The organism is Paenibacillus sp. RU5M (assembly GCF_900221055.1).
GTDB classification, from domain to species: domain Bacteria; phylum Bacillota; class Bacilli; order Paenibacillales; family Paenibacillaceae; genus Paenibacillus; species Paenibacillus marchantiae.
Genome location: NZ_OBQM01000003.1, coordinates 115344 through 173014 on the forward strand (window position 1 = coordinate 115344; position 57671 = coordinate 173014).

Sequence of the window (57671 nt, forward strand, 5' to 3'; positions counted from 1 at the left end):
GCAAACTGCCTAACACGGAAATCCAGATTTCGTATGATACCAAAGTGACTCGGCTGCACGCCAAAACGTACATTTTCCACCGCGATACTGGATTCACCACAGCCTATGTCGGCTCCTCTAACCTTTCCAACCCGGCGCTAACCAGTGGTATGGAGTGGAACCTCAAGGTGACGGAGAAGGACTCACTTGATGTGCTGCGCAAGATTGAAGCGACCTTTGAAAGTTACTGGAATGACCGTGAATTTACGCAGTACGTAGCCGAGGATGAGGAACACCAGGAACAACTCAAGGCGGCTCTGAATCGCAAAAAAGATCACCCAAACCACTTCCATCTCGACATCCAGCCCTACGACTATCAAAAGGAAGTGTTGGAAGAGCTGAACGCCGAGCGTACGCTGTATGGACGAACCCGCAATCTGATCGTTGCCGCCACAGGCGTTGGCAAAACAGTCATCTCTGCCTTCGACTACAAACGGTTCCTTGCAAGCCATGCGGGAGCCAAGCTGCTTTTTGTCGCCCATCGGGAAGAAATCTTGAAGCAAAGCCGGGATACGTTCCGGTATATCCTGAAGGATATGAACTTTGGTGAGCTGCATGTCGGGAATTACCGAGCAGAGGCGCTGGATCACTTGTTTGTTAGTATTCAGAGTCTTAACTCCATGAAGCTGACGGAAATCACCAGCTCAGACTATTACGATTACATCATCGTGGATGAATTCCACCATGCCGCAGCGCCTTCATACCAGAAGCTGTTATCCCATTATGAACCTAAGATTTTGCTAGGACTTACTGCAACGCCGGAACGGATGGATGGCAAAGACATTACCGCCTACTTCGATCATACGATTGCCGCCGAGATCCGTCTAACCGATGCCATTGACCGGAAGCTACTGAGTCCTTTTCAATATTTTGGCGTCACCGATACTGTCGATCTATCTCAGGTGAAGTGGTCGCGTAAAGGCTATGATCTGAACGAACTGGAGAAGCTCTATACCCATAACAAAATCCGTGCCAACCAGATCATCCAAAGTCTGAACAAATACGTAACCGATCTGGACGATGTGAAGGGGCTTGGGTTCTGTGTTGGGGTGGATCATGCGATGTATATGGCAAAAATATTTAACGAAGCCGGCATTCCATCCATGGCCCTTCATGGCGGGTCGAACGAACAGGAGCGTCATTCTGCGAAGGAACAACTGGTGAACGGGGAACTGCGCATGATCTTTGTCGTTGATCTGTACAATGAGGGCGTGGATATCCCTGAGGTGAACACCATCCTGTTCCTGCGTCCTACCGAGAGTCTGACCGTATTCTTGCAACAGTTGGGACGTGGACTGCGGATGGCGGAGGGCAAAGAGTGCCTGACCGTGCTCGACTTCATCGGGCAAGCGCACCAGGAGTACAGGTTCCAAGATAAATTCCGCGCCCTGATCGGAGCTACCAAACACTCCATCTCGCACTACGTTGAGAACGGCTTTTCGAACCTGCCACGCGGTACGTTCATTCAATTGGAAAAACAAGCGAAGGACTACATCATGCGTAACCTCAAGCAGATGAGTCGTAATCGTAGAGCGCTGATCCAGAAGCTGCAAACGTTCCAGCAAGACACCGGACTGCCGCTGACCTTGGCTCATTTTGTAGAGCATCACGGGATGACACTATATGAATTGTATGGTGGACGTACGGGCAAAAGGTATTTCCGTGGCATGTTGGCCGAAGCTGGATTAACAGTACCCATTGAAGGTGAGCAAGAGGAATATATCCGCCGACTGCCGTCTGTGCTGACGATTAATTCTCGAGTCTGGCTGACGTTCCTGATCGACTTTATTGAAAAAGGCAAAGAACCGACGACCGCGGATGAACGGCGGATGTTGATCATGTTCTATTATACCTTCCACCGGGCTGCGCCTGAGAAATTAGGATTGAGCAGCATCGAGGAGGGAGTACAGCGTGTGCTTTCTTGTGAGGTATTCGGAGCAGAGCTTGTGGATATTTTCAAATATAATCTGGCTCATCTGCGATTTGTGGATAAAAGTAATTCGTTCCCGTACACTTGTCCACTGGATATCCACTGTATGTACTCGATCGACCAAGTGCTCGCCGCCTTCGGCTACTGGAACGCCCAGCAATCACCCGCCTTCCGTGAAGGCGTGAAGTATTTTGCCGATGAACAGACCGATATCTTCTTCATTACACTGAACAAATCGGACAAAGATTTTTCTCCATCTACTCTGTACGAGGATTATGCGATTAACGAGCGTTTATTCCACTGGCAGACTCAGAGCCGGGTGTCGGAGCATACGGCTACCGCGCAGCGGTATATTCAGCATCGTGAGACAGGTAATCGGATCGTGCTGTTCGTGCGGGAGTATAAGGAGGAGCATAACTATACGTCTCCGTTTGTGTTTCTGGGCGAAGCGGATTATGTGAGTCATGAGGGAAACAAACCAATGAGCTTTGTGTGGCGGTTAAGGGAAGAGATGCCTGCGAAGATGGTGGCAGTGGCGAATAAGTGTATTGTTTGAATTATTTTAAAGGGAGATTTTAATTTAAATGAGAATTATAGATCATATTGTTGAAGTTTATAAAAATAATGAAAATAGTTGGTTGGATTACAACGGAATCTATGAACTTATGAATAAAGATATTTTTGGGCCTAATAAAAATGGGGAGCGTGGGAAACGCAATATAGTATATAGGTTGTTGTTAAACTATGCTGATTTATTTGAAGTAGATGATAACTACAGACCAAAAAAATTTAGATTAGCATTAAATGATAATGAGCAAGAAAATGTTGAATTTAAGAAAAAGTATACAGTAGGAGAATCTGTTCTATATTTCAATAATAAAATGTTTAATGAAGTCACGTTTTCACTGGAGAGTGATTATGAGAAAGAAGTAGAGCGAAATCATAAATTCATATTTGGGGAAGGGGCAAATTATTATAGTATAAAGAAAAAGATAGGTAATAGAATTTGTGATGGATTTGTCTATGACCAAGACTTAGGGAAATTACTGGTGATTGAAAATGAATTAGTAATACATGATTTATGGGGACATATTATTCCTCAAATTATTGAGTTTTTCAATGGAATGAACGATGAAGCGACTAAAATGAAATTGAAATATAATGTTGAATGGAAAGACGAACATAAATTATCAGTGATTGAAGCTATAGATAAAGCAGCTTATGAGATAGTAGTTGTTATTGATCAAATTAATTTTGATATTAAGAAAGCAAGAAAAGACATCAATGAGCTTTTAAAGTATTTTACACGCAACAGGGAAGTAAGAATTTATTTTAAAGAATTTAAAGTTTTTAGCTCAGATAAAGACGAATTTATCTACCAAGTGAAATAAATATATGAAGATATGGCAGTATCATTAGAGTTACTTTGTCCGTGAGATTTTGAGTCAGCAAAGTTTATATCTACACCATGATTGGCTATTACTCAGAATCACAAATAGAAACCATCAATCTATAACCGTTATAGATTGATGGTTTCTAAGGATACCGAGCAACAATGGCTATTAAATCGCGGTATACAAACACTTTTTGTTGGGTTAATCATATCCACTCAAAATTACTTGTTCTCCAAGCGGCCAACGGAACCACACGGCATATAAGTTGGTCTACCTTGAAGCTCCCTATGGTCTTTGGAAATTGTTGCTTCTTTGCCGTAGCATCGTTCCATAATGCTAAGATGTAATTAACTTATGTGAGTCGGTTCTGTTATGTGGATGTTGTTGTATAGACGCTATTCTACACGAATCAGGCCATGATCTATTTATTTTCCAGTGAATTTTATATTGTAACTAAAAATTTCAACTAAGATAACTTTATATAGTATTAAAGTTAGATACTGCAAGTAATTTTATCTGAAATGTATTTACATTTTGATTGGTTTTTAAAGAAATAAGCTAACATTGGATCTTCATAATGATTAAAAATTAGTCGTGTAGTCTGATCGAATACATTGATCAACTCTTTCCGAATTACTGGCTGTATATCATCAAAAATAATAGTTTTACGGATTAGACTATTCACCTCAATGCATTTATAAATATGGTGTGCAAAAAAACGATTACCATGGATTAGATGCATTTTATCCCGTCCAGTTTTCCCAGAGGCTAAGATGGAAATCTCATCTTCAATAATTCGTTGAAGCCTTACTAACTTCCATAAACTATCACCTTGTAAAGATTTATTGAATAAAGATTTATATGGAGTTTTTGAAGTGTCCGCCCATAATCGTCCGATTTGACTTTTTGCAATTACACATAAAGTTACATCAGGATTTGAACAAGCCAATGCTATAGTAGCCTCATCAAAATTAAAACCTTTGTCTTTATCCGAAATAATGTCCCCTTTTTTAAAGGAATAATGGACACCATCGATTGAAAGCTCTGATTGAAGTCTTGCCTGTTCATGGTCTTGTGAAACAAAATCTCTGTTTTCAATTTTATTTTGTGTATTCGTTGCTTTTGTTATTTCACGATCAAAATCTTCTGGACATGATTCTAATGAGATAATTTTAACCAAAACGGATGCCTGTTCTACTTGCTCGGGTTTTTTTTGATAAGCTTGCCCTATGGATCCTACTGTTTGTGCTCCGTTGACTACAGAAACACCTTTGCATTCAAATGTACCAGAATCTCTTCTGTTGCCACCTGCACGTGTTTTTTCAAATGAAGAACATAAGATGGTAACGCCGTTATTAAAATAATAAAACTTTTCGGGTTCGTTTAATAAGGTGTCAAACAGTTCCTTGTTTACATCGCTTTCACCTAAGAACATCCTAATGTTGGGCGCAAATAACCTAGGGTTATGTTCTTCCCACCAACTTGCTATTTGTCCAGCGTCTACAAATCCATAATGGGCTTTATATGGTTGATTGAAGAATCCCCAATTATTTAAAGTAATATTTAAGTTGATGGGATTTCCTACGCTATTTTGAGCTATTTTCTTATGTATCAGTCCTTGATCAAGAATTTCGACCTTGCAAACTTCAGTAGGGTTATTAGTTTCGGTAACAAAATCCTCTATATCCCTTAAAACGTGTTCTCCAAGATCTTGTGTACCTGTATGAGCAATAATTAAATTAAGTTTGGTATTGCTAGAATTTATTGCATCTTCTAAATATCGTTGGTACTTTTTAATTCGATTATTAAAGCGGTCGAAATTAGAATTGAACAAGTCTTTTATACCCACGATAAAATTTTGCATATCTCCTTTAGTTATAGTACCATTTCCGTTGTTGTGCCATTTAGATTGTACTATGTGTAAGATGTTCTGTGACTCGTCAAAATAAAAAGCATCAATACCATTGTCATTAAATCCATCAACAATAAAAGGTGTAATTATGTCTTTTTCAACATCCAAAAAAGTGTTTATTGCAAATGCTGCCAACGCTCTTGTGAGAATTATACTTTCTTTCTGTTGATCATTTATTTGTCTCTGATCACTAAGATCTATTAGATCGCTGTACTCTCTCAAAAAATAACTCTTTATTTGATTCACATGTAATATACTCATATTATGGGCTCCTAATTTAATGTAATTTTAGGGGATTATATCATAATGAATGTATGATTCCAATATATTGCTTATTCATGCATATAATACTGAAGTAGTTGTGTATAGATTTTCATTAAATATTTTAACCAACCCTTGAGTGTACGTATTGTATAATAATTACTCAGGTATTTAAGTGAAAATTTTTGTCGAAAATTAGCTATAGATCGAAAAATATACTAAAGGAGAATAGAGAAATGCCAACACTTGAATGGATTGGAAAAGAAAAAGTAATAAACCATCATCAAGAGGTACCTTTTAAAATTATGGATTACAAACATAGCTTCAGTAGAAAAGGTATTTCTTATGAAGAAGATCTTAGTGCGAATAAAATTATACATGGAGATAATCTTGAAGCATTGAAATCATTATTACCGCAATACGAAGGAAAGATAAAATGTATTTATATTGACCCCCCGTATAATACTGGTAATAAAACATGGGTCTATAATGACGATGTTAATCATCCTAAGATAAAAAAATGGTTTGGTGAAGTTGTTGGCAAAGAGGAGGAGGACTTATCTCGTCACGATAAATGGCTCTGTATGATGTATCCAAGATTAAAACTTTTACACAAACTTCTAAGTGATGATGGGATTATATTTGTTTCAATTGATGACACTGAGTTACCATTACTAAGAATTATTATGGATGAAATTTTCGGTAAAACAAATAGTAAGACCAATATGTTGTCTTGTTTTATTTGGCAGACAGACGGAAACTTTGACAACCAAGCTAAAGTTAAAGTCAACCATGAGTACATTTTAGCTTATGCCAAAAATACTAGTTTTTTAGGTAATTTGCCTGTGATTGATCCTAATGTAGGGAACAAAAGCAAAATTTTTAAAGAGAAAATCGAGAATACTATTGTGAAGAATGGTGTTAAGAACCCTGTGAGTGGTATTCTACTTCCAGCAGGGTTTCCAGCAAACTTTGAAAAAGGAATTATTCAAGCTAGAGATGATGTTTGGCCTCATTACTCTGAGAATCTCATAATTGAAAATTACAAGTTATGTAACCCAGTAGTTGCAACGAGTGGATGGAGTTCAAAAGATATCTGTCAAGAGTTTATAGATGCCAACTTCTCAGCTGTTCTCGATTCAAAAGGGCAAAATACTATTTTTCATTTAAGAAATACTGGTGCTATATATGCTATTAAAGAACGTAAAAACGACTATAGCCATGTGGTTTCTGTTTTAAGAGAGTTAGGGAGCACTCAGCAAGCAAGTGCGTCGCTTAAAAATATACAAGTCAAGTTTGATTATCCTAAGCCCGTGACTTTAGTTCAATATTTAATATCTATGATGGAAGACCAGAATGGTATAGTACTAGATTCTTTTGCGGGATCAGGAACAACTGCTGAGGCGGTTTTAAATCTTAATAAAATTGGTGGGAATCGTAAATTTATACTTATTGAGATGGAAGATTATGCAGAAACAATTACAGCAAAAAGAGTTGAGAATATAGTAAAGTCTACAGATGGTAATTTTGCTTTTTATCAACTTGGCCAACCACTATTACTAGAAAATAATTATATCAACGAGGACGTAAGTACAAAGAAAATCAGAGAATATATCTTTTATATGGAGACAAAACAAACACTTAAACACGATAGAGTTTCAGATAACCCTTATTATTTAGGCAGATACAATGAAGTTGATTTTTATTTTTATTACGAGAAATACAAGACAACTACTTTGAACCATGATTTTTTGACTCATATTACTTCCTTAGCAGAGAGGTATATCATTTATGCTGATTTAAACGTCCTTAGTAAAGAGGAATTAGAAAAATATAATGTTGTATTCAAAAAGATACCACGTGACATTGCACGTCTGTAAAGGAGGAATTAATTATATGGAACTTAAAAATTATCAAAAAAGAGTGATTCAACAATTAACAAGGTTTCTGGAAATTTTAAATGAGACAGAAAATTCAGAAATCTCATACAAAAAATATTGGAATGAGCAAAGTGTTAATGTTGGTTTTGATGGAATTGAACCTTATAAGAACACTATACAAAATACGCCACACGTTTGCTTTAAAGTACCTACAGGTGGAGGAAAGACTTTATTAGCCTGTAGTTCAATTAAACCAGTATTTGATGCTATGCCTTTAACCAAATCAAAAGCAGTTGTTTGGCTAGTACCTTCTAATTCTATATTAGAACAAACCATAAATAATTTAAAGGATACATCACATCCGTACAGAAAAAAAATAGATACTGATTTTAATGGAAGAGTTGAAATATATACAAAAGACCAATTACTGTTTGCTCAAAACTTTAATCCAACCTCTGTAAATGAGCAATTGAGCGTGTTTGTCTTAAGCTTTGACTCTTTAAGAAGTAACAAAAAAGATGGAAGAAAAGTGTATCAAGAAAATGGATATTTAAATCAATTCACAAAATTTTTCGATACCCCCAATACCTTAATTGAAGGAATAGATGAGTCTGCACTTATTCAAGTAATAAATCAACTTTCCCCAGTGGTAATTGTTGATGAAAGTCATAATGCACAAACTGAATTGAGTGTTGAAATGATCAATAACTTAAATCCTTCCTTTGTTCTTGATTTAACAGCAACACCAAGAAAAAATAGTAATATAATCTCATACGTAGACGCCATTCAGTTGAAAAAAGAACAAATGGTGAAGCTGCCAGTGATTGTTTATAATAGACATAACCAGCGTGATGTTATTGTAGATGCTATTGACTTAAGAAATAAGCTTGAAAATCAAGCTATTATTGAAGAAAGTCAATCAAAAAAATATATAAGACCTATTGTATTATTTCAAGCAGAACCAAAGGGAAGAGAGAATTCTAGAACTTTTGAAAAATTAAAAGAAGAACTGGTAAATATCGGAATACCTAAAGATCATATTGCAATAAAGACATCGGATGTGAATGAGCTAAAAGGCGTGAACCTGCTCAGCCCATCATGTAATATAAGGTATATTATTACTGTAAATGCTCTGAAAGAAGGTTGGGATTGTCCATTTGCTTATATACTTGCAACTTTAGGTAACAGAAATTCAAAAGTTGATGTAGAACAAATACTTGGAAGAATATTAAGACAGCCTCATACAAAAAAGCATAACAATTCGTTTTTGAATATGTCATATGTATTGACTTCATCAAGTGATTTTAGAGCTACCTTAGAGAATATAATAGTTGGATTAAACAAAGCAGGTTTTAGTAAAAACGAATACCGTATCGCAGATTATAGAGAAACCGAGGGTCATAAAGATCCTGAGGAAACAATTGGACTTAATAATTCTACAGATAACTTCATTATTAAAGATAATACTGATATAGAGCTAACAGATGACTTCGATGATCTTTTTGATGTTAACTTTGCTGAAGTCAAGAATTCTTTAAACCTTAGAAATGATGAAGTGGAATATGATACCTCGTCATATAAAGAAATAGACCAAATGCTTATTTCAGCATTAGAACAAAATGAAAATTACAATAACATAGCAGAAGAATTGCAAGAAGGTGAGGAGATTCTTCAAATTACAGAATTGAGAAATAAAATGAATATATATAAAATTAATGATCTTTTCAAAGATGAGATACAGCATGTTAACTTGCCTCAATTTTTCATAAAATCTCAACCAAACATATTCAATCCAGACGGTTTAACTATATTGAATAAAGAGAGCTTGGCTGAAGGATTTACACTTATTGATAAGGACATAACTATCAACTTTGATAACCTTGAAAATAATATTGTTAAAGTTGATATCGAAACCTCTGGTGGCTCAGTACCCAAATATTCTAAACTTTCGCAAGCAGATAGCAGATATTTTAAAGAATACTTCTCTAAATTGCCACAGGAAAGTAAAATTAGAAATTGTAAAGAGATGATATATAAACAGCTAAGCAAAATAGATACGCTTATTGATAAGGAGCTGCGAGATTATATTAATAGAGTTGTTGATAACATGACAGTTGACCAAATTAATAATCTTGAGAATTCTGTCCATTCATATGCTGAAAAGATCAAGAGAAAAATACTTGCTCTCCAGAATACCTACTTGGAAGATCAATTTCAAAGAAAAATTGAAAAGGCAGAAATAATTTGTAGAGGCAATTATAGATTTAAAGATACTATATCTCCCTTGAATAGTATTTCAAGTATTTCTAAATCCGTTTACTCTGAAGAGGAAACTATAAATAATTTTGAATATAAAATTATTACAGAAGTTGTTGGATTAGATAATATAAGATGGTGGCATCGAAATATAGAGAGACACGGATTTTGTATTAATGGTTTTGTAAATCACTATCCTGACTTTATTGTTATGACTAACTCAGGAACCCAAATCATAATTGAAGCAAAAGGTGATCATTTGGAAAATACAGAGAGTAAACAGAAAATAAAGCTTGGACGTACGTGGCAACATCAATGTGGGAACAAATATAGGTATTATATGGTATTTGATAATAAAAATTTAAAAATTGAGGGAGCTTATCAATTTGATGAATTTATGGACATCATTAAAAGCCTATGATATTTTTTGAATAAATTTCTACTTTATTCAAAAGTCTGTAATTCGATTCTAACTAATTGAGGATTAGTATATTGATTTATATTGACGGATAGATCGTTTTGAAGGAGACCACAGGCAGGCCATCGGTGCGGAAACGTATTGTGAATTGTCCTGAAGTCACCTGTCCTGGAGCTTCGCCTCCAAGGAACAGCTATTTTTTTATATGACCATTTTCCAGAAGGACGTAAGCCTTGCGACGTTCCTCATAAGCATGCTGTGCGTTTTCACCCTGGTAAGGGCTCTAGGGGAGCAACAGTTTCAACTCACGGCAAAACGGTCGAAGGATGTCATACTAGTTCTTTAATGACAGGTGAACTTTTGCCTTGCCGGTCGAGGACTTCTAGCTTGCTGCGTTCGATTATACTAAAATCTGTGTAGCTCGTGGTGGATTCTGCTTGTGTGGATAGTAGTTGTGGTGACTTCATTCTATACAAATCCAGCCATGGGCTCTTTTTTATTTATTTCCAGTGGGTGTCGCATTCATATTACAATCTGTCATAAGAATAATGCTGGGGTGGAATTTTGGGGATATAGCAGCTACCCTACTTGTAGAAAAACAAAAGCTATTTGAGTATGTAAAAATGACGGGAAAATAAGGCAAAGCAACTAGTTAAACAGTTGCTTTGCCTTATTTTTGATTTGTTCCGTAACTCTTTAGTATCTCTTTCAGAATGTTCCTGGATAATTGAATATTATCTAAAGATGCAACTCTCAACATGTCCACTATTTCTTGAATCATAATATCCGTCTCGGTCAATTCAATTTCATCATTCACATAAGCAAAAAGTTGAGAAACGTTTACATCCAACGCCTCTGCAATTTTACCAAGATTAATTAAAGAAACGTTCTTTTCTCCGCGTTCAACTTGTCCAATGTATGTAAAATGGAATCCACCTTTTTCTCCAAGTGCCTCCTGTGATAGTCCCTTATCTTTCCTTAAAACTTTAATTCGTGCACCGACTAATTTTAAAATTTTTCTATCATCCACACTATGCACCCCCTCTATGTAAAAGTGTAGACAAGATTTTGGGGGCTAAACATGAGTATTTAAATCGTATATTTTAATAAAATTATATCTTTGAATATTTATTTAATGTATAATATTGGTATTAACTCTTTGGAGGGATGATAATGGCAAGAAATTGGTCCATTACCGAAGCACATTGTAATCACCAAGTAGATTTTACCTTACGTTCGCAAGACCATGATATCTCCACACAACCTAGTTCCAAACATACTCCTGCTTACCACATGCTACGTACCACAATAATGGCCTACCACCAACATGCTAAGTATCATCTCAAACTTGCCGCCATCATGTGTAATCACAATCAGTTTAAAGCCTGCCTAATTCTATGTGATTGGGCTCTATCCTCTATGATTAAGGCGCTTTATATCCATAAGTATCATTTAGTTAATCCACCCAAGGAACTCACCATGAACGAAATCTTGCCTTTAGTGCATACGGACACTGAACCCGGATTGGATACCGCTTTGTTCATCGGCACGATACAACATATGTCTTCCCTAGCAGATTACCCACATGACCGGCCAATAGAACTGGATAACATCGAAAAGCTTCTTCAACGAACAGAAGAGATATTGGAGGAGTTAGCCACTCGATTGGAGGATGATTCATCAAAGTAAGATGTTTTTTTTAATTGATCATTTGGGTTAAATGTTTGATTTATCTATGTTACGCTTACAAGATGACATCATCCAAATAAAGGATATATGATGCAGAGAATACAAAGGATACTCTTTGCTTTGCGTCTGGAAAGTAGGTGTACATTTTGAAAAGAGCGATTGCTATCGCGTTTTTTATATTATCTATATTGGAATTGGTTACTTTAATCCTAATCGGCAAAAGCATGATGCATGGGTATATGGAACCGAGTACGTTTAAAGGGATAATTTCATTTCCACTAGGCGCTACGTACCTCTCGATCTGGATGTTCTTTTCACGGCAAGAGTTTACCGGAGGACGAGTCGCGGCACAGATCAGTTTTACAGCGGCATTGTTAACGGCGTGCCCGTTGGTGTGTTTGTTAATTATTTTCTATTAAATCAAGAGATTAAGAAGATTTCCTTTGAATTAGGACCTATGAAGTACGTTGTTGGAAATATTGTTATGGTGAGAAAGGAAAGATTAGGATGTTAGAAGGATGTATATACATCAAGCTTCTGCTAACATGGTAAAATCCTATTTCAAACGCGGAGAATGATATGAGTACAATTAAAGTGACACCAGAGCAACTGTTGTATGTATCCAGACAGATCGAGCAGGGTAGGCAACAGTTGGAGGGTATACGTAATGACCTGACCGCACGGATCGGATTCATCCAGTCTCAGTGGGCGGGAGCAACACAAGAACGATTTTTCTATGATTTTCAGCAGTCACGTTCAGTACTTGATCGAGCACTGGAAAGTATGGTTAAGTCATCCCAAGATCTGTTCGCGATTGCTGAGAGATTCGAACAAGCAGATCAGGAACAGGTGAGCTTGGGAGCCGTTGCTGGACAGATTGCTGTCCATACAATGATGAACCATAATATAAGTAACACAGAAGAACAACGACGAATGGTATATAACCCTTTGTTTGGAGTTAACATGCCTGCCAGTGAAGCAGAGGATGGGATGCCAGGGCAAAAGGAGTTTGTTAAGTATTGGGAACAGGGTGGTACCTATGAGGAAATGAGGGCTGGGCCTAAGCAACCGGTGTCTAGTGGGGGAGATATATATGATGAACAGATCAGCGCATTTAAGGAAGGTCATCATCCCGTAACTGGAGAATCCATACCTGCATGGCAAGCAGCAGTTTCTATTGGAGGTTTACAGACTGCTAAGCTCGTGTTGGCTTTTACAGGAACGTATAATAGGGGTTATAAGGTTCCGAAAGATGGATCAGTTCTATCAAAATCTAGGTTAGATGGTGTGAGAGAGAGGACTTCTTCTAATAAAAGTCCCACGCCTGAACATGGAACTAAATTAACCAAGGAATCGACTACTGTAATAGGGAATTCGGCAGTTCTAAATACGATGGAATCGAAGTCGAAATTTTACAAAAAAGAGCTAGCGTACGATTGTTCGGAAATTGCAGATGATTTAGCTCATGCGGCAGGTGGGAGAGGCGAGATTTTCACGATTAAATCGAGGACAGAATTAAAGGATATCCAAGTTAAAGAGTATGGGGAGATGAAATCATACGTTTACCATACTGTATATTCTGATGGCAAATATATATATGATCCTCGTCTGACTAGTGATCCCGTTCCTGTAAAGGAATACATGGATACAGTGAGTAGACAGAACAATGGTGATATTGTAGTAAGTAAACGTACTCTCAAATGAGGTGGATAAAGTGTCAAAAAGTATTTACATGAAAAGTAAAGAAGAGGTGCTTATGCCGGAACTTATGGCGTATACCTTGGCCAAATTAGGTTCGTATGAATGGAATAGAACAGAGATGTATAATCCGAATCGGATATATGAGAAACCTGCGGGTTTTTATTTTAGATTCCATAACGCTGATCAGCTTTACGAGGAATTAAAGCATTGTATTCAGCACTTTAAGGGAAACCTTGAGTGGATGATCTATGTAAGTCCTTTAACCAAAAATCAAAATTATGTCATTGAGCCAGCGGATGTGCACCATGCTAAACAAACTGAGGCATATCAAGTGAATTTGGAACTTGAGGAAGTGCTTCAAGATTCATATAAAGAAATCTGTGAGCAAGCCATTCAAGACATTCCATTGTTATGTAATCATATTGAGCAATGGTTTGGGTTGGAACATAAGCAACTACATCCGCCTACAATACCGAATTAATGTGATATGAAGAATTACCTGATGTAAGAGGGTCTGTATTGTGCAAAGTTTAGAAATCATTTTAATTGATTTTAACAAAAATAATCTGGATCAATTCATTAAGAATGATTTGAACATTCAGGCAGATCGGATCAAAAGTTCTCACTTTTATGATAACCGTTGTGAAAACGATCTTGAATTTCAGCAAATAGAGAGCCTTGAAGAGGTTCTTTCTCCTAAGGGAACAGGAAATGTATTATTGTCTCAGCTTAACCTGGGTCATACCTTTAACGACGTGATGATTGTATTTTCATTCGATGAGGAATCTGGAGATATTGTAATTAATTTTCCTGAAGAGGAGTTGTTCAGCGGAGAAAATTCAGAGACAACGTTAAAAGCTCAGAAGTTAATAGAGTATATTCTTGATATTAAGAACAAGTATGCAATTGAGAAGGTTAGAATCGGTTATGAACCAGCTATGGATGATGACACTTGCTTGGTCGAGATTGATAAAGAAATGATGGATACGAATGTTATTGTCTCAAAACTGTTGGCTTAGAATCTTTCTGAACCAGAGTTTGATGCAGAAAAATTAGACATTACGAATTACCGAACGCCCATTTCAACTCGAATACGAGTAGTCATGGGCTATTTTAACTCCTCATTCCAATCCAACCACTTTACAAAATCAACCCATCGCTCTCCATGGCAAATGGTATAATGGCAAAAAGGGAGATTCTGGCGCAAAGCTGGAAAACCTCCAAAGCAGAAAGGATGTTATACCACATGCCTACATACAACAAATTGGTGCGGGACAAGATTCCGCATATTATCACATCCAGTGGCAAGGAATGCCGCACACGTATTCTGGACCCCGAGGAGTATAAGCAAGAGTTAAGAACGAAGTTGCAAGAAGAATCGGATGAGTACGTAAATGCAGCGAGTGATCAGGAAGCTTTGGAAGAACTAGCCGACATGCTGGAGGTCATCCGGGCGCTGGCAGAGGTGCATGGAGCGAATGCGGCGCAATTGGATAAGCTACGGGCGGACAAGGCTGAGGCACGCGGTGGATTCCAGGAGAGAGTGTATCTGATCGATGTCGACGAAGCTTAACGTTAAACTCATTACAGATAACTTGGCAGACGAACTGATTGCCCGGATGCAGCATGCATCCGGGATTTATATTATGACGTCCTTTATTATGCAGTCCGGGGTGAAACTGCTGGCCCCGCACTTAAAGCGGGCGGCCGAGCGTGGGGCCGAGGTGCGGATGCTCGCGGGAGATTATCTGTACATAACACAGCCAGAAGGATTGCGGGCGCTGTGTGAGGTTGATCCCCGAATTGAGACACGGCTGTGGCGAAGTATGGGTACTTCTTTTCACCCGAAAGCGTATCTGTTCGATCATGACAACGGGGAAGGACTGCTGATTGTCGGCTCGTCTAACTTTTCGTTCACGGCGCTCAAGACGGGGTATGAATGGAATCTGGCGATGAATGCGGAAGTGGAGCCGTATACGTTCCAGATGGCTTTGGACAAATTCATGCAGAGCTTCTACCACGAGACAACCTTGCCGGTGAACCCGGATTCGATTGCGCTGTATGAGGAAGAGTACCGAAAGTATCACCAGAAGAACCCGGAGATGATCCAGCGGATCACGGAGATGGAAGAAGCGGATTTTGGCACAGGTCTACCTGAGGACAAAGAGGAAGAAGCCGCCGAGCTGTCGCTTGCCCCGATCCAGCCGCGCTTTGCGCAGTTGGATGCGCTTGAAGCACTCCATGGCACGATGGAGGAGCAGTACGACAAGGCGATGGTCATCATGGCGACCGGGCTTGGCAAAACGTATCTGGCGGGCTTCTTCGCGCAGTGGTTCAAGCGGGTGTTGTTTGTCGCGCATCGGGAAGAGATTTTGTTCCAGGCAAAGAAGTCTTTTCAACGGATCATGCCGGAGCGCAGTCATGGGATCTACAACGGGCAGTATAAGGATGGAACCGCGGATTGTGTGTATGCTTCGATCTTTACGCTGAGTATGCAGAAGCACCGGGATGTGTTTGCCGTCAATGCATTTGATCTGATCGTGGTGGACGAATTCCATCATGCGGCGGCGAAGACGTATATGTTGGTGATTAAACATTTTCAGCCGAGGTTCATGTTGGGCATCACAGCGACCCCGGATCGGCTGGATGGCAAGGATGTGTATGCGCTCTGTGATGGGAATGTGGCGTACCAGATGCATTTTATCGAAGCGATCCGGCGAGGTTGGCTGGCGCCATTTCAATATTACGGGGTATTCGACGATACAGACTATTCGCAGATTCGCTGGATCGGCACAAAGTATGATGAAGAACAGCTCATGGCCGTTCAATTGCAAGAGGAGCATGTAGAGACGATCTATGCGGCCTGGGCCCGGCACAAGCAGACGAGAACGATTGGCTTTTGCTCGTCGATCCGGCAGGCGGATTATTTGGCTGCGTATTTCCGAAGTCAGGGCGTGAAGGTACTTTCTCTGCATTCACGTACATCGGAGATGTCGCGGGAGGAAGCCATTCGACAGCTTGATACGGGTGATCTGGAGGTTGTGCTGACGGTGGATCTGTTCAACGAAGGGACAGATATTCCACGTGTGGATACGCTATTGTTCGTGCGTCCAACCGAGTCGCTCACGGTGTTTACACAGCAGGTAGGGCGCGGTCTGCGGCTGGCTGAGGGCAAATCGCATTGTGTCATCATCGACCTGATCGGGAATTACCGCAATGCGGATGTGAAGCTGAGTTTGCTGGATGTGCGCTGGGAGCTGGGGGAAACCGGGAAAGACCGAGATTCGGCTGTGTCGGAAGTTCCGGCTAACTGTGGAATTCATCTGGAGACGAGGGTGGCGAACCTGCTTCAGGAACTAAGCCGCAAACGGCTGCCGCGCCGCGAGAAGCTTCATCAGGATTTTCTGGATGTGAAACGAGAGTTGGGGCGTATTCCGACTTATCTGGAGCTGCATCTGATGGGGCGTTCGAAGAGTATCGGGTATCGGAGCGAATTCGGTTCCTATGTTGGGTTTCTGTATTGGGCAGAACTGCTGACCCCATATGAGGGAGAGATGTACGTCCGGCATGAGGCTTGGCTGCGTGATGTGGAGAAGACAGTTATGAACAAAAGCTACAAAATGATCGTGCTGCTATACATGTTGGAGCGAGGCGAAGCGCACTGGATGGACCCGATCACACCGGGGGAGATAGCAAGGTTCTTCCATACGTACCTGACGGAGAAGGAGTACCGGAAACGGAAGGACTTTTCGGACAAGGACAAGCTAGTGCTCTGGGGATGGAACGAGAAGACGGCAACGCGGATTGAGAAACTGATTATCGACATGCCGATGTCAATGTGGAGCGGGGCGAAGGGGAGCATGACACGATTCGAGGATGGCGTGTTCTGGCTGAATGTAAAAGTGCAGGATGCGGAGGAAAAGGCGTTACTGTATCGTTGGACAAAGGAGATTTGTCAGTATCGTTTGCATGCGTATTTTGAGCGGGGGACAGGGAAGTAGAGAAGAAGCTGCGGCGATTCCAATTTGGACCGCTACAGCTTTTTTTGATTACATTTAGCCCTTCAAATTGAGTCTTGAGATTTTCAATAATAATAATTGTTTTAGTTATTTTGTCACTGTGAAATAGCTCCCCTTGCCGGAAATAATAGTGAGTTCATCAATTCTTACGTAATAGTTCCAGTGATAGGGGGTGTTATCTGGATAGACGATAATATATTGAGGATCTTTATAGGAATAAGTTTGTTGCAAAGAATAACTTATTATTGCATTAGAAATTCCTAAGCTTACAACAAATGAAGCCGCTAGTACTATTGAAACTATTGCAATGGGTTTAACCTTTTTATAAATTAATGTGATTGTAGTGGCGATGGTTAACAAAGCAGAAATGATGAGTTCATTATTTGATCCCAAGATCGCGAAATTCTGTTCTTGGTTCGTAAAAGGATAGAACAAATTAATTCCATTACCAAGAAGGTCTATAAGAAGATGCCCGATGAATAATGTGGCCATCGTACTTATCCATGCCCAGAAGAATCGAACGTTTAAGGTTTTATAGATGATCCAGCCATATGCAGCTCCAATTAAGGGAACCATAGCAAGAGAATGTAACAATATATCACCAAAGTACTTAGTGATGTCAGGAGTGATAGCAATAATACAACCCAAAACAATAGTAATTATATAGTCTTTAGTAAGAAATAACCGCTTATTTAGAAAAAGTAATAGAATCGTTCCGCCTGTAATCAAGTGTATAGCCATATGAAGAAACATTTGCATCAAGTTACCTCCTGAGCCTAGTTCATACATTTAATTCTTTTAGTGATGTTTTCTCACTTCACACAAAATCACTTTTCCCCACCCTCCACATAAACCATAATCGCTTGATACAAAAACCTCAAAAAATCCTCATCACCAAACTGATCAAAATAACCCGCATAGCGACGATCTGTCGTATAGGCTTCTGCGATGCACCTCAGAATCTCTGCATTACAGACCATGAACTGTTCCAAACAACTCTTCCATTCACGCACTAACGCTTGCACCGCACCAGAAGCAGGGGACAGATCCTGATGTCTCGCCAACGCATGAAATACCTGCTCCATGTTGACCGAGAACTGCTGGTAGGCTTTTTCTTGCTCTTCCGCAGACAGTTGGTTCACATTGGCTTCAAATTCCTGATATTTCTCGGTGTCTCCATATACAAACTTCGCCTCGGATTCATATTGCTCTTGAATGGACAGAATGGAAGAGTCGTCAAACAGATGAAGATGAGAGATAATCGTCCCATTTACATACTCGTCCAATTGGTCGATGATGGTTTCAAGCTTTTGTTTTCGTTGAACGAGTTTACTGCGGTGCTCTCTTAGGATATCTTTCTGTTCTTCTTTGGAGAGTTGCATCATGGCTGCAATGTCTTTTAATGAGAAATTCATTTCTTTAAACAATAGAATCATCTGCAGATTCCCCAGTGCCTCTTGATCGTAATACCGATAGCCATTGTCCTCGACTTTACTCGGTTTCAATAGATCCGTTTTATCGTAATAATGTAATGCGCGTTTGGTAATGCCTGTAATCTGAATGATATCTTTAACGGTGAAATAGGGTGTTTTCATTCCAAAAGTCCTTTGTTTCAGCAAGGATGACACTTGCCGGAGTGATGGTTGCTTTGGTAATCGGTGTACCTGTTTTGGTCAGATAATATTGGATTAAGTGATAACCGCAGGCATAGCCAGCCGCATAGGGCATACCTACGGGCGTGAAGTTTTGCATGATGGAAAGTTCATCGCCGTATAGATAGGGATTAATCTGGTCAAAACCAGTGACATGCAGCTGATCTTTCATCTTCGGTTTGATAACGTTATTCAAAGTCTCCATATCTGTTTTGGCTACCCAGGGGCCTAGCAACTCTTCTCCATACAGGGATGTCGCAAAGCTCTCGGCCAACCCCTCGCTAACAACCATCTCGCCAAGCGTGATCTGTGGATTCCACTGGATATATTGATATCTCACGTTATGATTGCATTCATGGGCTAACACGGATTGCATACGAGGTAGAGTATATCTACTCGGAATCAGGTTCGCAATAATATAACCCGGGATTCCACCATCTCCACTGATGCCTTTGTTCATGGTGAGTGAAGGACTGTTCTTATCGCCTAATAAAATCGTGTATAGATATTCGGAGACCGACAGGTCAATCCCTTGATCTGTAAAGGTGGATAGACTTGTACGAACAGCTTCATGACACTGTTGCCAAAATGCTTCAGACGAAATCGCTGCTAACGATTCGTTAATCTCAGGTGTGATATCTGCGGGAGCGATATTCATAAAGTTATTCATCATGATCACGTCGAAGCCGTGAGGCTCATGAGAGCGAAACGGAATCTGTTGAATGTTCCATTTGTTCATGAATGGACTCATCATTCGCTCGCGGTATAACTCCAATTTGTCATCAGGTGCAGCCTTGATGATCTCTTTATAGATTTTATCTGAGCGTAACGCGGTAATCTTCATCATTAATCTCTCCTTTAGGTGAACTTGAGTTTATTATCAAGTATGACCTGACGTAACAGTCAAGGAGAGAATTTGTGATACGTTTAAGCACATTTATCGATACGCTTCTATGGTAAGTTGTAAAAAACTTTCGCTGCAATCCAGATATCTATGGAGAAAACAACCAAAGTTTTTGAACGTTTATAATCGCCTCACACACGTTATCCACGTTTCATTAATCCCCAAGTCACATATATGAACAACGCTACCAATAGAAAGGCAGGTACGAATATAGGTTGTGCCAGGTTGCCAACGGACATTGACGTGACCTGTGAACCAGCCAAACTGACCGCGCCAACCCCAACAAACAAAGCGACATTCCATAAGGCAAAAGGGAGTAATCTTCCTACATTTCTTCGGTACCGCGTAATCATGATAATCATCACCAGTATGAAAAGAACTAGAAACAGTAATTCAGTAATTGACGTCCATCTTCCCAGTTGACTCATTGACTCGATCGCTTGGTCGCTTATGGAACCACCGGAAGTCCACTGTTGTGATTGAGCTATCCGATCCGATTCCAAGGAAACATAAATGCCATAAAATAAAATCATTAGTACGAGATACATAAGCATCGCTACGTTTATACGACGTTTATCTGGTTGTTTGTTTAAAATAACGTTCATAGATTCACCTCTTAACCTGAATAGTGGGTTATCTCATGAAAATAACATTGAAACCGATCTGACACCAAAAATGGATATCTTTGTAGTATAATCCATTTGGTTCTGGATCGAAACCATGCACGAAGGAGGAGTGCTATGAAAAAGAAAATATTCTTTTTGCTACTAGTTATAGTACTCGTTACTTCAGCGGTAATTATAATATGGTTTGATAGGTTGGAATCTTCCGAATATCAGACGAAAATAGGAAACGACTTCAACTCCACAGGCATGCATAACCAAGCATCTTCATTACCCAATATCATTGAAATCATGAATGAAGAAGCAGCCCTACAATTACCTCTTAACGACGTCCCAGAGTATAAGCGCTACCTGATGAACGAATTGGACTTCCAAACTGAAATAGATCGTACACAATTGGAGGTATTGGAGGTGCCTTCTTCGGAAACATATTCGATGCTAAAGTATGGCTGTGGAATCAAAGTTTGTTCTACCCTTTTGGTGAAAATTGATGGTAGAGAGACCCATAGCTTGCCGATGCCTGAGGGCATTTTACAAGATTATAAACTTTCCTCTGACTATCAGCAGGTGTTGATTCGATATGCTTATGATGAAGGCGGTCTGGTCAAGAGACATATCCTTGTTGCCGTGGATCTCAAAAAATTAGAAATCATCCCATATGCATCAACTGAATTTGAAGAAACATTCATGTTGAAACCAACCTGGCCCATCATCTCTTATGAATGGATAGACAATAACCATTTCACGATTGAAACAGCAGCATTAGAAACAAGTGAATATAACGTACTTAAAGACTGGTTTGATTTTAATGATCGTGAAACGAGGAAGGTAACCATTCGGTTAAATTCATTGGATTAATTTTTGTTAATCAGAAACAAATTCAAAATTGAAATTAATCGGATCTTCTAAGGATGAACAAGTAAAACTTTATGCAATTAAAGAAACGAAAGATGCAATTGAAAGAGTAACTCTAGATATAAATGGGCGCACAAAAGATTTTGATTGGAGCATTTCTCATCATTCGGGAACGAAGCCGCAGTTATTTTATACCGATCTTACCGGTGATGGTAAGGAAGAGGCTGTAATAATCATTCAGACTGGTCGAGGGACAGGCTTGGATAACTATGAAATTCATGTCGTTAACTCCGATAACTTATCTGAAATTAAAATACAGCGTTATGAGGATATTGTTGCTGAGCATATTGAATCGCGTATATCTAAAAATGATGATGGTACATTAGCTATTACAGTGAATTCACAAGGGCAAGAAAAAAACTTCAATTATGATTATGATCCGGCACCAGACTACCATCAAGATGAGCTTGCTTTCGGCGGTGTTGTTATTTATACATTGGATAATCACAAAATAAAATTAAGTCTTCCCGGCTCTGTTGGTATATCTCCTACATATGTGTGTGACTTCAATATCACGTATACCTTCGATAAAGCCGACAACGAATTTATCGTTGATCAGATTGAAGTTAAACCTGTTGAAGTAAGATAAAATGTCTTCAAAAAACGCTTACAAACTTTCAATTCTACCCTACCTTTTCGGAAATGAAGCTGAGATAATGGGAGAGTAAACGGGCATGAATTAATCCCTATATCGTCCATCATGCACCCACAATTGAAAAATAAATGCTGCATATCCATAGGAGGATTATCAATGAATACTCAACCACTGGAACTGATCCAGTCCACTTCAGGCCAAGCGCTGCTTGCCCAAATGTATGGTCAGCAGCAACTAGAAGAACAGACAGCACGTTATACAAAGCTCAATGAATCATTCGAACAGTATTTTGGCGTACAAGAGGGCAGCAAATTGTTCAGCGCGGCTGGACGTAGCGAAATTGGTGGCAACCACACGGATCATAATCATGGCAAGGTGCTCGCGGGAAGTATTACGCTGGATACGATAGCGGTGGCTGCGCCAACGACGGATTCGGTAATTACCTTTTATTCAGAAGGCTATGAACAGAAATATGTAATCGATCTCACAGATTTGGCACCGAAGGCTGAGGACGACGGCACTACGGCGTTGATCCGTGGTATGGCTGCGGGATTTGGGCAGTTCGGATACAAAGTGGGCGGCTTCCAGGCGTACATCTCCAGTAACGTGTTCTCGGCGTCCGGGCTGAGCTCGTCGGCATCGTTCGAGATGCTGATTTGTACGATTCTGAATCATTTCTACAATGATGGATCACTGGATGTGGTGGTTATGTCCAAGATTGGTCAGTATGCGGAGAACAACTATTGGAATAAACCATCCGGTCTGCTGGATCAGATGGCTTGTGCCTACGGTGGGCTGATTGCGATTGATTTTGAGAATCCGGCCGAGCCTGTAATTGAGCCTGTACAATGGGATTTCCAACAAAACGGCTACTCATTGGTCATTGTAAACACAGGTGGGAATCACGCGGATCTGACTGAGGACTATGCTGCAGTTCCTTATGAGATGAGAGCGGTTGCTAAAGCGCTGGGCAGCGAGTATGTCCGAGAAATTACGGCCGAGGCGATGTATGCCAATCTCAAACAGGTACGTGAAGCAGCGGGGGATCGTGCGGTACTGCGTGCGCTGCATTTCTTGGAGGAAAACAATCGGGTGGACGGTCAGGTACAGGCCTTACGGGATGGGCGTTTTGCTGATTTCCTGAATCTGATTACGGCATCCGGGAATTCTTCCTGGAAGTGGCTCCAGAATGTATACCAGAGCGGCTCGGTGAAGGAACAGGAGATTGGTATCGCACTGGCGTTAACTGAAAATTATCTGCAAAAGCTGGGTGATGGCGCTTGCCGTATACACGGCGGTGGATTTGCAGGGGTCATTCTGACGATTCTTCCCAACGAAAAGGTTGAGGATTATATGTCCTGGATGCACGGCATGTTGGATACGCCAATTATTGTGGTTAATGTACGTGCGCAGGGTGCGGTTTGTTTGAACACATTAATCGAAAACGTGGGTTAATCTTGTCGGTGTAACACACTGCGATGTTTAACCTGTATAGGTAGTATTAAACAGTACATTATAGCGGTTCTCCAACTTGACACTGGTCATGGAAGAGGATCGCTTTTTGCTGTCTACATTAGGAGAGATAGCTCGCTCCGGACTTTTTTTTGAGGGAACGGTCCGTTATTAAAAACTTCAGATCAGGAGTTGGCGAAGATGATTGAGGAACGTGAGCAATCTTAAGTTCAATTCTCTATATAATTCCAAACTTTGGACGCCTTTCCGTGTTAATTAGGTAAAGGAGGGGATGCAGAATGACGACAACCACACTGGCTGAGCAGGAAGAGGCGCGTTTGTATGACGAGTTGCGACGTACGCTGGAAGAAGTGGAAGAAGGAAAGCAGCGGCAGAAAATGTTGAAGCGTATGATCAGGCAAATCAAGTTTGCCAAATGGCGGAAGGAACGATTTCACTGGTTTGATCAATACTTCCTGAATGTAAGGCCAGTAACACTTTGGATCATGTTAGCCACTGGGGCGCTTATGCCAGTAGTGTTGTTCAGTATTTTTATATGGGTATCCTTATGGGTGGAGTGAATCATGTGAAAAGTTACTGCCTAATAACTTCCTTAGGATAAAGCTGGATTTGTTCCCTCACGTATACACGCAAAAGTGGGATTTATTTCTGGTAGCAACTGCCTAGGTATTTAAATGAGCCTGCTGCTATGGCCCAAAAGGGATAAAGACTTTTTGCTCATTTTTTAGTTGTTATATACACGTTACACCGAAGATACACTATAATGATTCTACTTCTTTTGGAATAAGTTCACATAAATAGGGGGTGAATAATATTTTTAAAAAGCTTAAATGTATGTCTATGATATCTATACTTTTATTACTTTTCCTTGGAGGATGCAATTCTATGCCCAATCAAGACGAAATCATTGAGCAGGCCACGCAAGTTGGTCAACAGTATTTTATAGATCAATACAATACGGAAGTTGAGTTTACAGATCATAAGTTCATGCCAAAAGATCTGAGTCACAATGTTAGTCTAAGCGGACATGTGCAAGACGACAAAGAAACGGAAATATCTATTCTTATTGATTATGATACGTTTAAAGTCCAAACAGCCATTGTCCCCAAAGAACTGCTTAAACAAAAGAAAAATTAAACTCCGCATGAACACATAATACGAATATCTATTTAGAACAGTAACAAAAAGGAGAGCTATGGACACTTATATCTCTGATAAAACGTATAAAGATATTTCGGAATTGGCGTATCTTGATTTGAAGGAAGGGGACTATCCAGATACGCTGGATTCGGCAAATTGGCAAGTCGTTGAGCCTGAAGGCGCCAAATTACATAGAAGGTCCGGTTTCGATGCTGTTGTATTAAAGAATGATTTAACGGACCAGATTGTCATTGGTTATCGCGGAACCGAGCCACAGGGGAACTTTTTGGATAAACTTGCAGATTGGAAGACAGATGCCTTCGATGTCGTAGGTGGCAGAACCAGAAGGCTTGAAGATGCGATAACCGATCCAGAGCGCCATAATATATTTAAAAATAGTCCCTTTAAGCTTATGAAGGATAACATGGATTGGGAAAATAATCAGTTTCACCAGGCTGAGGAATTGTATGAGGCGGTGAAGGTGGCGTACCCGGATTCAGACATTTCATTGACAGGTCATTCCCTGGGTGGCGGTTTGGCTCAATATGTAGCTGCTCGTCAGGATGTGTCTGGGATGACGTATAGTGCTCCTAGTGTAACGAATCTGCTGGATGATGTCAGTTTGTCCAAGGTGAATGAGGGTCATTTTGATAACAAAATGGTTAACGTGGTTCATCCCAATGATTCTGTAGGGGCTGGGGGAATAAGTGAATATGACAGGCACGTAGGAAGTACCGTGTATAAGGGTCAGGACTTTGACACCGCTAATGCGATGTATCAGAATTGGAAAGTTCAGTTTCAGTTAAAGGTTCCTTTTCAGCCTCTGGGCGCAGGATCACCCATATTAGTTCATGACGTAAGAATAGGTGTCGATCTGGACAAGCTTCATGTTGGTGATATTATGAGATTTTTTGATTCATTCTCGAAGGACGAAGGCAAGGGGTATCATTCCATAGATCAATATGAGTTTGATGAGAATGGAAATCTAAAAGGACCGCTAATAGACCGGAGCACAGGTGAAACTCTTGATATTTCTCCAAGGTGGACGGCCCATCAGGAGGCATTAGCCACCTTCTCCAACTTGATGACAGGTATTGTTCCTCCGTTGATCGCAGCAGCTACAGGAATGGTTAGTGGTAAAGGCGGGGGCAAGATTCAATTAACACCGGAAAAGTTAGCGCAGGCTGCTAGGGAGATGAGGCTAAGTTTAAGTGGCTTCTCGAATGATGCCCAGGCTTCGATTCAGATGTTTCAGACACATATATCTACCAGCGAAAGTCAGTCCTTTACACCCATCGCCTATAACGCAACAGCAACGTTACAAGCAATCAATCGTTGGTATCAGGAATCCATCAGCGAAATTGCGGAATATATTGAACGTAAAAGAGAAGATTTTGTAATCGCAGACCAACACTAATGCATTTCTACATAGAAGGACTAACAGGAGGAAATGAGAAATGGGCAGAATATCCGTATCCTTGTCTGATTTAAGAAGGGCTGTTCAGCAATGTGAGCAGTTGCAGCAACGGCTCATGCAGCAGGAACAGAAAATGCGCTCCATTCATGGCCGATTGAAGCAAGACTGGATCGGTACATCTGCAACAGAGCTGACACATAAGATGCAGTCATTTATGGATGGGGCATCTGCAAAGCTGAATGAACTCGAAGCTCATAAAGAAGAACTGATGCGATATATTCGTAAAATGGAGGAAGCGGACAGAGAAGATCGCAGGGATCGCAGCAGGGTACAGTAATACCTCTTTACAAGAAAATAGTTAGATAGGAATGAACCTTCCCACCTAACTATTATGCTTTGTTTTTTTATACAGTGGAGCAATGCTATCCGAGTAGCCGATACAGATTAATGTGTGGCAGACTTAGCCTTGTTTAAAGTCTGAATTTTCTCTAGCATGTACTGGTGGTAATCGCGAAAACTGCCAATGTGGTGCAAGGAATCCGAATTTTCAGACTGAATCTTAATTTTGCCGTCCTGAGGCAGTTTTTTCATCTCAGCAACGACTTCTTTCGAGCCTTGAATATCTCCAGCCATCTCCTGAATTCGTTGTAATAACGTTGGATGGCCCTCATGTTGCAGCATTTCAGCGAGAGGTCTCATTTCCTCCAGCTTCTGGGTGGATCGTTCAAGGGTGGTCATTACTTTGTCTTCATCCATGCTCGCATTTAGCGAAACCATGCGATGAATATGATCCTTTTCCATCCGTTCCAGCGCTTCCAGATGGGAAGCCTCCAGTCGTTTGGGATCGCTCCAGCTCTCGGTTTGAACAGTATCCTTCTGCTGTGAAGCATGGTTCATATTGGCATTGCCACAGCCCCATAACAGAGTCGAGCAAGTTAACACCGTTCCAACGGCGATGATGCTTTTTAACCTCATGTTGTCACTCCTTCAATAATTTCCTTATGGTAGTATGAGCCGTAAAATGGTAATTATGCATACAAACCAATGGATCAGAAGGTCCAACTTTTTAGCATGGGTATTGTTTATAGAGTAAAAGGGTTGTTTGTTACAAAGGGGGAAGCTTATGAGACTGTACACTAACAACATCTGGAAATGGAGCACGACGCTGTTGTATCCACTGCTAATTTTTTTAGATAGGAGTTGGACGGGGCAGCCCCATCCATGGTTCGCGTTAACCATTGCCATTGTGTTTTGTTTTCTATGGAGTGGGGTGAAGGAGTTATTCATCTCTACCGGACTGACCTGGTTTGTTGCCATCCCGTGCTGGTGGTACTTCATTGAGCTTCCCAAACCATCGTTTGGCGCAGAGAATTTTGCCGCTCATCTGTGGCTGATCGTGCTGATTTTTATATTTGTGGTGCTACTGCCACAGACCCTGATTTTGACCACACGTATGCGAATAATGGAGTACTATAGGCAGAATGGAAAATAGTCTGATTGGCGGCCGCTGCCTAGTGATGGATACGATAATTTAACATCATTAATGACTTCCTAACCTGTATGGTTGGAGGTCTTTTTATTAATCAGTAAGGAATAAACTATTTATATTTCCATATCCATCCTGTAAAATCTTCTGATAAGGTTATTCAAGTTGGGAGATTACGTTCAGGCAATCAGGAGGGCATATGAGCAAGAGGAAAAATGAGAAGTTATACAATTATTTATTATTATTTTTGATTTTGTATGGAGTTACTTTGTTTATTTGGCCTATGGCTCTTTTTGGACTTGGTATGTCCTTATCGGCACCGTATCCACACACATATGATACTTCCCGTGATCTATTGGTTAAAATTCTTTTCACCTATCCTTTAAGCGTATTATTCGCGATTTTTTATTGTGGGATCAGTTATGAGAATGGGCGATATAAAGCCCCTTACTGGGTCGTTCATGTTCCATTACTTTGGCCTGTTTCATGGATCGTAGTTGAATATTTAGGATTAAAATTTAGCTTTTAAAGAAAAGAAAGGTTGCATTTGCATACAACCCTGGACAACGAAGATTAGATGATCTGACGAATGTTATGAAAAATCTCATCCGCCTTTACAAAATAATTGCAGCATCAACCAAACAATCCCCTAGTCCGTTTCATACGGCAGGGGATTTGTTATAGCTACACTTTCCTACGGAATTTACCCGTATATGGAATCGTAATATGAATGTCCAGCTTCTGAATGGAATCTTCCGTCAAGATCATCTTTGTGCCGTTGTTGGACAGCTTGCGCCACAGGCTTGGATTTTTGCGATAAACCTTCTCCTGAAGTCCATAGACATCGACTCCACGTTTCAGACCTTCGCGATACGTTTGTAAGATTTGCTCCCGTAGTGTCTTCTCGCTGAATCGGACCATCTCGTCATAGGAAACAGGGGTGAGATATTCATACAAAGCGGTCAGGTACTTGGCATCGATGTTGAAATGAACCTCATTCCCACGAATGACGGGTACAATTTTGACGTTGGGCAAACCAACGCTGAGCGCGCCATAGATGGTTCCTTCGTTTTCAATGATCAATGGCGCACGCCGCATATCCTTAAGTAACCAGTGAAATCCAGGAAGCTTGCTATGGGGCAAATATTCAAAGTCATCCCCGGTTCTTTCAAAAAAAGCACCGTCAATCATAAACAGCTCATAATTCTTTTTGTTCTGCGACCAGTGCTCCTTGTTCAAGGTGATGCAAGGCAGATAAGTTGTCGTGGACGCATTGTTATGGGTGGCAATGAGTTTGAAACTGAGCACTGGAGGAAACAGCGATTCTTCCAGGAACGAGGGAAGAGGGTTATGCAGAATGCTATCCAGCGGCGACAAATTGTATATGGACGTGGCACTCAGAATATTTTCCAGTGGATCGCGAGTGCCGTATACCCAGGTTGTGTAACGTGATTCCGGGAAACGTCCAAGCATGTCAAACACTTCCTTAATATGCTTGCTTGTCAGGATACTTTCGGCCATGACAATGGCCGTCACATGGCCCCAGGCGATATGCAGCTGGGAACTTCGGAACAATTCGTTTACCGCCAGATTCAATGTTTTCCCCGACGCATGTCCAACCCATACAGGTGGAGCTTCCGCAGTTTTGGTTGAACTTTCGCTTTTGGCTACACTGGTAAAGTCCATGCTCTGAACATACATATGGTACAACCCGTCTTTGTAATCGATCCCGATCGCTTTGGCATAATCCACCTGTTGGATCTCATATGCACTCCAGCACCCGCTGGTCACGAAACAAAGAGAGAGACTTAGCAGCCCTAGCAACCATCGTTGTATAAGCCGCTTCATCGCTCATTCCCTTCTTTACGTGGCTCCTGCGTTTCCAGATAGACAGGTCTACGTTTCATCCATCCTTTCGGAAGTTTGAACAAGGAGGCGAGTGCCTGTTTGAAATTAAGCGGACTGAGCGGTGTCAGATAAGGAATGCCGAACGATTTCAGATCGGTCAGATAGATCAGGAACAGGATAATGGACAGAATGAACCCATATATGCCAAGGGATGCCCCAAGTACAAAACAGAAAAAACGCAGAATCAGAACAGAACTGGTCATGACCTGATTCACAATCGTTGCGCCGGCCACTACGGTTACGGCAATGACGACAATCATGAGCGGGGAAACCATGCCTGCACGGATGGCCGAATCCCCAATAATCAATCCGCCAACAACGGTCAGCGTCTGACCAATGGCGCTGGGAAGCCTCACTCCTGCTTCCCGGAACAGCTCCATCAGAAGCATAATGAGAAACATTTCCACACCAGACTCCATAGGTAGACCCATACGCCCAACCGAGATCGTAGCTACAAGCGGAAAGGGTAGCTGGTCCATGTGAAAAGAAGTCAGCGCAATATAGAAACCAGGCAAGAACACGGTTATTAATAGCCCGATAAAACGCAGCATACGGCCCACATTCACCGGAAGAAACGGGAAGCTGGCATCTTCGGGTGATTTGAGAAGCAGAAACAAATTGACGGGTCCGATGATGACGCTGGGATTACCATCCACGATAATGACGAAACGTCCGTTCAGAAGACATTCCGCCGCAAAATCAGGTCTGCCCGTGTAATGGGTTACCGGAAACAATGTGACTTTGGAAGGGGACAATAATTCCTCCAGTTCATTGGCGGTCATAATGCGTTCAATATCGATTTTGCGCAGCCTATTCTTCACATCATTAATCAGCTCGGGATTGGCAATGTCCTTAATATACATCAGGGCGACTTTGGTCACGGAGAGAGAACCAATTAATTCAATATTACAGGCTAATTCGGCCGTACGCAGGCGTGTACGAATTAACGCAATATTGACTGATAGTCGTTCGATAAAACCATCTCGTGCCCCGCGGATCGATACTTCCGTAGTGGATTCATCCGGCGACCGTGTAGGTATGTTGGATATATCCATACTCCACATCTTCTGGATGGAAGGAATGCAGATGAGCATATGTCCCTCAAACACCCGCAGGGACAAGAGTTCCTTTCCCAGTGGGTTGTTCTGTATGTCTATACTTGTCCATTGCAAGGTAATGGACTTCTCAATATCCGATGCACGAACAAAGTGAGTACTCTCGTACGTTCGCGTCAATTCGGGAAGAATAATATCATATATGGATTTGCTGTCGACCATACCGCTGCAATACACAATGACAATCTGCTGCGGAGACTCCCCAATCATATGGCTGCTGATGATCACATCGTCTGAACCTGCAAAAAACGTCGTCAGATTATGCTCATTGATTCGGAATGGTTCAGCCAGATGGGGGTTCTTCTTTGGTGTGGTTGTGAGCGGCATGAGCGGGAGCCTCCTTATCTTTTTTGTGTATGAATGCGGCGAGGGTCAACAGGACTGTAACCGTGGATACATAGGCGAGCATCACGGGAAATTGAATATGGTTTACATAATAGTCAACGTAATCAATTCTCCACCACTGTACAGCTATGGCGCACATGATGAAGGTGACGATTAGAACGGCAACGTACCTTTTCTTGGGTCTGCGAAAATCGAGCAGATCGACGATAAGATAGATGGAGATCGCCACTCTGGCAAATGAACCACTTAGCCATTGATAGATGGACAGGAAATCCACGTGCTGGAGCAATTTCCCGATATTCACCAGCTTCCATTGCTCATAGGGACTATTTCGTTGTTTCGCAGCTTCCTCCGGACCGAACTCAACGATGGCTCCGAGTGTTGGGCCGATCGCCATACTGAGCATGAATAACCCGAGTAGGAGTAGATGCCACCAGCGAATTTTGCTTTTGATATCGTGTTGGAACAGCATCAATATCCAGATTTCCATCAGTCCGGCAAGTGAATAGATCATGCCCCTTAAGACGGGACCGGAACCATATTCCATGATGGGAAACAACTGACCATAGTCCTTGTATTTCATGTTGGCTGACATCACGAAATATCCAAGTAGGATCACGAATGGAAGTAGAAGACTTGAAGTCATGGCAATGGAACGGATACCTTTGGCAGCCGCCCAGGCAGCAACCAGGGCACCCACGCCTGCGAGCACATAGGGTGGGGTGAATTGAAGATAGGTGGATACCGTCCAGTTCGTTGTTTCATATAAGGTATGTGAGCCGAGTGCAAGCAGCATGAGTGAGGCAGTAATACGGAATATCCATGAAGGGATTGCGCCAAATTCCCTCGTGATCCAATCAGTCAAACGCTGTCCGCGTACCCGCCGGATAATAACGAACATCATACAGAGAAATAACAAAAAGAAGGGAGCAGCAGCGACTACGGATAGCCAGCCATCTCTGCCTGCATAATCCAGAATTGCTGGAATGGACAGAACATGGCACACGAGGCCTGCACTTAACAAAATGATGGAAAAGGACAGCCATATCGTGATTTCTCCCTTTTCACGGCTCATGGGAATTCTCCTTTCCGTTCAAGGAAGTTTCCGTTAGGTTGTACAGGAAATGGATTTTCGATTCCTATTTTATTTTTTTGAACAATAGAAGACGAAACAAGATAGACGGAAGAGATAGAAAGCATTAACATACAGATATAGCAAGTTTAGAAGACAAGCTCCAAATGAAGTATAGAAAAATAGGAGGAAACCTACGATGACAAATACAACGAAGGCACCTGGAGAGACGAAAGTTGGCTTTATCGGTACAGGCGTTATGGGCAAAAGCATGGCAGGGCACATCCAGCAGGCAGGCTATCCGCTGCATGTCTATACGCGCACGGCCGCCAAAGCGGAAGCGTTGGTGAAGGAAGGTGCCGTATGGCATGACACACCAGGCAAACTGGCAGCCGAGTGTGATGTCATCATCACGATGGTGGGGTATCCGAAGGATGTCGAGGAGATTTATCTTGGTGAAGATGGTCTCGTGGCGAACGCCAAACCGGGCTCGTACCTGATTGATATGACCACATCCAGTCCGCTGCTAGCTGCACGGATCTATGAAGCCGCGGAAGCCAAAGGACTGCATGCGTTGGATGCACCAGTTTCCGGTGGGGATATCGGAGCAAGGGATGCCAAACTATCCATTATGGTTGGAGGTAGCACGGAGGCCTTTGAAGCGGCTCGTCCGTTGTTCGAGCAAATGGGCACCAATATTGTGCTGCAAGGCAAGGCCGGAGCAGGACAGCATACCAAAATGTGCAACCAGATCGCCATTGCTTCAGGCATGATGGGTGTATGCGAGGCGCTCGCTTATGCCAAGACATCCGGTCTGGACGCGGAGAATGTGCTCAAGAGCATCGCTACCGGTGCAGCCGGAAGCTGGTCGCTTAGCAATCTTGGTCCGCGCATGATCGCAGGCGATTATGAGCCTGGATTCTATGTGAAACATTTTATCAAAGACATGGGCATCGCTCTCGAATCTGCCAAAGCCATGGGGATGAAGACGCCAGGGCTGGCGCTGGCTGAATCCTTGTATCAGGAAATATCCAGCAACGGTCTGGATGAGAAGGGTACACAGGTGCTTTACACATATTATTTACAGGCTTAATCCTCACAACCAAGACAACAGCGTGTTCTTTTTCTTCAATAGAAAGGAATACGCTGTTTTTATAAAAATTCTCCTTCCCGTATGCGTCTAAAGTCACAGTATTGGTTAAATATTGGTATATACTTTAGTTGAACAATGGATTTTTGGCCCTCTTCCCTTTATTTTTGCCCCTCTTTATCCGACATAAGTAATAGAAGTATACATAATGGATGTGCGAAACCCACACTACATAGAACGGAGCTTGCCCATGTTCAAAAAAATCCTGTCTCTGTTCAAGTCACAGCCAGAGCTCGCGAACCAGATCACAGCTTCCGCTTCATCTTTACCGTCAACGGCTCCCATTCCCACGCGTATGGTACGCAGTAGACGCAAAAAAACGAAATCAGATGGAGATTGGACCCGTCAGCCAGAGGAACCAAGCACTGCCCAGCAGCTGCATGCTCTTCCGGGTGAATACAAAGTGCTGAACGACTTGCTTGTTGCCAATACCAAGTCCCGCTCGGGTTACTCATCGATTGATCATGTCGTCATCGGTCCGCGGGGTATCTTCGTGATTGAGACACGAAACCTGACGACGGGTGAGATTCGTGGTGGTCGAAGAGAGGCCAACTGGACAGTCAGCAGCAGCCGAATCAAGATGTACAACCCATTGATGCAGCACCGAGGGCATGTGGAGGCCATTCAGGCACACCTCGGCGATTATAAAAGGGTTCGTCTCGTCTCCATGGTGACCTTCACCAATCGCTGCCGGATCAGTGTTGATCCCGCTGTGAGATATGTCAATTCGGATGAACTGATTATCTATGATCATGAATTGGTGGAGACCATTCTGCGCAAAACGGAAAGGCTTGAGACCGAAGTCCCCGAAACGTTGTATAAAGAACAGGATATTCAGGCGATCTACAACATGCTGTCCGCAGTCAATTCCACGGATCCCCAGATTCGGGCTGATCATATGGAGAAGGCGAAAGGCATTAAATAAGAGGAATCTGAATCTGTGGCAACATCCATGCGCGATGAATTGAAACGAATAATGCAACATAGCCAGTCAGACTTATCAACACGGTTGTCCTTCATGGATGACCGTGTTTTTTTGTTCTCTCCGTAAGTGAGAATAGGACAGGCAGAAATGTAGCATGAGCATGAGCATGCAGGCACATTGTCTTATACACCCAGTATTTAACTTATGATAAAATAAAGACCAGATTTCATAGTGATCTATCTATGTTATCCGAAAGGATATTTATGGAGTGAACTGTTCATGGATTGAAGTAGAGGTGGATGTAATACAGGTACATACAGAAGATAAGGGGAAGATTATACGATATGAGATGGAATCATAGAATCAAAATGTTTACGGCCATTTTCAGCTTGGTTGCCGTTCTGACCGCATGTGGCGGTGGGGCGAAGGAAGCAACAACGAAGGAGCCATTCCAGGATGCTGGTACAGTAGCAACAGCGACCAATAGCTCGGACACATCGACGGCTGACTCGTCGGCTGCAGATACGAATGCAGAAGACTCTGCGGACACCTCCTCAACTTCCGATACAACAGGGGCTTCATCTGAAGAAGGCAAGATTGGAGTGGACTCTACACTGGAGGAATTGAAGCAGAAGTATGCGGACAAGCTTGGCTATATCCGTGTGCCGCTTAATGATCATCCGGTGCGCAGGGTAAGTGAAGAAGGCACTAAAAATATTAATATCGCCAACTATAGTGATGCGGTAGTGAATATGAACACAGGTATTCCGATCCATTCCGATTCACAGCGTTTGATCGATGATGCCTTTCCTTTTTTCACAATCGTTCAGGCACCGGAAGTGTCCTATGTGTCATGGGAAGAAGCAACCAATCTGGAGCGTGCCATGGTGAAGACATTGTTTATCTCTCGTCAGGCGCTGTTACTCACGGAGGATGCCATGAAGAACAAGGATTACACCAGTCAGTCCTTTACGGACTCGATGGAATTTTTCAAGAATGCAGCGGAGTTTGACTCCATGGCACCTGTCGCGCAGCATACGTATGACATCACTTTAACGAAACTTTACGATAAAGCCCGCGAGTCGTGGGCCAAACTGGCTGCAATAGATCCGGAACAGGACGAAGCTGCATTTGCCGAGAAGTATACGGAAGCCAGAACAGAAGCGAATAACGTGATGGGGCTGCTGAACATTTTGCTGTCCACCAATGAAGAAGAACGTTTGGAACAGACGTACGGCAAATAAATGTGATCTGTCGTTGTAAGAGTAAGTTTGCTGTAACTGGAACATTTCAATCGAAAACAAAATCATCGCACCTGGGCAGTCTGCCCAGGTTTTTTTGTTGCAGATGCATGTTCTCTCACCGCCTATTTCAGGTTAATAATCAGAAGGAAAGAAGATATTAGCGATTTGAAGGTTCAAAATGCGATATAATAAGCGTATTGGATACGTGAAATTTTACATAGAGTTATGAAAAGAGACTAATGGAGCTGGCTGCGTGAACATACCTAATCATCACGAAGATTACGCTCTGGGCCGGAGGAATGGTTATGATCAAGCTGTTGTACTACTTGAAGAAGTATCGAGTCGCCGCCATCGCAGCACTGGTCATGATGCTGATTGAATTGACGGTTGAATTGGCTCAACCCTATTTGATCTCGAAGATCATTGATAACGGTATCCAGCAAGGAGATCTGTCAGTGGTTTGGCTATGGGGTGGGGTGCTTGTGGGCAGTGCCGTCGTGGCGTTTGTCGCGGGTATTGCGAGTTCTTTTTTTGCGTCACATGCGAGTCTCGGCTTCGGTTACGATCTGCGGGAGAAGCTGTATGATAAAGTGCAAGCGTTCTCTTATGCGGTGTTTAACCGTTTTGCCACATCATCCCTGATTACCCGATTGACCGGGGACGTTACACAGGTGCAGGATACGGTGTTTATGAGTCTGCGATTCATGACACGTGTGCCGCTGGTGGTGATTGGGAGCATGATTATGGCGGTTGTGGTGAATCCGAAGCTGGGTCTGCTGCTCGTTGTGATGGTGCCTGTGCTGCTCGTGTTTGTCATCTGGATGATCAAAAAGGCAGCGCTGCTGTTCCGCAATGTGCAGCGCAGACTGGATGCCGTCAACGGAGTCATCCAGGAAAATCTGACAGGCATTCGGCTAATCCGTGTCTTCGTCCGGATGGGCCACGAGATTGAACGCTTTGCCGGATATAGCGGCAAGCTGATGAAGGGCACGATCTCCGCGCTGCGCTTGACGGAGACGACGATGCCATTCATGCTGCTCATGATGAATGGTTGTATCATCGCCGTACTATGGTTTGGACGACGTGACATCACTACCGGAAGTGCAACCGTGGGTGAAGTCGTCGCAGTTATTAACTATCTGCTTCGCACCATTGGCGCCATGTCTGCACTGTCCTGGATTCTGGTTACCTTCTCCAGAGCGAGTGCTTCGGCACAGCGGCTTAACGAAGTTTTTGACACGGAGGAAGTTTCGGAATCAGCACAAACATTGAATACAGATCGTTCTGCACAAGCTATGAAAGGGAATCCTGTTATCCAGGGTGCAGTTGATTTTCAGGGTGTAGGATTCAGCTATCCAGGCAGTGAAATTACCGTGCTGGAAGACATTACGTTCTCAGCCAAACGAGGCGAGCGTATCGCCATCATGGGAGCGACAGGCTCTGGTAAATCCTCACTGGTACAGCTCATTCCAAGGCTTTATACCGAAGATCAAGGCGAGGTTCGTATAGATGGTAACGATGCAGAACGGTTGGACATTTCCACATTGCGCGGAGCTATCGGTTATGTGCCGCAGGAAGTGGTCCTCTTTACCGGATCAGTACGCGATAACATTGCCTGGGGCCGGGAGGACGCAACGCTCGAAGAGATTAAGGAAGCAGCGCGGCGTGCCCAGATTCACGAGACCATTGAGAAGCTGCCGAATGGCTACGATACACAGCTAGGTCAGCGGGGAGTTAATCTGTCAGGTGGACAGAAGCAGCGGCTCTCGATTGCTCGTGCATTGATTCGTCGTCCAAGCATCTTGATTCTGGATGACAGTACAAGTGCTCTTGATGTAGCCACGGAAGCAAGGCTGCTGGGTGCACTGGAAGAGTTATCGTGTACTACGTTTATTATCACGCAGAAGATCAGTTCAACCACCTCTGCCGATCTGATTCTGTTGTTGGACGATGGGCGTCTGATTGGACAGGGGAAACATGAGGATCTGATGGATTCATCCGAACTGTATCGCCGAATCTATGAATCACAATACGGGGAGGGTACACCACATGTTCAAAGCATTCATTGAACCTTTCCGTCAGCCCCCACCGCCGATTGATCCCGAGACGCTGAAGGCAGGTGGAGGTCGTAAGCCGAAGGTACGGGCGAAGAACTGGTCCGGTACGTTAGGCCGGATCTGGGCGTATCTGGCCCGTCGCAAGGTCAAGCTGACGATGGTGCTGTTGATGGTATTTGCCAGTTCCGCTCTCGCTTTGCTTGGACCTTATATGGTCGGTGTAGCTGTGGATAAATTCATTGATGGAGAAGCAACGAGCTCCAGTTGGACGACATTTTTATTGGGTCTGGTGGCAGTCTATGTTCTCTTCTCCCTGACGTCATGGCTGCAAAATATATGGATGATTGAGATTGCACAGGAGACGGTGTTCCGCATGCGGTATGATCTGTTCTCCCATCTGCACAAACTACCGATTCCATTCTTCGGCAAGCGTCAGCAGGGTGAGATCATGAGCCGGGTTACCAACGACATTGAGAATGTCAGCGGTACGCTGAACAGCTCGGCCATCCAGATTTTCTCCAGTGTGTTAACACTGATTGGAACGTTTGGCGTAATGCTTTGGTTAAGTCCGCTGCTGACCTTGCTTACATTTATCGTGGTACCGTTGATGGCTATTGGCATGCGCTGGATTACGCGCAGAACCGGGCCCTTGTTCAAACAACGTCAGCGCAATCTCGGCGAACTCAATGGGTACATTGAGGAAACCTTGTCCGGACAGAAGATTATCAAGGCTTTCTCGCAGGAAGAGCGGGTGATTCGCGGGTTTGAGGAACGAAATACGAAAATCCGGTTGTCCGGTTTCTGGGCGCAGACCATCTCCGGTTTTATTCCAAAGCTGATGAATGGCCTGAACAACCTGAGCTTTGCGATTGTCGCAGGCATCGGCGGGATCTTGGCGATTCAAGGCTCCGTTACAGTCGGGGTGATTATCATCTTTGTAGAATATGCCCGTCAGTTTACCCGTCCGCTCAACGATCTGGCTAACCAGTGGAATACGTTGCTGTCTGCGATTGCCGGGGCAGAGCGCGTGTTCGAGGTGCTGGATGAGGATGAGGAAGCGAAGGATGAAGGAGCAGCAGTACCTCTCGAAAAGGTGGAGGGAGCCGTTCGCTTCGACAAGGTATCCTTTGGATACGATGAAGGACGCAATATTTTGCGTGAAATTAACTTTGAAGCAAGGCCGGGCGAGATGATTGCTCTTGTAGGTCCGACCGGGGCAGGGAAAACAACTCTGATTCAGCTGTTATCTCGCTTCTATGATCCTACAGCCGGTACGCTAACGGTGGATGGACGTGATATTACGACCATTCGGCGCGAGAATTTGCGCTCACATATGGCATTTGTTCTTCAAGATTCATTCCTGTTCCAGGGTACGATCCGGGAAAATATCCGTTTCGGCCGCCTAGATGCGACCGATGAAGAGGTGGAAGCTGCTTCGAGGCTGGCGAATGCCCATTCGTTCATCATACGGATGAAGGACGGGTACGATAAAGTGCTTCAGGCCGACGGAAGTGGCATCAGTCAGGGACAGAAGCAGCTGCTTGCGATTGCCCGTGCAATTCTGGCCGATCCGTCCATTCTAGTATTGGATGAGGCGACCAGCAGTATCGATACCGTCACGGAGATTAAAATCCAGGAAGGGCTGCAGCGCTTGATGCAAGGCCGCACCAGCTTTGTTATCGCTCACAGGCTGAACACGATCCGCCAAGCCGATCGCATTCTTGTCCTGAAGGATGGTCAGCTACTGGAGCAGGGTTCGCATGATGCATTGCTGGAACAAGGCGGCTTCTACAGCGAACTGTATTACAGTCAGCTGCGGAACAAGGCACAGTAGTGTAAGAAGAAAAGCTTAAATGATATGTTTGGAAAAGTGGATCATAGGTATTATTCTACCAAGAAGAAGAGCAGGAATGAGAGCATAGTGCCCTCATTCCTGCTCTTTTTCATTTTCACTAGTCGAAGCAACCTGAGATTACTTCGTTACACTGCTCAGTTTGAACGAGCCGTCGGTCAATTTATTTGTATTGGCAAAGTCTACGCCAGGTTTATTCGTTTCCGGATCAATGATCGCAATCGCGATATCATAGGTTCCGGCAGCAAGACCGGAGACCGGAATGGAATCGGTCAGGGTGTAAGTACCCGTTTTCCAAGTGGTCAGATTAACGGTTGTTGTTTTCTTGGCGACCACGGTATTGCCGCTGCGCAGTTGAATTTCAACCGGCCAGGCAAACGGGAAGTGCTGTACGCCTTTATTCTCCACTTTAATCGTTGTTGTAAACGTGCTTCCGCTAATGGTGGATGGATGGGAGATTTCCTTCACTACAAAGTGGTAACCCATTCGTTTCTTGAGTGCATCGATATTAGCCTGTAAGGCATGATTCAGAGGAAGCGAGGCAGGGGAATTTGGTCCCAGCCAGCTTGGTTTACTTAGCTCCGTTTGACGCAACGTTTCCGTAAATCCGCTACCGGTAGTTAATGCTGCAAGCATGCCGGAAGCTCCCCCGTAAAATTCGCCGCCTGAGATACGTGTCTCCCAGAAGTTCGCATGTGCAGGCTGCTGTTGACCAATGTCATCCCAATAGCCATTCTGGGTGCCTGTGTACCAGCCCCAATCCGCATCGAAGCTGTCTTTATGTCCAAACACATCGTTGAACATGCCCATGACCATGCCTTTATTATTGGTTTTGGCGAGGGCGATACTGCGCCGGATCAGAACCTGCATTTTGTCCTCTTTGCCAGCAAAGGCATCAATATAATGCTGAACGTATTTGTTCGAGATGTCATTGGTAGGGAACGCGCCTGTGTAATTGGTTTCACCATTTGGTCCGACATAAGGCCATGTATGGAACTCGCCCCAGTGTCCGAGTGAACCGATCTGGACAAAGGAGACCGGACGATCATTGGTGTTGTATCTTGCCGCAATGGCTTCGATGGCTAATTTGTGCCTTTCTTGCAGATAGGTGGAGTTGTAGTTGGGAGAGAAGCCCATGTTGTTCCCAGTACCCATGCCTCCGGTTGTATCGTTATATACGGTTCCAGGTGATTCTCCGCGGGCAATCATGTCATTGTAGAGCCAGTCGGGAATATCTCTGTGAGCCTGTCCTGTCGGGCTGTCCAGAATGAAGCGGAACACCACTTTGACGCCTTTACTTTTCCAGTAGGCAAAATTGTTGGCGGCTTCAATCGCACTAAAATCAAATGTGCCTTTGGTGGACTCAAGCTCCTTCCAAGTCACTCCGGCATATACGAGCCTGTGTGGCTGTGCATAAGTTGTACTCTTGGCCGAAGGCGCCCAGCCTTTGAATGGATTGTTGAGTGGGCTGTCCAGCTCTACGGGATTCACTACGGTATTGTTCCCCGTACCACCACCCGATCCGGCCGAGGTCAGAAGGTAAGCTGGCAGTGTTTGTCCAGACGCGGGCAATCTCGACGAATCCGAGCTGTTGTCAATATACCCGACCCGCACTGTGCTACCAGCACTGATTTGCAGTGTAGAGAGAGGAATAGCGACCTCGATGACGGTAGAGCTGCGGTAGAATTGGGAGCTGGTCAACGTGCTGTTGAAGTTCCAGACCCAGTCGGTTCCACTGCCGCCATAGCGGTATAACCCCGTATTTTCAAGCAGCCATTCCACACCTGTAGCTCCCCAGCCCGCTGCCTGGTATCCGGTTGAAGTATTGTTATCGGTATTGATCCAGAAGTTGCCCATCGTTGTACTCAGACCAGAGCCTTGAATAAGCAGATAGAGATTGGTTCCATCATTGGTCACCTTGAGCGTCTGGGCAGTGCCGCTATTGGTGGTGAGAGCACTAACGCTGCTCCAGTCGCTGACATTGCCATCAATGGTGATGGTTGCAGCAGAGGCTTTGGGTAAGGCTGCTGCAGGCAATAGCAGGGTAATCATGAGGACAAAAGCCAAAAACAATCCAAAGCTCCGCTTGCTTCTATCAAATAATCTTGTCATGGTATACCTCCTGAATAATGGATTTTGAATGATAACTCGTTCTGCCCACCCCGAATTTCGTTATAAGGGGAGAGTTAGGAGAGCTCAACTCCTTTCTGATCCACATGAAGTAGCGGAATAGTAACGTTTTATGTAAGAGTCATGGTAGTAATCGGGAAATAAACAACTGAAAGATGAGATTTTGGTTTGCGGCAAATATAAAATGTGTTTTTAGTTCTTGGATTCCGTGTCTAAATTGCATTATAGGGGATGGGTACAGGAGATACAACAGATATTTTTCCAGGATTTATTATGTTTTCTATTGAAAATAGGCGTGTTTTATTGAATTTTGAACATGAGTATTCATAACTTAAATATAATATTTGCCGCAAATAAAAATGAATTCAAATTAAAGTATATGATAATATAACAAAAATGTAAACGCTTAATTTATGATGAATAAAGAGTTATACTGTTCAGTAGTATATAAAATAGAGCGAAAATATGTTGCCGCAAAATAATTTAAAATTTAGCCAAAATCAATTGACAAGGAATAAAAACTATTTTACTATCGTTACATAGTCACAGTCCTGTTAGATTTATTAACATCGAATTGGCTTCATGGCATTTGCCGCAAATTTACGAGCAACGGAGAGTGTAAGCATGGGGAAGATAAAAATGGCTTTTATCGGTGTAGGAGACATGGGGTCACATCATTGCATTGGTTTTGATTTGCTCGAGGAGAGTGAGGTTCGTTATATCTGTGATATGAATGAAGCCAATGTGGCACGTACGCTGGCTGAACTCAAGAATAGCAACCCCACCATAGTTAGCGATTATCGTGAACTGCTTGCTAAGGAAGATTTGGATGCGGTGGTTATCAGTGTTCCGAACTATTTGCATCGCGAAGTGGCAGTCGCTTTTCTGGAAGCTGGCAAGCATGTATTTCTGGAGAAACCGGTTGCCCATACCATTGAGGACTGTGATGCCATTATAGAAGCGGCGGAAGCCTCGGGACGGGTATTGCAGATCGGATTGGTTTATCGATATTCGAATCTGTATCGCCGAATGGAGAAGGAATTGGAGAGCGGACGTCTTGGTGACGTGAAATTGATGTGGTGCAAGGAATTCCGTGACCCGTTCCCGCCTGCGGATTGGTTCTATGACAAGACCAAGTCTGGGGGAGCGATTGTAGAGAAGGATTGTCATCACTTCGATATTTTCAACTGGATGATCCAGGCGAAGCCTGTCCGCGTGTTTGCCTCTGGAGGCCAGCATGTCATGAAGCAAGGAGAGCCTAATCGGATTCAGAATTCATACAGTCACTATCCGACGAAAGAAATTTCGGATACCTCCATCGTCGACCATGCATTTATCACCATTGATTATGATAACGGCAGTAAGGCCAATCTGGGCTTGTGCATGTATTTGAAACCGCGCAATCTGATGGGAGAAGGGCTTGAGATTGGCCTGATCGGAGAGAACGGTGGCCAGATGGTTGCCCGTAATGACAAGACGATTGACATCGTTGGCGGGCAGGACTGGACGAAGGACCATCTGGAGATTGATGTGACCTCGGATTCCATTATGGGTGGACACACGGGTGGACAGACCCAACGCATTGATTTTCTGAAATGTGTAAAGGAAGGCAGAAAGCCTTTTGCTAGTGCGCAGGTTGGTCGTAACGCGTTACTTATTGCCCTGGCGGCAGAGAAATCCATTTTGGAAGAACGGTACGTCTATTTAGAAGAAATTTCAGGCTGAGGGGTGTCATCATGAACAGGTTGAGAAAATATGACACACTGCTGTTTTTTCTCTTCATTTTGCCTTGGATTATCGGATTTATCACCTTTTTCCTATTTCCTTTTGGGACTTCGGTTTTCTACGCCTTTACGGATGCGAGACTTCCGGGAGCGACCAACTTCAACTTTGTCGGCATTGATAATTTTACGCACATGATGGATGATCCCATCTTCTTGAAAAGCTTGATGAACACGATGTTTTTCGTTGTATTCGGTGTTCCGATCGTAACGGCAGGTATGCTGGGTCTGGCGATGCTGCTTAATTTCAATGTCAAAGGTATTGCCTTGTTCCGCACTTTCTTCTATTTACCGACCCTAGTGCCCATTGTGGCAACAGTTATTATCTGGCGGCTGGTGTTCAACTCCGAATTCGGCATCCTGAACGCCGGACTTGGCGCGCTGGGTATAGGCAAAGTGGACTGGATTGGCGGGGAGCATACGATCAAGCCGGTCATCATCATGCTTCAAGTCTGGATCTCGGGCAGTGGGGTTCTGATCTTCCTGGCTGCACTGAAAAATGTACCCAGACATTTGTATGAAGCTGCTGCCATTGACGGTGCAAGCGGGATTCGCCGATTTTTCCAGATTACACTGCCGATGATCAGTCCTTCCATCCTGTTTGTCATCATTATTCAGACGATGTATAACTTCCAGATGTTTACGGAAGCGCTACTGCTATCCAAGGGTGGTCCGAACTACTCTGCTTACACGTTTGTCTACAACATTTATAAGTCGGCCTTTACCGATCTGAAATTCAGCATGGCGATGACGCAGTCGATTTTCCTGTTCGCCGTGATCTCGCTTGTCACCCTGATCCTGATGAAAGTATCGAACCGCTTTGTGTATTACGAGGGAGAACGATAGGAGGAGAGTTACATGAACAGCCGAAAAATAGCGGTAAAAGCGTCCCAATATACCATGCTGATTGTAGCATTAATGCTGTTCGCAGGGCCTCTTGTATGGATGCTCTCGACCATGCTGAAAACCAAAGCGGAAACCTACAAGGTACCTCCAACCATCCTGCCAGACACATTCAGTCTGGAAGCCTTTGAACGGTTGTTCGCTGTGCAGCCGATGATGTGGCAGTGGATTCAGAACTCATTTATCATTTCCTTTTTTGTTGCGGCGGGAGCGGTGGTGTCCAGTTCACTTGTCGCTTACGGTTTCTCCCGTTTTGCAACCAAGTATCGGAATATTCTGTTCCCGGTTGTACTTGTTACCTTAATGATCCCTCCATCCATTATGATGATTCCCTCGTACGTTCTTTTTTCCAAACTGAACTGGATTGATACCTGGTTGCCTCTCATTGTGCCAGCCTGGCTAGGAGGCGCCTATTATATCTTCCTGTTCCGACAGTTTTTCATGACCATTCCCCAGGAGCTGGACGAGGCTACATATCTGGACGGCGGCAATCGCTGGACGGTATATGCACGAGTCATTATGCCGCTGTCCAAACCGATTATTATGACGACCATTATTTTTGCCTTTGTGAACTCTTGGCTCGATTTTCTGGGGCCGTTCCTGTATATCAAAAACCCAGAAATGTTCACGCTGAGTGTGGGCTTGCAGCTGCTGATTGGTCAGACGAGCCAGGATTTGCCGGCGCTCGCTGCGGGTGCATTTATCAGTATTGTACCTATCGGGCTGCTGTATCTGTTTGCACAACGTTATATCGTCGAGGGGGTGGTGCTTACGGGCACCAAAGGGTAGAGTGGCTGCCTGCTTTCCGGTTTTCAGGTGAACAGGACTTATTGATATGACTTAAAGGGGAGCTGTGTATATGAGAGCGAAGAGTAAACGGCTATTCAATGTTTGGGCACTTGTACTTGCTACAATGGTGGTGATCAGTGGATGTGGAAACGGGGGATCGTCCGAAAACGCCGACTCTTCTGGTTCCGGCGGCAGCCAGAGTGAACCTGTAACAATCACATACTCCCAGTGGGGGACGGCAGAAGAGCTTCATCGTACACAGGAACTGTTGGATCAGTTCATGAAGGCCAATACCGATATTAAGGTCAAACTCGAAGGCAAGGATTGGGGCAGCTACTGGGACGGACTGACAGCGAATGCAGCAGGGGGCACACTTCCGGACGTGTTCAAAACGAGTTATGCATACGTGGAGAAATACGCCGAGCTGGGCATTTTCAAGGAATTGGACGGCTTGCTCGCGGAAAATCAGTTTGATTTGAACAATGTGGACAAAAGTCTGCTCGGTCTTCACCAATATCAGGGCAAACAAGTATCCTTGCCTATCGATGCCAACGTTATCGTATGGTATTACAACAAAGCGATCTTTGAGAATGAAGCCACGAATCCTCATAAAGCTCCCGTTCCGTCGCTTGAGCCAACGTGGGATGAAATTACCGACATTGCAACCAAGCTAACGCTGGATAAGAACGGGAAAAGCGCAGACGAAGCGGGTTTTGACGCCGGAAACATTGTGCAGTGGGGCTTGTCCATTTCACCAGGATCAACGATGGATTGGTTCCTGGAGCCGGAGTTGTGGTCCAACGGCGCGAAGCTGGTGAATGACGATGGCTCCCTTGCGCTTGAGACACCTGAAGCGATGGAAGTGCTGAACTATTTTATCGACTTGACCAAAAATAAAAAGATCAACACCACACCTGCACAGATTGAAGGTTTGGGTGGACAGGTGAACCTTGCGATTACTACTTCCAAAGTAGCGATGAATCCGGGTGGCAGCTGGAATACAACCAACTACCAGGAGGCTGGCGTGGATTACGGCATCTCGTATTTGCCGAAATTCAAAACCAACCAAACCGTTGTTCAGCCAGCAGGTCTTGCCATCAGCTCCAATACAAAGCATGAAGAGGCAGCTTACAAGCTGTTGGCTTGGCTAGCAGGTCCGGAAGGACAGACAGAACTGGCGAAACAGGGATACTCGATTCCCGCGAACAAGGCGGCAGCAGATGCTTATATTGCTACTGTTGGCGAAGATAATAAAATCTTCCTGGATGCGCAGCAGTATGGCATTGTATCTCCCTTTACAACCAAGAAAACCGATCTGGTCTGGACGTATGGTGAGCAATCACTCAAACTTCCACTTGCCGGAGATGGTGATCTGAACGCAGCGCTTAAGGATTTGGCCTCCAAGATGCAATAAGCAGATAAAGAGGTGGCAAAGCTTCATACGTTTTCTTAAAAAGAATTAAAATTGCGGCAGTTATGGGGGACAGCAAGCTCCCTGACTGCCGCTATTATTTTATAAAAGACTGCGCCTGTGCACCATTTCATTGACTTCTGTCCAGTAGAAATATAGAATTATATTTGCCGCAAATTTGTGTTTGCAGAGATGAAATTGCCCCAATACGAATGGGGTTTAAATACATAGGTTGAGGAAAGGTGGGGGACTTCACATGGCAAAATTGAAGGATATTGCAGACCGCGTTGGTGTATCGATCTCTACCGTTTCACGTGTGATGAAGAACGATGTCAATCGATCAGTCAGCGATGAAACCCGCAAAAAAATATGGGACACCGCTGAGGAACTGGGCTATCGTTCACAGCGTCCGGCCAAGAAGAAGAAGGTCCAGCCCAAAACGGCATATGCGATCGGCTGTGTGGTGGCTATTCCCCAAAATAAATACAACAGTCCTTATTTTTCAGTCATTATGGAAGGGATTGAGAAGCAGCTTGCTGAAGCAGGCATGCGCCTGGAATTTGTGTATAGCATCGAAAACGATGGGGATATCGTGCAGTTGCAGGCTCTGGTGAAGGAACATCAGATTGATGGCATGATTGTGGTGGAACGGATTGATCCGGAAGCCTATCGCTGGCTTAAGACCAATGTACGGACTGTTGTGGGTGTGGATATTACGGACCCGGACATTCCGGTCGTCGGTTATGATCGTGAAGAGGCAGCGAGGGAAGCAACGAATCATCTGATTGCCCAAGGTCATCGGATCATTGCTTACATTGGCGGAGCAGAATTCAAGAATGATTTTCTGGAGGAAAAACGATTTCTTGGTTACCGGCGTGCCATGACGGATGCGGGATTACCTATTGATCATGATTGGGTGATCGATGTGAAATGGGATGTTTCTCTGAGTTATGAATTGACCAAGCAGGCATTTACCAACAATGCGAACAGACCTACAGCCATCTTTGCAGCCAGTGATATGATGGCAATTGCGGCCATGCGTGCTGCAACCGAACAAGGGCTCCGCATTCCGGAGGATATCGCCTTTTTTGGGGTAGATAATATTGAAATATCCGAATTCACTTCTCCCCCGTTGTCGACCATGCATGTACCCAAGCTGGAGATGGGTATGTTCGCGGTTAAACAGCTGCTCGATTATCTGGATCATCCGTATGAAGTGGCTGTCAAAATGATCGTCCCGTACCGCTGCATATTCCGCCAGTCTTCCAATGGCAAAATAGAATAGCTATCAACCGAAGAGTTCCCTTGTCCTGATTTGGACGAAGGGAATTTTTTTGGTTAAGAATTAATCGTAGATCACATTTTTCCCTTCTTCACTTAATTTTTTTAAAGATGTAAGCATATGATTGATCTCTTCATCGGAGTGTCTCTCCCATAAAGCTAATTCAGCTACTATTTTTAGAGGTGATTTAGATCTGTATGAGCGTGTTGGGTTGCCGGGAAATTTTTTATCCGTTAAGTTAGGATCATTTTCAAAATCTCCTAGTGGTTCTACAATGTAGATTCTTTCTTTTGCATTCGTTTTTGCTAATTCAGCACCCCACTTGGCAGCATTTAATGTTGCCGTAAAGTAAATATGGTTAGATTTTTTATCTTGGTAATTGGATAAGTATAGCGGTTCTAATACATCTCCAATGTTCAGTTCTGCTTTAGTACCATGAAAAAAGGGTCCATTATCTAAGACATTTTTTTGGTCATCCATACTGATACACCTCTTTTTTTAGATTTGTATTTAGCAGTATAGTGTAGGAATTGCAAAAAAAACAGTCTACAAAAAACATATAAATAACGGTACAATATAAGTAGAGAGAATGATATTGAGCGGAAATTACCTATATAAGCTGAATTAAAGGTTATGGTTTGACATGGGAAAATGAACCAGATGTCTTAACGTTATTTCAAAAAGCATGGAGCAGACTGCAAATTTTGCAGGCTGCTCTTTTTTTATAACATTTTGGACAACTTCCGGTATTCCCGGGGGGAAATGCCTTCATATTTGCGGAACATACGGCTGAAGTAATGAATGTCCGGGTAACCACTTTGTACACCCACAGTCTCAATGGAATGATCGGTTTCCCGCAGCAGCTTACGTGCCTCACTCAGGCGGATGGATTGAATGTATTCGTTGGGAGGCATGCCCGCAATCTGTTTGAACAATTTGGCCATATGATCCACACTCAGGTTCAATTGTTTGGCGATGCCCGAATTGGTCCACGGGTCGGAAGGGGCGGCCTCAATACGTTTCATGAGTTCGAGCAGCTTCTCTCCGTGTACCGAATCATGGCGTGACGAACTTCGCCAGGATGAACGCAGCAGATGAGTCAATATTTGCAGCATCAAGGCTTTGCATACCAGTTCATATCCCGGTGGGCGCATCGTAAATTCATGTACCAATTGCTCCATAAGCTGCACGGCAGCTGGAGAAGGGGTATACACGGGGTTAATAGATAGCGGCGTCATGCCCTCTGCGCAAGCTTCTACTGCGAATTTATGGTGCAGGACAGTCTCTTCGTTAACAACCATATCTGCCTCGGTCTGAATGGTCAATTCGTTGAAGAAATCAAAATGAATGCCAATGAAACGTGCTTCCGGGCTCGAAACCACCTCATTCTGATGATAGACACCGGCAGATAGCAAGATTAGCTGACCTGCCTTCAAAATATGGTGTTTATCCTTCATATAAGTTGCAGCTTCACCTTGAGAGACGTACAGAAGTTCAAAATCATACAAACGCCGCTTTGCCAGCTTACCGGGAGGAAGGCTCTGGAACTGAGCATAATGCACGTTGGGAGACCATTCTTTGTAAGTGACGGTTCGTTGCAGAGGATATACCGCTTGCTGGAGAGACATAAATTCCATCTCCTTTTTCAATGAGATTGGCACAAACAGATTTGATTAAAACTGAACGGAATTGTGCAAATAATCTCTTTATCTCCTAAATAAATAATCAGGTAATTTATTTATAATATATGTATTATCACATGTTCTTACGAGAGTGACAACATCACGGATTAAGCTAAAAAAGGAGAGGATTCAGATGCGCTCTCTCCCTGTGGACCGGAGCACGAGTTATTGCTGCGAACCACTCAGGTTAGTTGCACAGAGTGGATTCCCCTCGACTGCGGATTGGGAACGATGTGTTCCAGTGGAGCTGGTGGACACGGTAACAGGCAGGCCACCTCATCAATCCACAGAAGTCCGTTTTGGCTGGAGTCCCGAATACTTGCATATTCGGTTTGTATGCCAGGATGATCACGTTGTATCTGATTTCACGGAAAGGGATCAGCCATTGTATGAGCAGGATGTGGTTGAACTGTTCATTGATGAACAGGGCGATGGCAGGAATTACATCGAACTGGAGGTCAGTCCGCACAACGTAATATTTGATGCACTCATTCACAATAACAGCGAAGGTTCCGAATTGAAGGCAGATGTAACCTGGCAGCTGGAGGGGTTGCAAACGGCTGTAGAAGTGGATCGTCAGGGCCATCGGGTGTATTTGATCCATATTCCAGCGAGTAACTTCAAGTCGCCCCTGACTAAAGGCGTATGCTGGAGGGTCAATGTTTACCGCATTGATGAGAATATGCAGGGAGATCGGGAGTATCAGGCATGGCAGCCCACGGGGGCTGTAAACTTTCATTTGCCTGCCCGATTTGGTCATTTTCAATTAGGATAGCGATGCGATGCTGAAGAACAGGTATTCATATTTTGAAGGAGGGTATTCGGATGAAAAAAGGGATTAACATATGGTCTTTTCCAGGAGATGCCTCTATTGCGGATTGTATTCAGACGGCGAAGCAAGCTGGCTTTGAGGGGATTGAACTTTCGCTTAATGGAGAAGGCGAGCTGAGTCTGTCTGCCACGGATCAGGAGGTTCGTGATATTCAGGGACGTCTAGAAGAGGCCGAACTCGAAATCGCGGGACTAGCAACCGGATTGTACTGGGATTACCCGATGACGAGCGCTCGTCCAGAGATCCGAACGAAAGCTCTGGATGTGTGTAAAAAACAGCTTGAGCTTGCCGCAGCATTTGGTGTGGATACCATTCTGGTCATTCCGGGTGCGGTTGGTGTGGACTTTATTCCAGACAGCGAAGTGACGGATTATGAAGTTGCTTACGAACGAGCGCAAGAAGCCCTTGCGCATCTGCTGCCGTACGCGGAAAGTGCTGGAGTATCGATTGGTATTGAGAACGTATGGAACAAATTCTTGGTGTCACCGCTTGAGCTGCGTACCTTTATTGATTCTTTTAGCTCAGATTATATAGGTTCGTATTTCGATGTGGGCAATGTGGTGCAGAATGGTTACCCAGAGCAGTGGGTTCGCATTCTGGGTCACCGGATCAAGAAAGTGCACTTCAAGGATTACCGGCGTCAAGCGGGAGGACTTCATGGATTTGTGGATCTGCTGGCTGGAGATGTGAATTATCCGGCGGTTATGCAGGCATTACAGGATATTGGTTATGACAACTACGTGACTGCCGAGATGATTCCGCCATACACCCATCATTCGAAACAGATCATATTCAATACATCCAAAGCGATGGATGCTATTCTTGGACGTTCTCAGGGTTAAGTACAGATAACAACGTTTATTCGATATAAAATCTATTTTTATGGGAGGTAAAAACATGTTAAAAGTGGGATTGATCGGTTTTGGGTTTATGGGACGTATGCATTTTGACAACTATGTACGCCTTGCCTCAGAAGGGGAACCCGTGGAATTGGTAGCCATCTGCGATCTGAGAATAGAGGAACTGAAGAACGGTAAAGCAGCCGGCAATATGGCGACGGAGCAAGAGGTATATGATCTCACACCTTATCGTTTGTACGACAACATCGACGCAATGCTGGAACAAGAAGAACTGGATATCATTGATATTACGCTGCCTACACCACTGCATGCTGAACTAACGTGTTCCTTGCTGGAGAAAGGCTTTCATGTGCTGTGTGAGAAGCCGGTTGCGCGCCATTCGACGGAAGGCTGGAAGATGGCACAGACGGCCAAAGCGACCGGGAAAACACTGATGATTGGTCAATGTTTACGCTTCTGGCCAGCCTATGCGTATCTGAAATCCGTAGTAGAAGACGGGCGTTATGGAGCGGTCAACGCAGGTTATTTCTTCAGGGGTTCAGGTTTGCCTCAAGAGTGGTTTTTGGATGGGGAGAAAAGCGGAGGCTGCATATTAGACATGCACATCCATGATGCGGATATTATTCACTGGGTGTTTGGCAAACCGGATCAAGTATCCACGCTGGCTCGCAACGTCATTCCGGGAAGTGGCTATGATACCGTGTCGACCAATTATGTATACCCTGACGGAAAAGTACTGAATGCCCAAGCGGACTGGACGCTGGGGGGAGACTACGGTTTCTCGATGACGTATCGCGTTAATTTGGAGCAGGGCAATCTGGTCTTTGAGAATGGTGAGCTGAAAGTAAATCCGAACGATGCTCCCGGTTTCGTCGCTGAGCTGTCACCCGACTCGGGATATTACCACCAACTCAAATATTTTATCCAGTCTGTTCAAGCAGGTACGCCTGTATCTGTATGTACACCGGAAAGTGCAACAGGCACGCTTGAGTTAATTGAAGCGGAGATGCGCTCGGCGGATGAGCGGGGGGCATTGGTTTCATTATAATAGAAAGAGCAGAACCTGTGATTCAGGTTCTGCTCTTTGCATTTCTGAAGTAGTACGGTCTTTGAAAAGAGAGGATTTATGAATTTATTTATATTCTTTTAAACTTTCGTTATTCATTGCGCGTTCAATTTCGGCAAGTCTACTATTAATTCTCTTGATCTTATTATTCATAGTAATCAAAAAGTAAACCAGAGATATAATGCCTATAATAAAAACGAATTGAATTATAGTTGCAGACCATATAAAGCTCATTCGTACACCTCCCGAATTTCTGTTGATTAACTATAATTATACATAATTTGGGAGGCGTACGATGAGAAAATTAATTTTATGATCTTGTGGTAATGATTACACTTCTTCAATTACAGTAATTACTCCGTACTATCCAACAACCCGCCAGTTATTCGCCTGCTCCACTGTTAGTGGTTGATGTCTGCGAATATAATCCTCCACCAGTGCCGCCATATCCGTGGCGCCTTCATGAAGTACCTTTTTGCCTGGATACATCGCATAATCACCGCCACCTGCTGCGCGATAACTGTTCATCACTACAGAGTACGTCGCGTCCATAGCAACAGGTATGCCCTCACGTTCCAGCTTCACCACACGACTTCCCACAGGTTTGGAGATATCCAGCTCATATTCGACGCCCGCCCACATGTCGTAATTATAATGCTGTGGTTTCGGCTGCATGTAAGCAGGATTAACGACAACTTCGCCTGATGTCTCCACTTCAAAGTAACGCGCCGTTTGTTCTAATGCATCCCGAATGTCCTGACCACGAAGCTCCAGCACCGTCAGTGTATTGGGATAGATAAAGTTAGACAGCACATCCCGAACGGTAATGAGGGAACCGAAACCGCGGGCCTCTTCACTGAGTAATGCGGTATTCGATATTTGTGCTCCCGTTGCTTCCATCTGCACCTGATGTACAAAGGCAATAAAGGGATGCGCCGCAAGCCGCAATGCGGCAGGATCGGTGATGGATAAGTCTCCGGCCACCTCGCCAATCGGCTGGTCCAGCCATGCCTGTGCTTTTGCTTCCAACTCATCCGTCAGTTTCATAACAGCCGCATCGGGCTGTACATCACTATCTTCATCCAAGAGCAACAAGCGAGCCTGTTTTCCGGCAATCTGCCACTTTCCATTCGATAACCGGTCCAACTGGGTGGATACATGACCTACACCGTTCCCACTAAATCCAGGCTGAACCACGGTCACACCATGTATTTCAGCGGTAAGCTGACGGTGTTGATGTCCGGTAAGCAGAACGTCAATCCCTTCAATGTCACGGCAGATCGCGTACGCCTGATTTTCCCCGGTTAACCGCTCAGCAGGTTCGCCTGTCTCCAGATCACTCTCAAAACCACCATGGTAACTGACCACGAGCACATCCGGCTGTTCATGTTCACGAATATAGCCAACCCATGCACGAATAGTCTCCATAGCATCAAGGAACTGTAAACCTTCTATGTTTTTCGGATGCTCCCAATTCGGAATATAGTGCGTCGTTGCGCCCAGCAAAGCAATTTTAACGCCTGAAGACAAGGTTTTGATCAGATAGGGAGGACCGAAGGCGGGAATGGCTGCTCCAGTAGGTGCAGTGTGTAGTACCTCTTCGTCAGGCTTTCCTTCATTAACAATATTTGCAGATAGCCAAGGAAAATGGGAGTCTTGCACTGCTTTACGCAGCAAGTCCTGGCCGTAGTTGAATTCATGATTGCCCATTACGGCAGCATCATAGCCCAGTTCATTCAGAACATTAATGAAGGGATGCACTTCGTGATTCGAAACAAAGGAAGCAGCATATGAGGCCAAAGGAGAGCCTTGCAACAGATCACCGTTATCCACGAGCAGCAATTCGGGTGAACGATCCCGTTCACGCCGAATCAGCGAAGCAAGCAAAGCAAGTCCGGCTGGACGATAGGCATTGGTGTTGTAATGTATGGGGCGAATGGCCCCATGAAGGTCACTGGTTACCATGATGTCGAAGTTTGCCGTAGTTGTTATGGATGTCATTTTACAATCTCCTCTAAATATATAAGTTTAAACATATCAAATCACAGGTCATTCAAGCGGCAGAGTACAAGGGGATTCACCATTTCTACTTGTATTATCAACTGTAATGAGGCTATTCTAACAGATCAAAGCCGCTCTGACAGCCTGACAGGAAACTTTACAAAACTCCAAATTTCGTTTCACATCGCGCAAATAATTGACGACTATAGTAGACAAGTAATGAAAAATAGAAACTCTTTGGAGGGTGTTCGCTTGAAGAAGTCTGCTTTATTTTTACCATTGTTGATTTTGGTTCTGTTTCTAAGTGCTTGTGGGTCTAACAGTAGTACAACAGGTTCGGCTAACGGGGCTGATACGAGCTCGAATTCATCCAGTACTGACACGGCAGAGACAGACAAAGCCGCTGAAGGTTATGTGCCGACTGAGCTGACTGTACAATTTGTTCCATCACAAAATGCAGATACACTCGAAGCCAAAGCAAAACCGCTCGAGAAGCTGCTGGGTGACAAATTGGGTATCCCGGTGAAGGTCAGCGTATCCACAGACTACAACACAATTATTGAAGCAATGGCTTCCAATAAAGTGGACGTAGGTTTCCTGCCTCCGACGGCTTATGTACTTGCCAAAGAAAAAGGCGCAGCTGAAGTTATTCTTCAGGCACAACGTTTTGGTGTAAATGATGAGACTGGCGCTCCAACTGAGGAACTGGCAGATTCGTATAAATCCATGATTATTGTGAAAAAAGACTCGCCGATCCAATCCGTTGAGGATCTGAAAGGCAAAAAAATCGCTTACCAGAACGTAACTTCTTCTGCAGGTTATGTATGGCCGGCAGCCCTGTTGCTCGACAGAGGCATTAATCCTTTGAAAGATGTACAGGCAATCACGGTTAAAGGCCATGACCAAGGTGTGCTGGCAGTGCTGAACGGCGACGTTGATGCCGCAGCGATTTTCCAGGATGCTCGTAACACTGTAGTGAAAGACTACCCGACTGTATTTGAAGATACGCGTGTACTGGCGTTCACTGAGCCGATTCCTAACGATACCATCACAGTACGTACAGACATGAATGCAGATTGGACAGCGAAGATCAAACAAGCATTCATCGACATCGGTAAAGATCCACAAGGTCACGAAATTATCAAAGAAATTTACACACACGAAGGTTATGTAGAGTCTGATGACAGCAAGTTTGATATCGTTCGTGAGTACGGGGAGAAAGTAAAAACCGAGTAGTTCTCTGTTCAAGAAATATCGTGATGGATTGATCGCATTGTAGTGCATTGATTATCTTTTCATTGGATAACTTCATCGGTTCAGCGGGCAGGCCAGTTCAGCGTGATACACGCTGCGCTGGCTTGTCCCATTACAGCGTGACCCTGCGAAATACCATATTAATGAAAGAAGGATTACAGCCATGATTGAGCTTCACAACGTAACGAAAACATATGCTAACGGCACCAAGGGCCTGAATAATATTAATCTGAAATTTAAACAAGGGGAATTCATTGCCGTAGTTGGTTTGTCTGGTGCGGGAAAATCGACGCTTCTGCGTTCCATTAACCGACTTCATGATATCAGTGACGGTGAGATTTTGATCAATGGCAAGTCGATCACGAAAGCTCATGGCAAGTCACTTCGCATGATTCGCCGGGATATCGGTATGATCTTCCAGAGCTTCAATCTTGTGAAACGTTCCAGTGTGCTTCGTAACGTGCTTGCTGGACGCGTGGGATATCATTCCACGATGCGTACCATTCTGGGCCGTTTTCCCAAAGAAGATACAGAACTCGCATTTGGAGCACTGGAACGGGTAAATATCGCAGAAAAAGCCTATTCCCGTGCTGATCAGCTGTCCGGTGGGCAACAGCAACGTGTGGCCATAGCGCGAGTACTTGCACAGGAAGCCAAAATCATTCTGGCAGACGAGCCTGTCGCTTCACTCGATCCACTAACAACGAAGCAGGTAATGGATGATCTGAAACGCATCAACCAGGATCTTGGCATTACAACGATCGTGAACCTTCACTTTATCGACCTAGCCAGAGAGTATGCGACCCGTATTGTTGGATTGCGTGCCGGCGAAGTGGTGTTTGATGGTCCGGTATCCGAAGCAACGGATGAGCGTTTTGCAGAAATATATGGCAGACCTATTCTGGCAGACGAGCTGCTGGATAAACAGGCTGTACAGGAACAGCGGGGAGAAGTTCTGGTATGAAGCAACCCGTAAACGTATCGATAGATGGATCATTGCAGAACGAATCAGGAAAGGGAAAGCGTCCTGGAACAGGTTCAGGCTCGGCTGTCCACCGTCCCAAACCACCAGGGCGTACCAAACATCTGCTCACGCTAGTGATCATTCTGCTGCTTTTGTGGGCAAGTGCCAGACAGACCGATGCCAGCTTCAGTGAGCTGTTTGAAGGTTTACCCAACATGCTGGATCTGCTGCGTGAGATGTTCCCGCCGCGGTGGACTTACTTTGACAACATCGTTCAGGGCATGCTGGAGACGATCCGTATGGCTCTGATCGGTACAACGATCGGTGCGATCATCGCAATTCCGGTCTCGATTATCTGTGCAGGCAACTTAATGCCTAGCCGTTGGATCTACTATCCAGCCCGCTTTGTACTGAACCTGATCCGTACCGTGCCTGACCTGCTACTTGCGGCGCTGTTTGTTGCTGTGTTTGGACTGGGACCGATTCCTGGTATATTGGCACTCGCTGTCTTCTCGGTGGGACTGATTGCCAAGCTGACCTACGAAACGCTGGAAACGATTGATCAGGGACCGCTCGAAGCGATGACAGCTGTCGGCATGAACCGGATTCAATTGATTGTTTATGGCGTGGTGCCACAACTGGCCGCCCAGTTTACTTCCTATGTACTGTATGCCTTTGAGATTAATGTACGTGCCGCTGCGATTCTCGGATTGGTTGGAGCTGGGGGCATCGGACTGTATTATGAAGCAACACTTGGATTCCTGGAATATGACAAAACGAGTGTAATCATTCTGTTTACCCTTGTCATTGTTCTGATCATTGATTATGTAAGTACTAAGCTGCGGGAGAAATTGTTATGATGAAAAATGAAACAAGCGTAATCCGGCGCAAACCACGGAAGAACCCGCTTCGCTGGGTCATTGTAATCTTGCTTATACTTGTGTACGCTTGGGCACTTGCCGGTGTACCGTTTACCGGTTTGAAGGAAACGGCTGGTCAGATCATGAAGGCAATTGTCGCCGGGATTTTCTCCCCGGATTGGGACTTTGTTTATCTGCCTGAGGGTGAAGATTTGCTGCGAGGATTGCTGGATACACTGGCGATCTCGGTGCTGGGTACCGTCATTTCCGCTGTACTGTGTATCCCGTTTGCGTTCTGGTCTGCCCGAAATATGAGCAGCTTCCGTCCTGTATCGGGTACGGGCAAAATGGTGCTCAGCTTTATCCGTACGTTCCCGGAGATTATTATGGCTTTGCTGTTCATCAAGGCGGTGGGTCCGGGTTCCTTCGCGGGTGTACTCGCCCTTGGGCTGCATTCCATCGGGATGCTTGGTAAACTGTTCGC

General features: G+C 43.9%; 51 protein-coding genes (2 of these 51 cut by a window edge). 37 read left to right on the forward strand and 14 right to left on the reverse strand.

Annotated features, from left to right (window positions below; translation table 11 throughout):
* Both CRO25_RS11175 and CRO25_RS11180 read left to right on the forward strand, forming a co-directional pair.
* A protein-coding gene (locus tag CRO25_RS11175) for a DUF3427 domain-containing protein (protein ID WP_079695018.1) crosses the window boundary here: on the forward strand, positions 1 to 2525 show its 3' portion. The gene continues 613 nt to the left of window position 1, outside the view; 2525 of the gene's 3138 nt are visible here — the last part of the coding sequence; its start codon lies beyond the left edge, outside the window; the stop codon is at positions 2523 to 2525.
* Between the two features lie 28 nt (positions 2526 to 2553).
* The gene (locus tag CRO25_RS11180; protein WP_079695019.1) at positions 2554 to 3360 is read left to right on the forward strand and encodes a hypothetical protein; all 807 of its coding nucleotides are present in this window, start codon (positions 2554 to 2556) and stop codon (positions 3358 to 3360) included.
* Positions 3361 to 3856: 496 nt separating this feature from the next.
* On the opposite strand, the gene CRO25_RS11185 is transcribed toward CRO25_RS11180, so the two are convergent.
* Positions 3857 to 5536: an AIPR family protein gene (locus CRO25_RS11185; RefSeq protein WP_079695020.1), complete on the reverse strand. Its 1680-nt coding sequence runs from the start codon at positions 5534 to 5536 to the stop codon at positions 3857 to 3859.
* Positions 5537 to 5772: 236 nt separating this feature from the next.
* On the opposite strand from CRO25_RS11185, the gene CRO25_RS11190 reads away from it, so the two are divergent.
* Positions 5773 to 7416, forward strand: coding sequence for a site-specific DNA-methyltransferase (locus CRO25_RS11190; RefSeq protein WP_079695021.1), 1644 nt, complete (start codon positions 5773 to 5775; stop codon positions 7414 to 7416).
* A 16-nt stretch (positions 7417 to 7432) separates the two neighbouring features.
* Entirely contained in the window at positions 7433 to 10093 is a 2661-nt protein-coding gene (locus CRO25_RS11195; protein ID WP_079695022.1) for a DEAD/DEAH box helicase, read from the forward strand.
* 667 nt (positions 10094 to 10760) lie between these two features.
* Here CRO25_RS11195 and CRO25_RS11200 read toward each other — a convergent pair.
* Entirely contained in the window at positions 10761 to 11120 is a 360-nt protein-coding gene (locus CRO25_RS11200; RefSeq protein ID WP_079695023.1) for a helix-turn-helix domain-containing protein, read from the reverse strand.
* Between the two features lie 143 nt (positions 11121 to 11263).
* Between CRO25_RS11200 and CRO25_RS11205 the strand changes: the two genes are divergently transcribed.
* The 7 genes from CRO25_RS11205 to CRO25_RS11230 all read left to right on the forward strand — a co-directional run bounded on the left by CRO25_RS11205 (position 11264) and on the right by CRO25_RS11230 (position 17481).
* Entirely contained in the window at positions 11264 to 11779 is a 516-nt protein-coding gene (locus tag CRO25_RS11205) for a HEPN domain-containing protein (RefSeq protein ID WP_179132142.1), read from the forward strand.
* A gap of 194 nt (positions 11780 to 11973) precedes the next feature.
* Positions 11974 to 12198: a hypothetical protein gene (locus CRO25_RS33325; protein WP_179800936.1), complete on the forward strand. Its 225-nt coding sequence runs from the start codon at positions 11974 to 11976 to the stop codon at positions 12196 to 12198.
* 160 nt (positions 12199 to 12358) lie between these two features.
* Positions 12359 to 13483: a WXG100 family type VII secretion target gene (locus tag CRO25_RS11210; protein WP_051446974.1), complete on the forward strand. Its 1125-nt coding sequence runs from the start codon at positions 12359 to 12361 to the stop codon at positions 13481 to 13483.
* A 28-nt stretch (positions 13484 to 13511) separates the two neighbouring features.
* The gene (locus CRO25_RS11215; RefSeq protein ID WP_143806533.1) at positions 13512 to 13961 is read left to right on the forward strand and encodes a hypothetical protein; all 450 of its coding nucleotides are present in this window, start codon (positions 13512 to 13514) and stop codon (positions 13959 to 13961) included.
* Between the two features lie 40 nt (positions 13962 to 14001).
* Positions 14002 to 14499, forward strand: coding sequence for a hypothetical protein (locus tag CRO25_RS11220; RefSeq protein WP_079695027.1), 498 nt, complete (start codon positions 14002 to 14004; stop codon positions 14497 to 14499).
* Between the two features lie 227 nt (positions 14500 to 14726).
* The gene (locus tag CRO25_RS11225; RefSeq protein ID WP_079695028.1) at positions 14727 to 15053 is read left to right on the forward strand and encodes a nucleoside triphosphate pyrophosphohydrolase; all 327 of its coding nucleotides are present in this window, start codon (positions 14727 to 14729) and stop codon (positions 15051 to 15053) included.
* A complete protein-coding gene (locus CRO25_RS11230) occupies positions 15037 to 17481 on the forward strand; it encodes a DEAD/DEAH box helicase family protein (RefSeq protein WP_079695029.1) in 2445 nt (814 codons plus the stop codon). Before CRO25_RS11225 ends, CRO25_RS11230 begins: the two co-directional genes overlap by 17 nt.
* Before the next feature lie 105 nt (positions 17482 to 17586).
* Here the strand turns inward: CRO25_RS11230 and CRO25_RS11235 are convergent, their stop codons facing one another.
* The 4 genes from CRO25_RS11235 to CRO25_RS11250 all read right to left on the reverse strand — a co-directional run bounded on the left by CRO25_RS11235 (position 17587) and on the right by CRO25_RS11250 (position 20660).
* Positions 17587 to 18258, reverse strand: coding sequence for a metal-dependent hydrolase (locus CRO25_RS11235; RefSeq protein WP_079695030.1), 672 nt, complete (start codon positions 18256 to 18258; stop codon positions 17587 to 17589).
* A gap of 68 nt (positions 18259 to 18326) precedes the next feature.
* A complete protein-coding gene (locus CRO25_RS11240; protein ID WP_079695031.1) occupies positions 18327 to 19094 on the reverse strand; it encodes a MerR family transcriptional regulator in 768 nt (255 codons plus the stop codon).
* Positions 19069 to 19995: a DUF2268 domain-containing protein gene (locus CRO25_RS11245; protein WP_079695032.1), complete on the reverse strand. Its 927-nt coding sequence runs from the start codon at positions 19993 to 19995 to the stop codon at positions 19069 to 19071. The genes CRO25_RS11240 and CRO25_RS11245 overlap by 26 nt, the downstream gene beginning before the upstream one ends.
* Positions 19996 to 20195: 200 nt before the next feature.
* A complete protein-coding gene (locus CRO25_RS11250) occupies positions 20196 to 20660 on the reverse strand; it encodes a hypothetical protein (RefSeq protein WP_079695033.1) in 465 nt (154 codons plus the stop codon).
* Between the two features lie 135 nt (positions 20661 to 20795).
* On the opposite strand from CRO25_RS11250, the gene CRO25_RS11255 reads away from it, so the two are divergent.
* The 7 genes from CRO25_RS11255 (at position 20796) to CRO25_RS11285 (ending at position 26555) form a co-directional block, all read left to right on the forward strand.
* On the forward strand, positions 20796 to 21536 hold the full coding sequence (locus CRO25_RS11255; protein WP_079695034.1) for a hypothetical protein: 741 nt from the start codon (positions 20796 to 20798) through the stop codon (positions 21534 to 21536).
* A 28-nt stretch (positions 21537 to 21564) separates the two neighbouring features.
* Positions 21565 to 22182 (forward strand): hypothetical protein, encoded by a 618-nt coding sequence (locus CRO25_RS11260; RefSeq protein WP_079695035.1) that lies wholly within the window; start codon positions 21565 to 21567, stop codon positions 22180 to 22182.
* Between the two features lie 162 nt (positions 22183 to 22344).
* On the forward strand, positions 22345 to 23643 hold the full coding sequence (locus CRO25_RS11265) for a galactokinase family protein (protein WP_079695036.1): 1299 nt from the start codon (positions 22345 to 22347) through the stop codon (positions 23641 to 23643).
* 296 nt (positions 23644 to 23939) lie between these two features.
* Positions 23940 to 24221 carry a hypothetical protein gene (locus CRO25_RS11270; RefSeq protein WP_079695037.1) on the forward strand — a complete coding sequence of 94 codons (282 nt, stop codon included), beginning with the start codon at positions 23940 to 23942 and terminating at the stop codon, positions 24219 to 24221.
* Between the two features lie 325 nt (positions 24222 to 24546).
* Positions 24547 to 24798, forward strand: coding sequence for a hypothetical protein (locus CRO25_RS11275; protein ID WP_079695038.1), 252 nt, complete (start codon positions 24547 to 24549; stop codon positions 24796 to 24798).
* Positions 24799 to 24856: 58 nt separating this feature from the next.
* Positions 24857 to 26218 (forward strand): hypothetical protein, encoded by a 1362-nt coding sequence (locus tag CRO25_RS11280; protein ID WP_079695039.1) that lies wholly within the window; start codon positions 24857 to 24859, stop codon positions 26216 to 26218.
* 40 nt (positions 26219 to 26258) lie between these two features.
* Complete coding sequence (locus CRO25_RS11285) at positions 26259 to 26555, forward strand: WXG100 family type VII secretion target (RefSeq protein WP_063565971.1); 297 nt, start codon at positions 26259 to 26261, stop codon at positions 26553 to 26555.
* A 107-nt stretch (positions 26556 to 26662) separates the two neighbouring features.
* On the opposite strand, the gene CRO25_RS11290 is transcribed toward CRO25_RS11285, so the two are convergent.
* Entirely contained in the window at positions 26663 to 27193 is a 531-nt protein-coding gene (locus tag CRO25_RS11290; protein WP_079695040.1) for a hypothetical protein, read from the reverse strand.
* A gap of 148 nt (positions 27194 to 27341) precedes the next feature.
* Here CRO25_RS11290 and CRO25_RS11295 point away from each other — a divergent pair, with 148 nt between their 5' ends.
* The gene (locus tag CRO25_RS11295; RefSeq protein ID WP_079695041.1) at positions 27342 to 27710 is read left to right on the forward strand and encodes a hypothetical protein; all 369 of its coding nucleotides are present in this window, start codon (positions 27342 to 27344) and stop codon (positions 27708 to 27710) included.
* A 193-nt stretch (positions 27711 to 27903) separates the two neighbouring features.
* Complete coding sequence (locus CRO25_RS11300) at positions 27904 to 28233, forward strand: hypothetical protein (protein ID WP_079695042.1); 330 nt, start codon at positions 27904 to 27906, stop codon at positions 28231 to 28233.
* A 155-nt stretch (positions 28234 to 28388) separates the two neighbouring features.
* On the opposite strand, the gene CRO25_RS11305 is transcribed toward CRO25_RS11300, so the two are convergent.
* The 3 genes from CRO25_RS11305 to CRO25_RS11315 are packed head-to-tail and all read right to left on the reverse strand — an operon-like array spanning position 28389 to position 32147.
* Positions 28389 to 29552 (reverse strand): Ger(x)C family spore germination protein, encoded by a 1164-nt coding sequence (locus CRO25_RS11305; protein ID WP_064640472.1) that lies wholly within the window; start codon positions 29550 to 29552, stop codon positions 28389 to 28391.
* A complete protein-coding gene (locus tag CRO25_RS11310) occupies positions 29549 to 31054 on the reverse strand; it encodes a spore germination protein (protein ID WP_079695043.1) in 1506 nt (501 codons plus the stop codon). Before CRO25_RS11310 ends, CRO25_RS11305 begins: the two co-directional genes overlap by 4 nt.
* Entirely contained in the window at positions 31011 to 32147 is a 1137-nt protein-coding gene (locus CRO25_RS11315; protein ID WP_079695044.1) for an endospore germination permease, read from the reverse strand. Before CRO25_RS11315 ends, CRO25_RS11310 begins: the two co-directional genes overlap by 44 nt.
* A gap of 196 nt (positions 32148 to 32343) precedes the next feature.
* Between CRO25_RS11315 and CRO25_RS11320 the strand changes: the two genes are divergently transcribed.
* From CRO25_RS11320 to CRO25_RS11340, 5 genes are all read left to right on the forward strand, one after another.
* The gene (locus CRO25_RS11320; RefSeq protein WP_079695045.1) at positions 32344 to 33237 is read left to right on the forward strand and encodes an NAD(P)-dependent oxidoreductase; all 894 of its coding nucleotides are present in this window, start codon (positions 32344 to 32346) and stop codon (positions 33235 to 33237) included.
* A gap of 247 nt (positions 33238 to 33484) precedes the next feature.
* Positions 33485 to 34219 carry a nuclease-related domain-containing protein gene (locus CRO25_RS11325; protein WP_063565963.1) on the forward strand — a complete coding sequence of 245 codons (735 nt, stop codon included), beginning with the start codon at positions 33485 to 33487 and terminating at the stop codon, positions 34217 to 34219.
* A gap of 344 nt (positions 34220 to 34563) precedes the next feature.
* Positions 34564 to 35463 (forward strand): hypothetical protein, encoded by a 900-nt coding sequence (locus tag CRO25_RS11330; RefSeq protein ID WP_063565962.1) that lies wholly within the window; start codon positions 34564 to 34566, stop codon positions 35461 to 35463.
* Positions 35464 to 35768: 305 nt separating this feature from the next.
* Positions 35769 to 37532 (forward strand): ABC transporter ATP-binding protein, encoded by a 1764-nt coding sequence (locus tag CRO25_RS11335; protein ID WP_063565961.1) that lies wholly within the window; start codon positions 35769 to 35771, stop codon positions 37530 to 37532.
* Positions 37513 to 39354: an ABC transporter ATP-binding protein gene (locus CRO25_RS11340; protein ID WP_079695046.1), complete on the forward strand. Its 1842-nt coding sequence runs from the start codon at positions 37513 to 37515 to the stop codon at positions 39352 to 39354. The genes CRO25_RS11335 and CRO25_RS11340 overlap by 20 nt, the downstream gene beginning before the upstream one ends.
* A gap of 138 nt (positions 39355 to 39492) precedes the next feature.
* On the opposite strand, the gene CRO25_RS11345 is transcribed toward CRO25_RS11340, so the two are convergent.
* Complete coding sequence (locus CRO25_RS11345) at positions 39493 to 41484, reverse strand: DUF4832 domain-containing protein (protein ID WP_079695047.1); 1992 nt, start codon at positions 41482 to 41484, stop codon at positions 39493 to 39495.
* 642 nt (positions 41485 to 42126) lie between these two features.
* Between CRO25_RS11345 and CRO25_RS11350 the strand changes: the two genes are divergently transcribed.
* From CRO25_RS11350 to CRO25_RS11370, 5 genes are all read left to right on the forward strand, one after another.
* Positions 42127 to 43227, forward strand: a complete 1101-nt coding sequence (locus tag CRO25_RS11350) for a Gfo/Idh/MocA family protein (protein WP_079695048.1) — start codon at positions 42127 to 42129, stop codon at positions 43225 to 43227.
* A gap of 11 nt (positions 43228 to 43238) precedes the next feature.
* The gene (locus CRO25_RS11355) at positions 43239 to 44129 is read left to right on the forward strand and encodes a carbohydrate ABC transporter permease (protein ID WP_072735121.1); all 891 of its coding nucleotides are present in this window, start codon (positions 43239 to 43241) and stop codon (positions 44127 to 44129) included.
* A gap of 12 nt (positions 44130 to 44141) precedes the next feature.
* Positions 44142 to 44975 carry a carbohydrate ABC transporter permease gene (locus CRO25_RS11360; protein WP_053784043.1) on the forward strand — a complete coding sequence of 278 codons (834 nt, stop codon included), beginning with the start codon at positions 44142 to 44144 and terminating at the stop codon, positions 44973 to 44975.
* 70 nt (positions 44976 to 45045) lie between these two features.
* Positions 45046 to 46389: a sugar ABC transporter substrate-binding protein gene (locus tag CRO25_RS11365; protein ID WP_079695049.1), complete on the forward strand. Its 1344-nt coding sequence runs from the start codon at positions 45046 to 45048 to the stop codon at positions 46387 to 46389.
* Positions 46390 to 46642: 253 nt separating this feature from the next.
* Positions 46643 to 47671, forward strand: coding sequence for a LacI family DNA-binding transcriptional regulator (locus CRO25_RS11370; RefSeq protein ID WP_079695050.1), 1029 nt, complete (start codon positions 46643 to 46645; stop codon positions 47669 to 47671).
* A 60-nt stretch (positions 47672 to 47731) separates the two neighbouring features.
* Here the strand turns inward: CRO25_RS11370 and arr are convergent, their stop codons facing one another.
* Together arr and CRO25_RS11380 are read right to left on the reverse strand one after the other, a co-directional pair.
* Positions 47732 to 48148 carry an NAD(+)--rifampin ADP-ribosyltransferase gene (arr, locus tag CRO25_RS11375; RefSeq protein ID WP_072735123.1) on the reverse strand — a complete coding sequence of 139 codons (417 nt, stop codon included), beginning with the start codon at positions 48146 to 48148 and terminating at the stop codon, positions 47732 to 47734.
* 242 nt (positions 48149 to 48390) lie between these two features.
* A complete protein-coding gene (locus tag CRO25_RS11380; RefSeq protein ID WP_079695051.1) occupies positions 48391 to 49296 on the reverse strand; it encodes an AraC family transcriptional regulator in 906 nt (301 codons plus the stop codon).
* A 187-nt stretch (positions 49297 to 49483) separates the two neighbouring features.
* On the opposite strand from CRO25_RS11380, the gene CRO25_RS11385 reads away from it, so the two are divergent.
* From CRO25_RS11385 to CRO25_RS11395, 3 genes are read left to right on the forward strand one after another with little or no spacing between them, the layout of a single operon-like run.
* Positions 49484 to 50125, forward strand: coding sequence for a carbohydrate-binding family 9-like protein (locus CRO25_RS11385; protein ID WP_079695052.1), 642 nt, complete (start codon positions 49484 to 49486; stop codon positions 50123 to 50125).
* A gap of 50 nt (positions 50126 to 50175) precedes the next feature.
* Positions 50176 to 51024 (forward strand): sugar phosphate isomerase/epimerase, encoded by an 849-nt coding sequence (locus CRO25_RS11390; protein WP_076290306.1) that lies wholly within the window; start codon positions 50176 to 50178, stop codon positions 51022 to 51024.
* Positions 51025 to 51079: 55 nt separating this feature from the next.
* On the forward strand, positions 51080 to 52090 hold the full coding sequence (locus tag CRO25_RS11395; RefSeq protein ID WP_079695053.1) for a Gfo/Idh/MocA family protein: 1011 nt from the start codon (positions 51080 to 51082) through the stop codon (positions 52088 to 52090).
* 381 nt (positions 52091 to 52471) lie between these two features.
* Here the strand turns inward: CRO25_RS11395 and CRO25_RS11400 are convergent, their stop codons facing one another.
* Positions 52472 to 54109 carry a bifunctional UDP-sugar hydrolase/5'-nucleotidase gene (locus tag CRO25_RS11400; protein ID WP_097115764.1) on the reverse strand — a complete coding sequence of 546 codons (1638 nt, stop codon included), beginning with the start codon at positions 54107 to 54109 and terminating at the stop codon, positions 52472 to 52474.
* Between the two features lie 252 nt (positions 54110 to 54361).
* Between CRO25_RS11400 and CRO25_RS11405 the strand changes: the two genes are divergently transcribed.
* The 4 genes from CRO25_RS11405 to phnE (CRO25_RS11420) form a co-directional block, all read left to right on the forward strand.
* Positions 54362 to 55345 carry a phosphate/phosphite/phosphonate ABC transporter substrate-binding protein gene (locus tag CRO25_RS11405; RefSeq protein WP_063565948.1) on the forward strand — a complete coding sequence of 328 codons (984 nt, stop codon included), beginning with the start codon at positions 54362 to 54364 and terminating at the stop codon, positions 55343 to 55345.
* A 181-nt stretch (positions 55346 to 55526) separates the two neighbouring features.
* Positions 55527 to 56327, forward strand: coding sequence for a phosphonate ABC transporter ATP-binding protein (phnC, locus tag CRO25_RS11410; protein WP_063565947.1), 801 nt, complete (start codon positions 55527 to 55529; stop codon positions 56325 to 56327).
* Positions 56324 to 57187 carry a phosphonate ABC transporter, permease protein PhnE gene (gene phnE, locus CRO25_RS11415; RefSeq protein ID WP_079695054.1) on the forward strand — a complete coding sequence of 288 codons (864 nt, stop codon included), beginning with the start codon at positions 56324 to 56326 and terminating at the stop codon, positions 57185 to 57187. The genes phnC and phnE (CRO25_RS11415) overlap by 4 nt, the downstream gene beginning before the upstream one ends.
* On the forward strand, positions 57184 to 57671 hold the 5' portion of the coding sequence (gene phnE / locus CRO25_RS11420) for a phosphonate ABC transporter, permease protein PhnE (protein ID WP_063565946.1). 319 nt of this gene lie beyond the right edge of the window; 488 of the gene's 807 nt are visible here — the first part of the coding sequence; it begins with the start codon at positions 57184 to 57186; the stop codon falls past the right edge of the window. The genes phnE (CRO25_RS11415) and phnE (CRO25_RS11420) overlap by 4 nt, the downstream gene beginning before the upstream one ends.

Coding starts and splice junctions, on each gene's coding strand:
- CRO25_RS11180 (WP_079695019.1), top strand. CDS start 2,554: ATGAGAATTATAGATCATATTGTTGAAGTTTATAAAAATAATGAAAAT.
- CRO25_RS11185 (WP_079695020.1), bottom strand. CDS start 5,536: ATGAGTATATTACATGTGAATCAAATAAAGAGTTATTTTTTGAGAGAG.
- CRO25_RS11190 (WP_079695021.1), top strand. CDS start 5,773: ATGCCAACACTTGAATGGATTGGAAAAGAAAAAGTAATAAACCATCAT.
- CRO25_RS11195 (WP_079695022.1), top strand. CDS start 7,433: ATGGAACTTAAAAATTATCAAAAAAGAGTGATTCAACAATTAACAAGG.
- CRO25_RS11205 (WP_179132142.1), top strand. CDS start 11,264: ATGGCAAGAAATTGGTCCATTACCGAAGCACATTGTAATCACCAAGTA.
- CRO25_RS11210 (WP_051446974.1), top strand. CDS start 12,359: ATGAGTACAATTAAAGTGACACCAGAGCAACTGTTGTATGTATCCAGA.
- CRO25_RS11215 (WP_143806533.1), top strand. CDS start 13,512: ATGAAAAGTAAAGAAGAGGTGCTTATGCCGGAACTTATGGCGTATACC.
- CRO25_RS11225 (WP_079695028.1), top strand. CDS start 14,727: ATGCCTACATACAACAAATTGGTGCGGGACAAGATTCCGCATATTATC.
- CRO25_RS11230 (WP_079695029.1), top strand. CDS start 15,037: ATGTCGACGAAGCTTAACGTTAAACTCATTACAGATAACTTGGCAGAC.
- CRO25_RS11235 (WP_079695030.1), bottom strand. CDS start 18,258: ATGCAAATGTTTCTTCATATGGCTATACACTTGATTACAGGCGGAACG.
- CRO25_RS11240 (WP_079695031.1), bottom strand. CDS start 19,094: ATGAAAACACCCTATTTCACCGTTAAAGATATCATTCAGATTACAGGC.
- CRO25_RS11245 (WP_079695032.1), bottom strand. CDS start 19,995: ATGAAGATTACCGCGTTACGCTCAGATAAAATCTATAAAGAGATCATC.
- CRO25_RS11250 (WP_079695033.1), bottom strand. CDS start 20,660: ATGAACGTTATTTTAAACAAACAACCAGATAAACGTCGTATAAACGTA.
- CRO25_RS11255 (WP_079695034.1), top strand. CDS start 20,796: ATGAAAAAGAAAATATTCTTTTTGCTACTAGTTATAGTACTCGTTACT.
- CRO25_RS11265 (WP_079695036.1), top strand. CDS start 22,345: ATGAATACTCAACCACTGGAACTGATCCAGTCCACTTCAGGCCAAGCG.
- CRO25_RS11270 (WP_079695037.1), top strand. CDS start 23,940: ATGACGACAACCACACTGGCTGAGCAGGAAGAGGCGCGTTTGTATGAC.
- CRO25_RS11275 (WP_079695038.1), top strand. CDS start 24,547: ATGCCCAATCAAGACGAAATCATTGAGCAGGCCACGCAAGTTGGTCAA.
- CRO25_RS11280 (WP_079695039.1), top strand. CDS start 24,857: ATGGACACTTATATCTCTGATAAAACGTATAAAGATATTTCGGAATTG.
- CRO25_RS11285 (WP_063565971.1), top strand. CDS start 26,259: ATGGGCAGAATATCCGTATCCTTGTCTGATTTAAGAAGGGCTGTTCAG.
- CRO25_RS11290 (WP_079695040.1), bottom strand. CDS start 27,193: ATGAGGTTAAAAAGCATCATCGCCGTTGGAACGGTGTTAACTTGCTCG.
- CRO25_RS11295 (WP_079695041.1), top strand. CDS start 27,342: ATGAGACTGTACACTAACAACATCTGGAAATGGAGCACGACGCTGTTG.
- CRO25_RS11300 (WP_079695042.1), top strand. CDS start 27,904: ATGAGCAAGAGGAAAAATGAGAAGTTATACAATTATTTATTATTATTT.
- CRO25_RS11305 (WP_064640472.1), bottom strand. CDS start 29,552: ATGAAGCGGCTTATACAACGATGGTTGCTAGGGCTGCTAAGTCTCTCT.
- CRO25_RS11310 (WP_079695043.1), bottom strand. CDS start 31,054: ATGCCGCTCACAACCACACCAAAGAAGAACCCCCATCTGGCTGAACCA.
- CRO25_RS11315 (WP_079695044.1), bottom strand. CDS start 32,147: ATGAGCCGTGAAAAGGGAGAAATCACGATATGGCTGTCCTTTTCCATC.
- CRO25_RS11320 (WP_079695045.1), top strand. CDS start 32,344: ATGACAAATACAACGAAGGCACCTGGAGAGACGAAAGTTGGCTTTATC.
- CRO25_RS11325 (WP_063565963.1), top strand. CDS start 33,485: ATGTTCAAAAAAATCCTGTCTCTGTTCAAGTCACAGCCAGAGCTCGCG.
- CRO25_RS11330 (WP_063565962.1), top strand. CDS start 34,564: ATGAGATGGAATCATAGAATCAAAATGTTTACGGCCATTTTCAGCTTG.
- CRO25_RS11335 (WP_063565961.1), top strand. CDS start 35,769: ATGATCAAGCTGTTGTACTACTTGAAGAAGTATCGAGTCGCCGCCATC.
- CRO25_RS11340 (WP_079695046.1), top strand. CDS start 37,513: ATGTTCAAAGCATTCATTGAACCTTTCCGTCAGCCCCCACCGCCGATT.
- CRO25_RS11345 (WP_079695047.1), bottom strand. CDS start 41,484: ATGACAAGATTATTTGATAGAAGCAAGCGGAGCTTTGGATTGTTTTTG.
- CRO25_RS11350 (WP_079695048.1), top strand. CDS start 42,127: ATGGGGAAGATAAAAATGGCTTTTATCGGTGTAGGAGACATGGGGTCA.
- CRO25_RS11355 (WP_072735121.1), top strand. CDS start 43,239: ATGAACAGGTTGAGAAAATATGACACACTGCTGTTTTTTCTCTTCATT.
- CRO25_RS11360 (WP_053784043.1), top strand. CDS start 44,142: ATGAACAGCCGAAAAATAGCGGTAAAAGCGTCCCAATATACCATGCTG.
- CRO25_RS11365 (WP_079695049.1), top strand. CDS start 45,046: ATGAGAGCGAAGAGTAAACGGCTATTCAATGTTTGGGCACTTGTACTT.
- CRO25_RS11370 (WP_079695050.1), top strand. CDS start 46,643: ATGGCAAAATTGAAGGATATTGCAGACCGCGTTGGTGTATCGATCTCT.
- arr (WP_072735123.1), bottom strand. CDS start 48,148: ATGGATGACCAAAAAAATGTCTTAGATAATGGACCCTTTTTTCATGGT.
- CRO25_RS11380 (WP_079695051.1), bottom strand. CDS start 49,296: ATGTCTCTCCAGCAAGCGGTATATCCTCTGCAACGAACCGTCACTTAC.
- CRO25_RS11385 (WP_079695052.1), top strand. CDS start 49,484: ATGCGCTCTCTCCCTGTGGACCGGAGCACGAGTTATTGCTGCGAACCA.
- CRO25_RS11390 (WP_076290306.1), top strand. CDS start 50,176: ATGAAAAAAGGGATTAACATATGGTCTTTTCCAGGAGATGCCTCTATT.
- CRO25_RS11395 (WP_079695053.1), top strand. CDS start 51,080: ATGTTAAAAGTGGGATTGATCGGTTTTGGGTTTATGGGACGTATGCAT.
- CRO25_RS11400 (WP_097115764.1), bottom strand. CDS start 54,109: ATGACATCCATAACAACTACGGCAAACTTCGACATCATGGTAACCAGT.
- phnC (WP_063565947.1), top strand. CDS start 55,527: ATGATTGAGCTTCACAACGTAACGAAAACATATGCTAACGGCACCAAG.
- phnE (WP_079695054.1), top strand. CDS start 56,324: ATGAAGCAACCCGTAAACGTATCGATAGATGGATCATTGCAGAACGAA.